Consider the following 57,671-nt stretch of genomic DNA (forward strand, 5'->3'; position numbering starts at 1 on the left):
TAGGGCCAAAGGTTTCAACACACCTAAGTCTCTTTTTGCTTGGATCGAAGGGTTTTGTAAGTACAAAAAATCCATCACTTGCAATCCAAAAAATCAACCAAATTAATTTAACTATCCCGCCCGGGCACACTTTTTACCCCAAATAACGGCTTATTTAAGCCATTATAATTTTTACAATCGAATATCCCATCTATACTTACCAAGCAATTGCAGCCCTAAACTACCATTGACTTATTTTGTGCGCGTGTTATTATCAGCCCCTTACTCCTGACTACTTATGCATGAATCGATCATTGGTCTATTTGGGGGCCGCGGCACTTTCAATTATGGCTACGGCTATACCTTCTTCTTTTGCTCCAGTAAAAGATTCTTTTGGTAAAGCCGCTGAAAGCTCTCCTGTTCCCATTGCCCCTGAGTTAAGAACCGTTACAGATATAGTTAACCCCCATTTCGGGATGTCTGAACCTGATAAACCCGCCTCTATCATCATTGGTAGCCAAGTTTATTTTAATATAGCTTTCAGTGCATTTATGTGTGAATCGTTTGGCAGAGATTGCCCCCCTGCAGATGCTCCTCCTGTGAGAGCTGTTTTTTCTCCACGCCAAATCTCTGCCCTCCAAAATAATCTAAACTTTCTCCCGGAACATTTTCCCATCCGCTGTTTTTGTGATTAAATGGCGACACTTATGAATACAATCACTTGGATGGTAGGAGGAGCAGCTGGAGCAGGCATCAATGCCTCGGGAGAGATGTTTTCCCGATGCTTTACGCGCGGAGGGTTGAATGTCCTCGCTTATCTCGAATACCCTTCCCTGATCCGTGGCGGGCACAACAGCTACCATATTCGAGTGAGCCCGGAACCGGTTTATTCCCAGGTTCGTGGCATTGATCTTTTGGTGTGCTTGAATAAAGAGACTTTTGAATTGCATAAAAACGAGCTTTCTTCCGGGGCCGGTGTTCTTTTTGACCCTGAAAATTTCTCATTGGAACCTAAAAATCTTCCTCAGCCCGAAACCACACATCTTTTCCCGGTTCCTTTCCTTAAAATCGTGAAAGAACACGGCGGCATCGACATCATGCGAAATACCGTGGCTCTGGGCGCGTCGTTGGCTTTGTTTAAATATCCGTTCGAACATCTCGAAGGACTGATTGTGAAACAATTTGAGAAAAAAGGAGAAAAAGTCGTTTCTCTGAATGTAAAAATGGCAAAAATCGGATATGACTATGTTTTGGAACATTTTGATTCGGCAAAAGCGTTCCCCTTTTCCATGGCGCCAACCCAAAATAAGCCAAAAATGCTGCTTTCCGGAAATCAATCCTTATCTTATGGGGCCATGAAAGCCGGGTGCAAACTGTTCTGTGCGTATCCGATGACTCCGGCGTCGAGCATTTTGTCGGTTTTTGCAAAACATGAACGAGACCTCAATATTGTGGTGAAGCAACCCGAAGATGAATTGGCTGCGGTTTTGTATTGCATTGGAGCCGGGTATGCCGGAGTGCGCGCCATGACCTCGACTTCGGGCGGCGGATTTGCGCTCATGGTGGAGTCGTTGAGCCTTGCAGGTATGATTGAAGTCCCGTTGGTGGTGGTGGAATCTCAACGCCCCGGGCCTGCGACCGGTTTTCCAACCTGGACCGGGCAAGCGGATCTTAAATTTGTGATTCATGCCGGGCATGATGAATTTCCCAAACTCGTTTTGGCCCCCGGAGATGTGAGCGAAGCGTACCTTTATATACAACACGCGTTCAATTTTGCGGAAAAATATCATATTCCGGTGATCGTGCTGTCGGATAAATATCTTTCGGAAAGCCATTTTTCAGCCGATGATTTTGAAAAACTCGCGGTTAAGATTGATCGTGGCCCCATGGTGAGTGAAAAAGAAATTGAGAAATTCAAAGAAACCATGGAAGATTTTCCGCGGTATCAAGTGACCGAGTCCGGGGTTTCGCCACGCATTCTTCCGGGCATGCCCCACACCCGTTATGTGGCGAATAGTTATGAGCACGATGCGACCGGAGAGTTGGATGAAAGCGCTGAAAATCGTATTGCGATGCATCAAAAACGTCTTCGCAAAATGGAAACATTGGCCAAAGAGCTTCCGAATCCGCCGATTTATGGGCCCGAGGATGCCGACCTTTCCATTATCGCGTGGGGCTCGACCAAAGGTGCGGTTTTAGAAGCCATGCGTAGTTTGGAAGCTGAAGGGATTCGCGTGAATTTTATGCATGTGATTTATCTGTCTCCATTCCCGAAAAAAGCGGTTTCCGACTTCCTTAAAAAGGCAAAAGAATCTCTCTTGATCGAAGGCAATTATCGCGGCCAACTTGGAGAATTGATTCGAGAACACACGCTTCTGGATGTGGATGAAAAATTCTTAAAATACGATGGCCGACCGTTTTATCCGGAAGAGATTTGTGAAAAAGTTAAAAATTTTATCGGAGAGTAGCGGGCATTCTCTCGATCGCATGGGGAGAACCTGCTCGGATACATGATCCTCGCAGAACCTCCCTTGAAAAAATGCGATCTCAAGAACACCCACTCCTCTCCTCTGCATCCTAATTCCTAACTTCAAATCCCTAACCCCTAATCTTATGCTCGGAATCACTCATCACGATGAACTCAAAGGCATGATCGACCGCAACGACGAATTTATACTCGTGGACGTGTTGCCCCCGGAATCCTTTCTCAAGCACCATCTTCCCGGAGCCATCAATCTTCCGCTTCATGATGAAAACTTCAAAATCATGGCGGAAAGAATGATCCCGGATAAATCCATGGTGGTGGTGGTGTATTCCAAAGATAGCGAATGCGATGCCGGAGCTAAAGCGGCCGAAGCTCTCGCAAAAATGGGATACAAAAACGTGAGTGATTATCAGGCCGGGCTTAAAGAATGGACTGACTTAGGTTATTCACTCGATCGATAAACTTTCCTAATTTTTTTTATGTCAATTCCGCTCAAACATCTCGACAGTAAAACGATGCCGCATTGGTGCCCGGGTTGTGGCGATTTCGGGATTTGGATGGCGCTGAAACAAGCCATTTCTCAACTCGATATTCCTCGTGAAAATTATGTGATTGTGTCCGGGATCGGGTGTGGCTCAAAAATGCCACATTGGATCAAGACGTATGGAATTCACTCCTTGCATGGCCGTCCGGCGCCGGTGGCGAGTGGTGTGCACTTGGCCAACCACAAGCTCACGATCATCGTGATCGGGGGCGATGGGGACGGGTACGGAATTGGGATGGGACATTTTGTGCATCTTTTGCGACGCAATTACAATTTGCTTTATATTTTGCAAAACAACCAGGTTTACGGGTTGACCACAGGGCAAACCTCGCCCACCAGTGACTCGGGGTATTGTTCGATTTCAACTCCCGAGGGAGTTTTGGAAACGCCTGTGAATCCGATTCAACTCGCGATTGCCGGGGGCGCAACCTTTGTAGCGCGCAGTTTTGCCGGGGACATCAAACATCTTTCCGATATGATCACACGTGGAATTCAACACAAAGGCACTGCGATTCTCGATGTGCTTCAGCCGTGCGTGACTTTCAATAAAAAAAATACGTATCAATGGTATCAACAACGCATTCACAAACTCGAGGAAGAGCCGGGGTATGATCCTTCGAATAAGCTGACCGCGCTCGAGGCTGCGTTGGCGTGGGAGGATCGCATTCACATCGGGTTGTATTTTAAAGAGGAGCGGCCCACGTATGAGGATCGCTTGCCTCAACTCAATGATTTACCGTTGGTGAAACAGCCGATTGAGGAGGTGCCGGTTGAAGAATTATTGAATCGTTTGAGATAAAAAATCATTGTACTAAAAACTCCAGAATAACCATTCGAAGTTTTTCTCCTTTTTTTATAACTATATTTTCTTTTACTTTTACGAAACCCTGTTTTTTATAAAAACTTTCGGCGTTTATAGTGGATTCAACCTTCACTTTTTGATGGTTTTTGGAAGCGATTTTGAGTCCGTATCCCAATAGAAGCTTCCCGATGCCTTGATTATGAAAATCCGGATCGACAAAAACAGCGACGACTTCTCCGGGGATTGCATGACCAAAACCTACAATTTCCCCTTTATCTTCCGCAACATACATTTCTCCTTTTTGAATTCCTTCATGATACCCTTCCGGGGATCTTCCCTCTAGCCATGCTGCAATTTGTTTTTTAGTATAAAAATTTTTACATGTGGTGCTCACGGCCTTTGTATGGATCCTATGCATGGCTTGAGCATCCCGAATGATGGCTTTTTTTATTTGCATTACGATTGGGTTACTTTCCCTCCTTCATGGCCGCGACAATGGTTTGACCAAAGGCTTCGGCTGCCAATGGGCCGTTGGCGGTGATGATTTTCCCATCCTGCTCCACCGCGGCATTGGTGTAAGTTGCGCCCTTTTCCTTTAAGTGATCCCCCTCTCCCGGCCAAGAAGTCGCCCGTTTGCCCTTGAGCACTCCGGCATTCGCCAAAATTCCCGGACCGGCACAAATGGCGGTCACCCACTTGCCTTCTTTTTCAAACGCGCGGGCCAAATTTAAGGCCACTTCATCTTCAAAATACACAAATGCTCCAGGTCCTCCCACAAAAACAATGGCGTCAAAATCATTCACTTGCACGTCTTGTAATAAAAGATCAACCGTAGTTTTTCCTCCCAATTTTCCTTGAGCGACTTTGACCGTACTTGTGGTTTTAACGGTAAATCCTTCTTCTTCAAAAACCCGTCGCGGGTCCCCGTACTCCTGTTCTTGATATCGTTCCGGGGCAAGGATCATGATGATTTTTGTCATAGGCTTGGTTTTTAATCTTTTTTGGTTAGAATGAATACGCTTTCGTTTTATTTTATACTCTAAAAATTTAAATCATGCCAAACGTTACGTTTTCCAATTCCGGGCAAAATGTAGAAGTTGAAAAAGGAGAATCGCTCCAAAACGTAATCCAAGATAATGGCTGGCCAATCCCCTTCGGATGTGGAACCGGGATTTGCGGAACGTGTCTTGTTCGAGTCTTAAAAGGCAAAGAAAATCTTTCCCCCATCGATGAAACCGAAAAACAGACCTTGGATGCCATGGGCTCAAACGACGGAGAACACCGATTGGCATGCAAATGCTTGGTGCAAGGGGATGTAACGGTGGAACAGTAGTAAGAATATTATTGAACAACTTCCTCTGTGGCCGGAATTTCTGACGTCACTGTTGGCGTTGTGGTGTCTGGTGTGACAATTTCATCGGAATTCGGAGTGCTATCGATTTCGCCTGTCGCATCCGTTGTTTCGGTTGCAGGCAAATCCGCATTAAACGAGGACACCAACGCTTGCGCATCAGCGGAGCAAATGTCCTGATCTTTTACCGGGAAATTGATTTCAAAAATATAAGGCATTTCCCCGATTTCATATCCGACAATATACTTAAGCCGAATCCCCACTTGATTGATGATATCCAATGTGCGTGCATTGCCTCGTTGCGTCATTAAAACTCCTTCCGTAACGGTCCATCCCTCTTGATAACCTTGCCCCATGGTCCCCGGGAGAACATAACAATCTCCCTCGAGATAAGTCTTATTGACCAAAGCCACACGATTGGGAGCTTTTTCCTCGTCCCAAATTTGGAGATCCCAAGTTTCCGGATTCATACGAAAGGTAAATTCATCGCTGTTTTCATCTACTGTTTTCATGGTGACCACTTTTGACGCCGGGTCTTTTTCACAATTTGATAAAGAATAATATTGGGACCCGAATAAACACCCGCTCATGATGAGGAGTGATAAGCTAATTCCGATGAGAAAAAATGAACGTTTCATGACCATTTCATTAAAAAATAAAAAAGTGCAAAACTTAAGGCCTTTTGCCGCGCCATTTCCAAAAATATTGAAAAGAGCTTTTAAGATGACTCCAAAACACACGGTGAAACAAAAGCCCCAAAATATTACCACCGGAAAGGCGCTTGTGGTAGTGCTCAGCTTCGGTTTCCGGGAAATAGACCACTTGATAACCGGCTTTATGCACTTTTAAACAAAGATCGTAATCCTCCATGAACAAAAAATAACGCGGGTCAAATCCTTTCACTTCGTCGTAGACCTCTTTTTTCATCATAAAATACGCACCGGTGACGAGATCGACGGATTGCGTTTTGTTGTGATCAAAGTCATTCATCAAATAATGATCCAATCGTTTCTTGAAAACCGAGATTTTTTTTAAAGGCGTGCGCTTGATGACCAAATCAAGAAACGTCATGTAACGACGACAAGATTCCTGGATTTTCCCGTTGTAATAACGAAGGCGCGGAGCCAAAATCCCAATTTTCTTATTTTTCTTAAGATGGTCCAGCATTTTTTGCATGGTGTCCTGCTTCACAAAAATATCGGGATTGGAAATCACAATGAATTCTCCTTTGGCATGTTTTACGCCGAGATTATTGGCTTTTCCATACCCCAAATTGGCCCCGGATTCGATCAACCGAATCGTCCCTTTTTTATCCGCTTCGCGCAAATAATCGATGCTCTCATCCTCGGATTTATTATCCACCACAATAATTTCGTATGAAAAATTCGTGTTGCTTTTCAATACCGCCTCAACGCACATCCGCGGGAAATACTTGTGGTTGTAATTGACGATGATTATGGAAAGAAGTGGGTTCATAAATTTTTTATAGCTTTTTTCGCATCGCATCGCGAGAAGGAAGGGCCTTATTTTTATTTGGAACAATTTTGAGTTTCAATTCTCCGACCACATAACTCCCCTCCGGGATGTCTTGATTGATGACAAAACCCGCGCCCACCAATGAATTGCTTCCGATTTTTACTCCGGGCATAAAACTGGCATTGATGCCCACTCGAATATTATTGCCTGTGATCAAGCCGAGCTTATTGGTCCCGGAATCGATTTTCTCATCTCCAATCGCCACGTTAATATTGCCCTCGTCAAACCGAAGATTGCCTGTGATCGTGCCTGCGCCAAAAGACACATTGTTCCCGATCACGCTGTCTCCGATATAATTGGAATGCGTCCAAACCTCATTGCCAAGCCAACTTCTCGCCACCTCGGTGCTAAAACCGATGACACAATTTTCACCCATGTAAGACTCGCGAACGAGCGCGTTGGTGGCCACCACGGAATTTTTTCCAATATACGCGGGCCCCACAATTGTGGCTCCGGCCAGCACTTTTGCGCCCTCTTCGATCACCACATCGCCCGTGATGTTGGCTTTTTTATCGATTTTTGCAAAGGGGGAAATACGCTTGGGTATAATTTCAAAAAAATGCCGCGCCACTTCGAGCACGTGCCACGGGTATTTGATGGCTTGCCAATACCCGTCGTACGCTACGACCTGCATTTTCACCCCGTCTTTGATCATTTGATCGAGCGCTTTTTCATAACGATCGTCGCGCGCGCTTTTAATCGATTTTAAATACTTGTGCAATTCACCCGCATTGCGGTGAAAGTGCAAAACCAAATTCACGAGATCGCTCGGTTCTTTCCCTGCTCCGGGTTTTTCAACAATACTCTTAATTTCGCCTCGTTTATCCGTCTTTAAATACCCGCCCGGGAAATACGATTTCACTCGTTTTCCCAATAAAAATCCTGAAAAACTCTCATTTCCCGAAGCCGCGAACATCAAGCGATACGCCTCCTTATCGACCACATCGTTTCCGCTCACAATAAACAGAGAATCCTGAGGAGAAACCGCCCATTCCGCGGCCAGCACGGCGCCGGCCATTCCGGCTTTTAGATCTTCTTGTTCGATGACTTTGAGTTTGAGGCTTTTTTTCTTTGTCAAAAATTGTTCCGCAAATTCGTTGAGCACCTTTAAATTATGTTTTCCGCCAATGATGAGAATGTCATTCAATCCCGATTCCACCAAGGCCTCGAGTTGATGTTGAATCAATGGTTTCCCGCAAAAGGAAAGGAAGTTTTTATCCTCAATTGGAGTCATGCGTTGACTGCGGCCTGCGGCGAGAAGAAGCGTTTTCATGGGGACGATTTTACTTTTTTAATGAGGTGAGTTTTTTCCAAAGACTTTTCTTTTTGTTGGCACGCCAAAATACCAAATATAAAATTTCTAGAATCCCGAGAGTGTTCACACCCAACAAAACGATAAACCATGCTTTTTGATTGTTGCGCGCGGAATACCACAAGGCAAACCCTTTCCAAATGATGCACCAAAGAATGAGTAGGATCAGCCCGACCAAGGCCCACCAAAACCAAGATTGTTGTGCGAAAGACCAAGGATCCAAAAGAAATTGGATGATGACATTGGTTTCATTATTCATAATGAAATTTTGGATGGCTTCGAAGTTCATGGGAGTGTGTTTTAAAGATTAAATAAAAATGAAGAATTTATTAAAATTTAATGAAATTTCACGTTACGATTTCCCCCAATTTATTTTCTTCTACGGCTTGACGGAGTTCCAGGGCGATGCGCTCACCGTAACTCATGGTTTCTCCATATAAATACCCGGTGATTGGCGTAAACCGAGTGCCCGGCGACCCCGGGATACGCATCGAAACATCAAACACGACCAAGACTTCGCGCCCTTCTTCGGCGGCAATGGCACCTTGCAAGGCGAACGGTCCGATCATCCCGCCTTTGATCTCTTTTTTGAGTGTGGCGATGAATTTTTCTCCGGCTTCAAAGGCTTTTTCCAACAACGATTCTTTGGTGGTGCAAGCGATGTGTCCGGTTTCAATCATCGAGGGCTTGTATCCGCCCTTAATCAATGTGCGTTGAGTCTCGGCATCGAGTCGCAAAAATCCGTCGAGACTGGTTTGGCGGCGCGTGTCCGTTCCCATGAGTTCGAGTTCTCCGTTCAAATTGGAGTAAAAATAATTAAAATTAACCGGTGCGCCCAAAACAAATTCTTCGATCACGGAACGGTCGAGATCTTTGCGTGTGATTTTCCCCAGAGCAATCATCTTGGCGCCAAAGTCGAAATACGCGGCCGTACTTGTAATCACGAAAAAAGCGCGTTCATACCCGCGAATCGCTTCATTCACTTTGACCAAAAGCGGTCCGCCTTTTTGTGTCACAAAATGTTCATCTAATCGTTTTCTCAACTTTTTTTCATCCAAATTTTCTTCGCCTTTTCGAATCATGCGCGGGGTGCGAATCCCGGCTTTTTCCAAAAGATGATATTGGTTGAGGGGTTGATCGCGCTCCTCGAGTTTGACCAATACACGATTGCCGTAAATCGGCACATCGAATTCTTTTTCGATCTTTGCAAAATCCTTAAAATAAACCCAAAAATAACGGTTGTGGATGAAAATGGCGTTGCGTTTGCGCAATTCTTTTTGCACATTGGGCTTTAAAATATCTGAAAATTGATCCACCAAAATCACGTCATCCACGCAACCGAGCGTTCCTTCTTCACGCGTTTTAAAATATTTTGTGTAAGTTTTTTCGCGGCCTTTTTGTGCGATTACGAGAGTTTTAAAACCGTATTTTTTCGCACCATGGCACACGTCAAGAGCGCTATGCCCTCCCAAGGAGGCAATGGTGATGTTTTGGGGGTCGTACGACTTGAGGGTTTTGGCAATATTCATAAAAAAGGAGGGGGTCAAAGGATCAACGGCCCCAGTTTAGCAAAAATGTCAAAAAAAGTCTTATGAAAATACCATTTAGTTAATCTGGGGGAAGAAGCACTTTATGTTTTTTTACAATCCCAATTTCTCCGCAATCCCCTGCATGGCCCTCAGCACAATCTCGACATGTTCTTCAAAAGGCACCCCGAGATCGTCAGCGCATTTTTTTAAATCCTCTCGATCAATTTGCGCGGCGAACCCTTTGTCTTTCATCTTTTTCAACACGGATTTCACCTCAACGCTCCCGATTTTTTTATCCGGACGCACCAATGCTACCGCAGTGACGAATCCACTCAAGCGATCTACGGCTTTGAGCGCTTTTCCCATCAAACTCTCTGCCGGGATGTCTCCGTGCTCCTGAATCGCCTGCACAATATTGGCGGGCACATTCATTTGCTCGAGAATCGGTTTGCCTTTGGTGGGATGTTCTTGCGGCCATTTTTCATAATCGAAATCGTGCAAAACTCCGGCGACCGCCCACATTTCCTCGTCTTCCCCAAATTTTCGAGCGTACGCGCGCATGCCCGCTTCCACGGCGTAACTGTGTTTGTGCATATTTTTATTCTGTAAATTTTCTTGCATGATGCGATGCGCGTCGGGGTAGTTCATAATATGTTGTAATTTTATAAGATAGGAGCGCCGTACTGGTACGGGTTTTTCAGGTTAAAAATTAGCCTAAAATCTTCTCCATCTCCCCGCTCTCAATCCCCTTCTTGATATCGCGAGCGAGGCGGCGGCCGGTGGACATGGGCTCATTGTAGCGCAACCAGGTGTACGGCGACCCGTTGATGTACGGATTGGTTCCGGCCACGATGCGGGCGGAAATTTCAAATACAAAATAATTCAAATCCGTATCAATAATTCCCTCCAAGCAGAACGGGCCAAAAAGCCCTTTGCCTTCCACTCCGGCCAATGTGCGAGAAGTTTCCACCACGCGTCGACCCATCTCATAAAATCCGGGCAAAAGCGACTCACGCACCACCAACGGAATGTTCCCTGTGACGGTGTAACTGGTGCGAAGATTGGCCACCAATTGATCCTTGGCCGCGATGCGACCGATGGAGTCGGCATTGGATTCGTAACGTTTGTCAAAACTCATGATTTCCAACTCATCCGTGAGCGGAGAATAAAAATAATGCACGTACATCGGAACTCCCACGATGTATTCTTGAATCGCGTATTTTTTATGGTCCGGATAGTCCTTGATGCGTTCGTAAAATTCCTCGGTGGAATTGGCGATAAAATAACCGGACCCGCCCAAGGCTCCGTGAAATTTAATGATCACCGGACGATCTATTTCCTCCGGGGTTTTGAAAACTATTGGGAGCGTAAGTCCGGCTTTCGCAAGCCATGTTCGCTCCATGGCTCGGTCCGATTCCCATTTTAAAATTCCTTTGGTGCCGTAGTGCATGACCTTGAGTTTTGCCACAGCGTCAGGGCCCAAGTAGCTGACAAAAGACCCATGCGGAATCACGATGGCATTACGATGAATGAGCTCCTCTTCGAGTGTTGGAAAATCTTTGAAATGTTCAATTTCTAGAAATTCATCGACCGATCCATAATGCTCATAAAGCGGGCGCGTTTTGGGGGTCACCACGCATAAGGTACGGAATCCTTCATCTTTAGCGCCTTTCATGATTTGCAAAGCCGTGTGACTGCCGATCGTGGCAATGCAATAGTCTTGAATTTGAGTTGAATGCATGGGGGAGGATTTATTAAAATGCGATGTTTTGGAAAACTTACCACAAAACAGCAGATTTTGTCGAGGGAAAACTTTTTAAAAACAAGAGATTTTTAAATCCTTCTTTTTTCGAAAGCCCATTTTTGAGCAAAGTCACCGCCATCCACTTTAAGTGCCCATGTATGTACAGCGGTTATTACTTCTAGATTGATATGCTGAATGCTTTGACGTGCTTCTTCTCTTATGTCGGGGTGACAACGGATCTTTTTTCCCCCTTTTTCCATTGCTAAAATACGTGCCACTTCGATATTTACCGATTCTTCATCGTTGCTTACTGCTTCCAGTATTTTAGCTCCTTTTCCCTTAAATCTTTCTAATGCACGGAGAAAAGAAGGGTGGTTGTGACCAAAATTAAAAGCTGCCCACTCTACATTACAATCACATACAGAAGAACTTAAATCAGGATCAGGGCCTATTTTAGGGAAGATCGTATAATTCAATGGGTCTCCCAACTTTACAGTTCCAAGTGTTATGCCTTGCTCCGTAGCTAATTCGCGCAAACCGGCCTCAGCACAACCAAGCTTTGCAAGAATTGCATCCCAAGGTTGACCCTCTGGGACAAGATAGGCTTTTACCATTGATTTTGACCATAAAATCCATCCGGGCCAATCCCCCCCATGACGTAGAGAGTTGCTATTGAGGCAACGTAAAGATTTTACGAGGAGATCTCTATCTAAAAATTTCGCGCATGGGTCCCTTTCGATGACAGTCCTACAACGTGGCCAGAGCTTAAATTGATCGTCTTCCCCATCTGCTCCTTTTAGGGGAAGGCAAAAAGCGGCTCGAGCTGCTTCGGCATCTGCATTTCCTGAAATAAGCGAGGGAATTTGTTGTAGGGTTTCAGCTATTTCTCTTAATAATCTTTGTTGTTCAGAAGTGTTCTCCGAGGCAAGTTCTACCATGATTGAAAAGGCTAAAAATATTCCTTTTAAAACCAAGGATATAATTTAACCAAAAAAGCTTAATCCGTCAAGTACTGTTTTGTTTTTTTATAAATTCATCTCTCTCAGCGCCTTCACCCGCGCCTCAATCGGCGGATGGGTTGAGAACAGATTGGACCACGTTTTCTTTTTGAATGGGCTGGAAATATAGAGATGGGCCGTGCCGTGACTTGCGGTTGGAAGCGGGGTTGAATCTTGTGAAATTTTTTCCAAAGCACTGGCGAGGCCTTCGGGATAGCGCGTGAGCAAGGCGCCTGAGGCATCGGCCAAGAATTCACGCTTTCTGGAAATGGCGAGTTGCATGAGCATTGAAATCAACGGCGCAAAAATAATCAACACAAGCCCCACCACCATCATGATGAGTTGTAGTTGACCGCTTTTCCGGCCTCCTCCCCCACGGCTGTGAAAACTCCAATGCCAAAAAATATCGGTTAAAATCATGATCACCCCGGCCAAGGCGGCCACGAGGGTCATGAGTCGAATGTCGTAATTGCCGATGTGGGAAAGTTCATGTGCAACCACGCCTTCGACCTCTTTTTTCTCGAGTCGTGAAAGCAATCCCGTGGTGATGGCAATGGACGCGGTTTCGGGCTTGCGGCCTGTGGCAAACGCGTTCATGGCCTCGGATTGGATGAGGTAAATTTTCGGGACCGGAAGGCCTGCGGAAATACAAAGGTTTTCAACGAGGTTGTAAACCATTGGATTGTCTTGTTTTTGAATCGGTTTGGCACCATTGGCGGCCAAGGCGATTTTGTCCCCGGTGAAATAGGCCACAAGCGTCCAGATAAAAGAAATCGCGGCTGCGATGATCAATCCAATCATGCCTCCTCCGGGACTTTGTACTTCTGCGAGTAAAAAACCCACAGCCATGACAAAAACCATGAATAGGAGGAGTATTCCTCCGGATTCCCACTTGTTTTTTGAGATTTGAGTGTAAGCGAGGGCCATAGTGAATGAATTACTCTTTCTTCTTGGCTTTAGGTTTTTCCGGAGCCTCTGTTGGGGCCACCGGGGTTGCTGGCGCAGTATCGAATTTAACAGCCACAACCTCTTTTTCCGCTGCATTGTCTAACTCAAAGAAGGGTTCTCGGTGAAACCCAAACATTTCGGCGAACAAGGTGTTGGGGAAAATCTCGGTCTTGGTGTTGTAATCTCGCACATTGCCATTGTAGAAACGACGAGCTGCTTGGATTTTATCTTCGGTGTCGGTTAAATCGCGTTGCAATTCCAAAAAGTTTTGGTTGGCCTTAAGGTCCGGATAATTTTCCGAAACCGCGAATAAGGTTTTCAACGCACCGCTCAACATGTTTTCGGTCTTGGCTTGAGCCTCGGGGTCGCCTTGATTTCCGATCGCGTTGGCACGGGCTTTGGTCACATTTTCAAGCACTCCTTTTTCATGCGTCATGTAGCCTTTCACCGCTTCCACCAAATTCGGGATGAGGTTGTAGCGGCGCTTCAATTGCACATCAATATCCGACCACGCCTCTTTCACGCGATAGCGCATGCGCACAAATGAGTTGTACATCACTCCAAGCCATAACAAGAGAACCACCACAATGCCCAAAATAATCATCGGCATAAAAACATCTTTTAAAGATATAAAAAGTTGCCCGGATTATAGTCCGAAAAGAGGGGGAAATGCAATGAAGTTGGGAAATTTAACGTCGTGCCTCTTCTATTTCTTTCAATGCTCGAATCACGCTCTCGTTTTCCACGACGGATGATCCTTGCGTTCGTCCTAACTGGACCATGAATCCATTGAGAAAATCGATTTCCGTGGGTTTCCTTTCCGTTAAATCCTGCCAGGTCGAAGAATAATGATCCGCGTATCGCCATCCTTCAAAAATTTTCGTCCTTAAACTCTCTCGCTCTTCTAATGGGAAAGCGGTGGCAAGAATCGCATGACATTCCTCAAAAAGATGTTCAATGCGAGCACTGAGGACAGGGTCGGAAAAAAGTTCGGCAAAAGTTTTATTATGAATGGCAGAAAGCCCGTTCAAACAACAATTTACGATTGATTTTTCTGCACGACAGAGATCCAAATCCGGTTCGGTACTACAAAGAATTTGGGCGGACTGAAAAATTTATGAAACCCTTTGCCCGTCCGGAGAATCTTCCACTTTCCATCCTTTTCCCGTATTCGTTGTCAAAAGTCTCTCTCCATCAATCCGAAATCCATCAAAAACCGAAGCCACCATCAATCTTTGCTCTCCCAGTAGGTTGTTAAATTGAGCGTTATCCACGAGACCATTTTGGATGCTCACCAAGGAACCGGCCCGAACTCGCGCTTGTTGAATTTGAGCCAAAATATCGTGCAAATGATGCAGTTTTGTGGCGAGGACCACGAGATCGTAGCTTGAATTTTCGGGTAAAGCAGTCAGACGCGGAGGCATCGCATATTTTCTTTCCTGGATTCGAATAGTATCTCCCAAATGAGCGATTTTCCCTCTTCCTAAAAGATCCACAGAACAACCTCCAGCATGCAATTTTGCTCCTAAAAAAGTGCCGACCGCCCCACCCACCACCAGGATTTTCCTTTCTGAAGGATTCTCTTCCATGCCAAAGCAATAATAAATTAAGGGCTTATTCTTGCCCAGAAACATGAATTTGTCACGCGAATTTTAACTTTTTACTTTTTATCCCAAATTATCTCGAAAACCACAATCCCACTCCGGCCACAACTATCAGATAAACCGCAAAAACCGTTAACCGGTGATTTTTTAAGAATCGCATCAAAAACGCGATGGCGAGATAGCCGATCACGGCAGACGTTACGAAGCCGACCAAAACCAATTCCGTACCGGGGAGAGGCACTTCTCCCTTGAATACGCGAATCCCGGTGAGAAATACGGCGCCGGCGATCGCAGGGATGCCGAGAAGGAATGAGAATCGGGCCGCTTCTTCTCTTTTAAATCCGAAAAATAACCCGGTGCCGATGGTCATGCCGGAGCGTGAAATTCCGGGAAGCAAAGCCAAGGCTTGCGCTACGCCGATCACGAACGTGTTGAGCAAAGTGAATTGTTTTTTTTCATCGAGTTTTGCCACTCTTTCCGCGAATAAAAAGAAAACCGCCATTACGAGCAAAAACAAACTCACGGCCATGGGGTTTCGAAACGTGGCATCCATCCAATCTTCGAGCGTAAATCCGACCACCACAGCCGGAAGCGTGGCAATGACGATGTAAACGATGAGTTTTTTTTGTCGAAACAAGCCCCAAATATCCTTCCAAAAATAAGCGACAATGGCGAACAACGTCCCAAAATGCAGGGCCACATCAAAACCCTTCAAATCGGCTAAGGGTAGCTTAAAAATAGACTCCATCAACACCAAATGCCCATCTGAAGAAATGGGCAAAAATTCTGTGATGCCTTGGAGAATGCCGAGGAGGAGGGCTTGGAGGAAGGTCATGAGGAAAATTAATGCTTAAACGACCTTATCCCGCTGAACACCATGGCCAAACCGAGTTCATCCGCGCGCTTGATCACGTCTGCGTCGCGCATGGAACCGCCGGGTTGAATGATGGCGGAAACGCCGCAACGATGAGCTTCTTCCACTCCGTCTGCGAACGGAAAGAATGCGTCGGAAGCCAAGACTGAGCCTTTGATTCGATCGCCGCCTTTGTGTGTGGCAATGAAAACCGAGTCCACACGGGACATTTGGCCGGCACCGATGGCGATGATCACATCAATGCCTTTTTCTTGATCGGTCTGAGCAAAAACCACGGCATTCGATTTCACGTGTTTGACGATTTTTCGGGCAAAAAGCATGGTCTGAATTTGCTCCTTCGTGGGCTGGACCTTGGTTACGACCTTGAGATCCTTTTCCGTGACCTCGTATTGATCCGACGTTTGAATCAAAAGTCCTCCACTCACACTCTTGACGTCGCGTTCATTGGGATTTTTTCGCAATTCGCCGGTTTCGAGAAGGCGCATGTTTTTCTTAGCAGTTAACAGTTTCAACGCGGCTTTTTCAAACGACGTGGCCACAATGATTTCCACAAACAATTTGCTGTCAATGATGCGCTGGGCAATCGAGGTGGTGCACTCGCGATTCATGCCAATGATGCACCCGAACGCAGACAACGGGTCCACGTTGTAGGCCGCGTCAAAGGCGGTGTCGATGTCTTTGGCCGACGCCACGCCGCACGGGTTGGTGTGCTTGATGATGGTCACGGTCGGGCGTTCAAAGTCCCCCACAATTTTCAAGGCCGCATCCACGTCGAGAATATTATTGAACGAAAGTTCTTTGTTGTCCTGCAAAAGTCGTGCATTGGTCACATTTGGGTATTGGTTGCTGGGATCTCTGAAAAAAGCGGCTTTCTGATGCGGATTTTCGCCATAGCGCAATTTGCGAACTTTTTCATAATGCAAGTTGAGAAGTTCCACAGTCCCGCCCTGACTCTTCAAATAATCGCTGATGGTTTCATCGTAAAAATACGTGCGATCAAACGCGGTGATGGCCAATTTTCGGCGTGTTTCCATACTGATTCCGCCGTCATGTTCCCATTCGTCCATCACGAGTTTGTAATCTTTGATGCTCGTCACAATACTCACATGTTTAAAGTTTTTGGCTGCGGCTCGAAGTAAAGTCACGCCTCCGATGTCGATTTGCTCAATCGCCTCTTCTTCGGTCACTCCTTCTTTGGCAACCGTTTCCTTGAACGGATATAAATTCACCACCACCAAGTCAATAGGTTTGATTCCGTTCTTTTCCGCTTCCTCAATATCTTGGGGGTTGTCGCGGCGCATCAAAATCCCGCCCGCCACTTTGGGGTGAAGGGTTTTCACTCGGCCTCCAAATACCTCGGGCGAACCGGTGTAGTCCCCGATTTCAATGACCGAAACCCCGTTTTCCTTGAGTAATTTCGCGGTTCCTCCGGTGGACAAAATTTCCACCCCTTTGGCCTGCAATGCCTGCGCAAAAGGCACCAGATTCTCTTTGTCGTACACGCTGATGAGGGCTCGTTTTGGGGTTTGGATGTCAGACATAGAAAATTGGGGGTTAGGAATAGGGGGAAATTCACCTTATCTCAGCTGCGTCACGAAAATTCAACATGCAGCTGATATTCAGTTGCTACTCAAGCTCACTCCGCTTCGCTCCGTGAGTAGGGAAATCAACTCCTCCATGACTGCACGGATTGCATCGTAAAATGCGCCACATGGATTTAAGCCCGCCACGGATCAATCCGTAACGCAAAATCGCCAAACGCGAATATTCGGAGCAGCTGGGCGTGAATCGACAAAAACCTCCCGGAAAATTATCTTTTAAAGGCCCGTGATCCGGGGACAAGGTCTTTTGATACAACCGAATCATGAGCAACGCCAATTGTTGCGGGATATGAATCAGGGAGATGAAACACTCTTTGATAAAGGTGAGCATAGGCACGGAGAAAGACATCTTTTAAGACCCGGGTTAGTGTAAGTCCAAACCGCCACAACGTAAAGGGAATATACATGTAAAACGCGATCCTTGCCCTACTTTACTTTCCGCCTCAATCGTCCCTCCATGCGCCTCCACCAAGGCTCGTGCAATGGTTAGCCCCACCCCAAGCCCCCCGGTTTCCCGAGACCTTGATTTATCGGCGCGATAAAACCGTTCAAAAATATGGGGTAAATCTTGTTGAGAAATTCCCTCTCCGTTGTCTTGCACCGCTATTTCAATCCCCTCTTTTTTAACGCGAACAGCGAGGGTGATTTTCCCTTTGGAGGGCGTATGGAGAATGGCATTGCTTAAAAGATTGATCAAAATTTGTGAAAATTTATCTTTATCCACCTCCAGTTGCGGGGTTCCTTCAACACAAATGGAAAGTGTAATATCTTTCTTTTCATATTCCGGTTTCATTTTCATCACCACCCCCTCGATCAATGATTTTGCATCATACGATTTAAAAATCATGCAAAGCGTTGGATTTTCCGTTACGGATAACGCGCGGACATCTTTCACCATAAAGGCCAATCGATCGGTCTCTTCTTTTAAAAGTTCTATTGTTTTTTGAGTGAGTGCTTCTCCTTGAATGGTGCCATCGTGAAGGGCCTCCAAATACCCACTGATATTGGTCAAAGGCGTGGCAAGCTCATGCGCCACATTGGACATCAATTCTTTTCTCAGTTTTTCCATGGCTTCCAATTCCGAGGCCATGGCATTCACCGAACGGCACAAATCCCCGATTTCATCCTTGCTGTGAGTCTCGATGCGATCTTTGTATTGTCCTCTTGCGATTTTTTGAGTGGTTTCAATCACTTTTTTTATAGGATTCACCCAAAATTTCGCAAACCAAAAACTGATCAAGCCCGCTAAAATTCCGCCCACCATTGCAGCCAAAGTAAAATAAATTTTTATATCTCTTAAAAAAAGATCTTCCGGGGGCCGTCCACCTCCCTCGCCTCCCGGCCAAGGAAATTGCGGCGGATTTTCCCCGCCCAATAAATCCCTAAATTCCCGAGAAATAAAATAATGCGCCCCTAAAGAAACTAAAACCATCGTGCCCAAGGCCACGGCCATAAACCCCAAAAATAATTTGGTCTGAACTCTGATTTTCATACTTCTTTGAATTTATAACCTATGCCAAAAACGGACTGAATGTAGCGAGGTTTTTTTGCATCATCTCCCAGCTTTTTACGTATATTTTTAATGTGCACATCCATGGTCCGATCAAAAACAAGTTTTGAATGGCTTTCATAGATATTTTCCATCAATTTTTCCCGAGAAAAAACATGTCCCGGGTGAGAAGCCAATACTTGAAGCAACTTAAATTCCAAAGCGGAAAGCTCAATGATTTTCCCCCCTTTTTTTACTTCAAATTTAGCCCCGTCCAAAGTTAAATCGTTGATTTTAAATTTTTCCTCAAGAGAAACTTCCGGATTTGATCTTCTCAACAACGCTTTGATTCGCGCCATCAATTCCTTGGGACTGAATGGCTTTGTAACATAATCATCTCCCCCCAATTCTAAACCGATAATTTTCTCAATTTCTTCTCCTTTTGCGGTCAAAAAAATCACCGGCGTTTTCGAGGAAAAACGAATTTTTTTTAAAATTTCCAAGCCTTCCATGCCCGGCAACATCCGATCCAAAATAATGCAATCCGCTTGAATCGTTTCCGCTAAGCGAAGTCCTTCTTTCCCGTCCAAAGTCGTGATCGCGCGAAAGCCCTCTTTTTCGCAATAAAGTTTCACCAAATCAGCGATATGGGGGTCATCTTCGATGATAAGAATCGTGTTTTGCATCCAGTGAAGTGTATAAGGAAGAGAAAAACGAAGCAAGCCGCTTCTCGGGTCAAAAAGGGGTCGTCGACGGAGCCAAAAGCTCCGTGGTTTTTAAATACGCATGTCGCTCCTCCACAAAAGTGCGAACCAACTCGACCGCCTCCTCGAATGCCGTCTGATCCACGATGGCGTGTTCTGTGTTGTAAGTCGTAATAAGGGTCGCGAATTGATCAATGATCGGAGTGATTAAATCTTGTTCATAAATTTTTTCATACAACAAACGATAACGCTCCTCATACAAAGTCAAAAATTCTTGGGTTGCTAAAAAACGTTCTTTTAAAAGATGATTTCCCTTATTCATCCCTCCTTCACCTCGTTGATTTTGGTCGCCGTCAACCTCTGCATTGACATTGACCTCAAACATCTGCCCAAACTGCCCATCATTTTCCCAATAAATACCCAAAGAAGCGCCTCCTCCCATCCCCAGTTTCCCAAGACTTTCATTCGCGTCCCACGATAAAATCGTAAATCGTTCGGTCTCAAAATCATAATAAAGATAATAATTATTCCCCATGCCTGCCAAGGAATCACTGTTGGAAAGTAAGTTTTGGGCCGCCAAATAATCGGCAAAAGCGATCACTTCCAAATAATCATCCAGTTGAGCGGCAAATTCTTCATCCGTGGACTCACTTACAAATCGGATGAATTTAATTAAAGGAGTCATGTCTGCATCATTGATGGCTGTTTTTTGTTCAAAAATTTCTGCATATTCGGTGGGGTCTTCTCCCAAATAACTGAAATCGTTCCCCACTTGCACCACTTTATATAAAACACTGTTCGATTCCGGGAAATATTCATCGATGTAATGCTGATCCGGTTGTTCGGCCAAGGTGTAAAGCAAAGGGTCGGACGAAGCGGTCAATTGTAAAGCCACATAAACGGATTTGGGCGCCAGAATTCCGACGCTGTTCAATACCTCGTTGGTGACGGGTTCTTGCAAAAGCGATTCGTCTTTTGATATGCCACTTGTGCGCAAAGCAATCTCCGAATATCCCCCATAACACTGCCCTGTCACAAATTCATCAAATTTAAGAAGATAAGGAATATTATTGCTCTCTTGTTTTTGACTGTCTGCAGTGATGCCCTCGGAGACCTTTTGGCCCAAGACTTCTTGAGCGTGAAATCCTCCTTGAGGTCCAAACCCTGCCGGAGGCTCAAATCCCTCGGGGAACACCATCCCTTCCGGCGGTTGAAAGCCCTCGGGGAAATCCATGCCTGCCGGAGGCTCAAATCCACCCATTCCTCCCCCCATTCCTCCCCCCACCGCGGTCCGCAACGACGCATTCCCTTTCAATCGAATCCCCACATTATTCAGCCTTGTGCCATCGATGATCACATCCACGGCAAAATAATCTTTTCGATCCGTTTCCAAATAAGTTTCATTGAGCGTCTCATACAAATCATCGGTTCCGAGAATTTGAATTTCATGCACTTGAGTTTCATCAAATAAATCGACTATTCCCTCTTGATTTGCGGTGCAAGTTTGGAGCTGCACGGTATCACTCGACGTGTAAGCCGTGATATTGAAATCCCCTAAAACCCAAACCCCGCCCAATGTCAAAAAAAGGAAAGTGATCGGGAGCCATTTATGACGTTGGATGAGCATTTTTTTCATAAATCCGTGTTGTTATACCCGGTGATCAAGGTCACCTTATTGTTCCCGTTGAGCTGTTTGATCTCTTCCAAAAATTCGCGCGTATTGATTTTTTCCTTGGGAGAAATACTGTAAATCACCTCGGTCAACATCCCGGAATGAACGGAATCCACACTGATCAAATCCGATGCTTTCGTGTATTTCACCAAGGCCTCATTGAATGAGGTATCAAAATTGAGGTTATTGGGAACCTGAATTTTAAGGAGAAGATTGACCGCGGTTTGAGCATACCAATTAAAACGATTCATGATTAAAATGGCGCAACTGATAAAAACCGTGGCAAGGATCGCCAAAAGATAAAATTGCGTGCCGGCCGCCATCCCGATCGCCATGGCGAAAAAGATAAATCCAACATCCCGAGTTTCCTTTACCGCATTGCGGAAACGGATGATGGAAAGCGCTCCCACCAATGAAAAGGCGCGAGCGATATTGGACCCGACAATCAACATGATCAATGCCGTGATCATCCCCATAATCACAAGGGTATGGACAAAACTTTGCGTGTAGGACATGCCTTTGTGCGTGATTTTATACACATAAGCAATGCCTCCGGTGAGGATAAAGCTCAATGTTAAAGCCAAAATCACATCCGTTACCGTAAAAGCCCCGGATAAATCTTGAAAATTCAACTGATCTTGAAGGGCTTGAAAAAAAGAATCCATAAAAAAGGGTTAAAGAGAAATAAAAAAACGAGAAGAAGGCACTTTTTCCGAAACTTCCAAACTTTGACAATATTTGCTCACCCGAATAAGTTTTAAATTGCTCTCTCCCACAAATTCGGTCAGCCAATACGGAACACGTTCGTTGACTTTGATTTCCATAATCACATGATGAAGGGCTAACAGGGATTCCCCTTTTGCTTTTGACCTGAGATCCAAATCGTGAGTTCGATAATGAAGATCCGTATCAAATGTCACTCGCAGGCCCTCGTCATAATCCGTTCCCAAATAGGCTTTTCTGAAATAGCTCACCACGGAAGTCGGCTCCAGATTATAACGAAGAACCATTTCATGAATTTCTTCAGCGATGGATCTTTCTTCAGGAAGCAAAATCTCGGGGATGGACTTTCCTGAACACAATTCCAAGGCGTCTTGATAAGCCAGGCGGAGGCGACGTTTTTGCGTCACCCGATCCAAACGCTGTTTGATTTCCACAAAAACTTTTGTTTGGTCAGTCAGGGGTTCCGACGATTCATAATGTCGAATCCTCAATTTTCTTCGAAATTTGATGCCTTCGATTTTTTCCCAATAAAAATGATATTTCGAGGAATCATAATATAAACTTGAAAGACGATATTTCCCTCCCCGACCATAAGTATCCGGATGCAAATAGCCTTGAATTTTATTCTCAAAATGAGCGGCCTGCTCCGATGTTAATAAATATTTAAGTTCGAACCGATTGAATTTTCGAATGATTCCCGAAACATTTCGCATGGCAAAAAAGACAATCAAAAGATGAATGATTGTTTTTTAATCGCTCTTTAAGAAGGAAAGATGAGGAAAATGTGAAAAAGTTGTGAACTTTTTAGTACCCGTACAAAAAGGCCGGGTTGATCTTTACGCCATCACAAGTGAGCTCTATGTGCAAATGAATCCCGGTTTTCCCGTATACACGACCCGTATTTCCTTGGTTTGATATGATTTGTCCCGTAGTCACATAATCTCCCACTTGAACATGAACGGTTGAATTGTGAGCGTATAACGATTGGCAATTTCCCAACGGGGTATCTCCATGATTGATCACAATCACATTCCCGTAACCTCCGCTATAGGAACCATCGGATACCGCGCGAGTCACGGTTCCATCTCGAATTGCGACCACCGGCGGCTTACTGGTGTCTGAAATATCAATCGCATAGTGTCCCCAGTGGAACCATTGAGTGATCGCCCCTGCGGTGGGTCTGACCCATCCTTCCCCTGCATCCACCACATCCACATCCATGTTCGTGGCTTCCGTATAGTAATCTCCTTTAATGGTGGTGCTTGCGGTTGTGACCGTAGCGGTCGTGGTATAAACCGGCGGTTCATAGGGTTTTTCTCCTCCCACCACAAAAATCTTGGCCCCGGCTTCAACGGCTCCATCTTCCGAAAGATTATTCATGGCAATGGTGCGTGTTTTCATGGCATCCTTTTCTTCATCGGTTCCGTCATAATATTTAGCATAAAGTTTATCGAGATTTTCCCCGCTTTTTACCGTAGCTTCATATCCGTTTGCGGGCGGAATACGGAGTTGTTGTCCCACTTTTAAATAATTCACATTTCCAAGCGCGGTATTGGCCCACAAAATGGTATTGGCATTCAAGCCATACCGATACGCGATGACCGACAACGTGTCTCCGCTTTGGACCTCATGGGTCACCCATTCATTCCCGCGATTCAAATATTGCGCTTCTCCTTCCCAAGGAGTGACCTTGGCCAAATACCCTTCATCATCGGTCACGAGATTCACCGAAGTATCAATCGCCAAATAATCCGAGGATTCATAACTACCCCCAATATCATAAGCGCTGGTCAAACTCACGGAGTTGACCACAAAAATAAACAAAGCGAGAACCATGACTCGTTGAAAGAGCTGCTGAGCCGGAGAAGTGCCACTCAAGGGGTGAACGAAGCGTTGGCGAGCATTTTCCGCGCAGAGCTTCATGCGACCTTGGAGCTGGCGAACTCGTGCGAATTCGGTCCGCATCTTGCCAAACATTTTGTAGTGACGCTCCTTGCGGGCGTCCAAGTTGACGGTACTAATGGGTCTCGGGGTTAGGACTAAAAACTAAATTTAGACTTCACTCATTGCTCATTTCGTCACGTTTACTTTTTTACTTTTAAGATATTACCCATGCTTGGCACCCAAAGTCAATGCAAATCGTTTACTTATTTATTTTTTATATTTTGGGTAATCTTATCGGGCCATGTGAATACAAAATGACACAGATTAAAACGTCTCATCTTGCCTTTTATGGCATCTATATGCGAAGCTAGGGACATGGGCTCCATACGCGTTCTCCCCGACACTCTCATCAATCAAATCGCGGCCGGCGAAGTCATTGAACGGCCGGCTTCGGTGGTGAAAGAATTGGTGGAAAATTCGATTGATGCCAAAGCCACGCACATCACAGTTGAAATTGTGAAAGGCGGGATTGAAAAAATCATTATTACGGATGATGGGATCGGAATGGATGAAAGTGATGCCCGGTTGTCTTTTGACCGACATGCCACGAGTAAAATCGCGTCTTTCGAAGATCTTTTTAAGATTCAAACCTTGGGATTTCGAGGGGAAGCGTTGGCCAGCATTGCGTCGGTTTCTTCGATCACACTCCAAACTAAAACCGCACAAGCGCTGGGAGGGATTCGACTGGAAATGGAAGGCGGAAAAAACGCCACGGTCACGGCCACGGGATGCTCCAATGGAACCAAACTCGAGGTAGCGAATCTTTTTTTTAACACTCCGGCGCGAAAAAAATATCTCAAAAGCGACCCCACCGAATATCGCCATGTGCTTGAAACGCTTCAGGCCAGTGCGTTGGCGCACCCGGAAATCACGTTTCGATTTGTATCCAATGGCCGCACCATTTTTGATCTGTTAAAAACGACGGATTTAAAGGCGCGCATCGGTGGATTGTTTGGCCGTGCCGTGAGTGAAGAAATGATTCCGATTTTTTACGGAGGACGAGACATTCAATTGAGCGGCTTTATCGGAAAACCGCATGTGGCAAGAACCACGCGCGGGTATCAATATTTTATTATCAATGGACGACCCGTGCAGGACACGCGGTTGGGGTATGCGATTAAAGAAGGTTATTCCAACCTGATTCCCGCCAGCCAATACCCGGTGTTTGTCGTGGGAGTGACCATTGCTCCGGCCAAGATCGACGTCAATGTCCATCCGCGAAAACTTGAGGTTCGATTTGCGGACCCGCATGAGATTTTTCGTGTTTTAAAATCGAGCACCGAATCCTCCCTGGGAAAAACGTCCATTATTCATAATGCGCCGTTGCGAACCGATGACCTTGATATGCCGGCGTTTTTGCGAAAATCATCGATCAAGGCCGTGGAACCGCAAAAATTAAAATTTGAAGAAGCCGGAGAAACGTATAACCCCTCGATTGCCGCCACTATGCCGTGGAGCGAACCTGCCGGGAGTCATTTTGCCCCAACGCCTCGTATGTTTGGAGGTGCTGCCCCCATTTCAGGGGGACTTTCTTCTGCAGACACCGAAACTCTTAGTGCCCGGCGTGAATATTTACTCAAACGACGCGCGGAACGGTTGGCGGCGCAAGGGATTGATCCGAACACCACTATGAATTCGACCCCTGCGACTTCTTTCAGTTCCCCGACGGTTGCTTCATCGATTCCCCTCACGGTTACGGCAACTCCAAGTTCCTCCTCTTTTGAAACTCCCCTGGTTGAATTTTCTCAATCTTTTAATGAAGCGCGACCTCAAGGTCGCATTCGCCCGATTGCTCAACTCAAAAACAGCTACATTCTTGCCGAAGATGAGGAGGGCCTCCTGATTGTGGATCAGCATGCGGCGCACGAGCGCGTGATGCTTGAAAAATTTAAGGCGCGGGAAGCAGATCGCAGTATGGCCAAACAACCGTTGCTCACGCCCCTTCATCTCGACCTCGATTATCGCGAAAAAGCGCTGATGGAAGAAAATCTTGAGCTTTTAACTTCGCTGGGATTTGAAATTCATTCGTTTGGAGGAAATAGCTATGCCGTGGATGCGGTGCCGGACTTTTTGGCGCAAGATCCGATCGAGGATATCATCAAAGGATTTCTCAACGACCTGATGAACAACGAGCCCCCCAAAGAGTCTACGCGGCGACATGATCATGCGTTGCACACCTTGTCGTGTCGGGCCGCAGCCAAATTCGGGCAAAAATTATCGCATTACGAACAAGAAGCGCTTATTCAATCTTTGATGGCCACGGAAAATGGCTCGGCGTGCGCGCATGGCAGACCCACTCTTTTCCGAATTACGTTTACGGAGTTGGAGAGAAAATTCGGGAGATAATGACCTATCTATTTAATTTTATCTTTACACCAAAGGGACCTTTTCTTAAGAGACGGTCAAGTCGTTCTTGTTATACTTTATAGACCACCCTTGTTGTCCATGGCAGGGTAATCCCCTTTTTCTATTTTTTAATTTTATTAAAACATGAAGTTCAAATATAAAAAAATAGGCGCAATGATGAGCCTATTGTTCGTGCTTTCCGCTGGAGCATTCTCTCCTATTGGCGCAAGTTTATCCCAAGCCGATGTGCCTGGACCCACTTTAACTGTTGGGCTTTCGCCAAGACCTACCAGCCAAACGGTTCCCGCGGGAGAAATGGATATTCAATCTGTTGATTTTAGTTTTCGTTCAACAAGAGGGCCCATAACCATGACAGACCTTGTTTTAACCGGACATCTCGATGGCGACAATGATGGCACCTATGATTCTGATGGAACCGGTTCGGATGCAGGGGTAAATATTGAGGACGTTGTAACCTCGATTTCCCTTTATTCTCCGCGCTCACGAACCATGATCTCCGGTGCGGAAACTTTCTCTTCCTCGGGTACTGTGACCTTTTCAGGTTTGGATTGGACTATTCCGACGGGTGGAATAAGTCGCCTGGATATTCTTGTTAATACTTCTGCCTCCCTTGCGAATGACGTCTCCTTTTCCATTGATATTGCGGATCTCAGCGCTGATGTCGTTGCCGAAGATGCCGATGGGAATACGCGGATTGCTCGCGGAACCGATGCACCCAATGGAGGAACCAGCCCTGTGGTTGCGGTGACGGTTGAACCTGACATCACTGACGCAGTTATAATTGCTTTCGCTGGCCCTTCAAGTTCCGATGTTGCCATCGACTCTTCTGATTTTTCTATTCTTGAATTTTATATTTGTTCCGAGACTAATGTGGAAGTCCAACAATTGACTTTTGATTTTGTGGGATCCAGCGGGATCCTTCTCAACAGCACGCATACCGCCGCCAATTTCTTAGATCTTAAATTGGTGGATATGGATACTGGTGACGTACTGAGCGGACCTCAAGATATTAGTTTATCCGGGAGTGACACTGAACAAACTTTCAACTTTAGTGATGCATTTACTATTGATGCCGAAACCTGTCGACATCTTGCCCTTACCCTGGATGTTGCGGATGAATCTTCTCTTGTCGGAGAACAAATTTTTGCCACATTAAAACCCGTGAGTGTTACCGAAGGAATTTGGTCTTTGGAGCATGAGGCTTATGTTACTCATATCACTCCATCTGTCTCCATTGTTGGAAATATCATGACGCTTTACGAATAGAAGATTTTATTTAACATCCTAAAAAGAGGGCCTTAAAAAGGTCCTCTTTTTAATACAAATTTCATGTTTCTGCTCAACAATTTCATGTATTGATACAAAATCATGAAAAAAACTTATGACAAGCGTTTTTTGTTGTAAAAATTTTTAACAAATAAGTAATTTAAAAGGTTAGAACAGGTCCGTTTTTTCGTTAAAAACGATAACACCTTTTTATAGATTTATGATCTTCTCTTGTTCGCGCTTTAATTATCCATAAAAATGCATTTGTTCGAACTTTTTTAAACGGACAAAACATGCCCGATCTTCACCCCACATGCCCATGGACCGGATTGCCTTTTACCGTAACTGAAGAAGACCAACAGTTTTATAAAAATCTCGATCTTCCGCCCCCGATCCTTTGCCCGGAAGAAAGACAACGCCGCAGACTCGCTTTTCGAAATGAACGAACGCTTTATCAACGCACGTGCAGTTCTTGTAAAAAGCCACTGGTTTCCATTTACCCGAGTGACGCGCCTTGTCCTGTTTTTTGCCATGATTGTTGGTGGAGCGACGACTGGGATCCGTTGGCTTTTGGAATGGAAATGGATTTTGATCGACCTTTTTTTGAACAATTCGGAGAATTGTTGCGAAAAGTTCCTCAAATCGCCCTCAACAATGCGAGCAGTGAAAACTCGGAATTCACCAATCAATCGTCCCATAACAAAAATTGCTATTTGGCGATTGTGGCTAATCACAGCGAAGATTGTTTTTACGGCACATGGTTTCAGTATTGTAAAAACTGCATGGATTGTTTGTATTTAGAAAAAGGCGAAAGGTGTTACGAGGTCATCAATGCCAAAAACTGCAACCACTGCTCCTTTTCTCAAAACATCGAAAACTGCTCTGATTGTTTGTTTTGCAAAGATTGCATCGGGTGTCATAACTGTTGGGGGTGCGTCAATTTGCGCAATAAAGAATTCCATATTTTAAATAAAAAATATTCCCAAGAAGAATATTTGAAGAAAATCAAAGAATTCGATCTTGGAAAGCATTCGATTTTATCTCAACTCAAAAAGTCTTTCTTGAAATTCACGCAAACCTTTCCCCATAAATTTTACATTGGGAAAAACAATGAAAATTTTTCTGGAGATTTTCTTCTCAATAATAAAAATGCGTTTGAAAGTTTTGGATGTCGGCACAATGAATCCATTAAATTTTGCTACGACTCATGGAGTAATCAAAATTGTTACGATCTTACGGAAACCATCGGAAATCGTTTTTGCCTGGAAATTGAAGGGAGCGACGACAATGTTGAAAGCGCTTATTGCACCAAAATTTATGCGACGAATCGAGCTTTTTATTGTTCGCACTGCCGCTTTGATAAAAATATTTTTGGCTGTGTGGCGCTTCGAAAAAAGAATCATTGTATTTTAAACAAACAGTACACAGAAAAGGAATATGAAAAACTTTTGCCACGACTTATTAAACACATGCAAAAGACCGGGGAATGGGGCCAATTTTTTCCTCCTTCGATTTCCCTTTTCCCTTATAACGATACTGTGGCGCAGGATTATTATCCGCTCTCAAAATCAGAAGCCTTGCAACGCGATGTTCGTTGGTCGGATTATAAAACTCCGATTCCACAGGTTCAAAAAATCATTCCGGCTCATAAATTGCCGGATTCTATCAAGGATATCCCGGATGACATTTTGAATTGGGCGATCGAATGCGAAGTCAGCAAAAAACCGTTTAAAATTGTTCGAGCTGAACTTGAATTTTATCGAAAAGAGAACCTTCCCATTCCGCGAAAGCATCCCGATATCCGCCATCAAGAAAGAATCGGCTGGCGAAACCCTAGAAAACTGTGGGATCGAACATGCCAAACGTGCGAAAAAGCCCTTCAAACCACGTTTTCCCCGGATCGTTTGGAAAAAGTGGTTTGCGAAGAATGCTATCTTAAAGCCGTGGATTAAAATCACCTCCCCAACAACTTTGCAATCTGAAAATCGCGCAAAAGTGTGGTGGCCCAACGGGAACCATCGAGCGTTTCTTCGTATGTGATGCCCGAGATTTCGTCAACCTCAGGAAAAGTTCCGTACGAATTCAAATCCGGGGCGGCAAATTCTTTTTTAAATACGGTATTGAGATCTCCTGGCTGCTTGATCACATGCAATCGGTATTCGGCGAGAGAATTGAAGTCGAGCGTAAACGGGAGCATGTAGGTCAAAGTGATCGTCTCGCTTTCTCCGGGGGAGAGGTCCCATTTAAAGTAAAAATAATCCAGGCCCAAGTCGAGATCGGTGTGTGTTTCAATGGCTGTGGTCTCAATGCCGTGAGCAGAGACAATCGCGCTTTCGTGTGGTACATACACGCGCATGGCCGAACGATTCGTGCCGCGTCCCAGCATGTCGATCATCTCCGGGCTCACGTCTGTAAAACCAAAACTCGCCAACAAATTTCGTAACATCATCTCATCCGTATCGGTCCACGTGTGCGTGCGAGTGATTTCAATTTCATCGTAAACCAATCCGTCCTGTTCGATTTGTGTGCGATGCGTAATGGATTGCTCAAGATAGGGGTCGGTCTTATTCCCGCCAATGGACGTGTGAACCACGAGCGTGTAATCCTCTTTCGGGACCACGGGATCGATTTTTCCCAAAAGCCCCAATTCCTCAAATAAATCTTGGGCTCCCGGTTCATCCGAATAAATGGAAAAATGCTTAGCCAATGCCATCTCCTCCGAAAGCTGAAGCAAATCTTCCCAGGGTTGCAATTCGCGACACCGCGTTTGAACGGCCTCAACAAATTCGCCAAGCACCAATTTAGGGGTTTTTATTCCTGTTAATTTGGATTCCACCATATAGGAAAGTACGGTTGAAAAATTATCGGCGCTGAGCGCGATGGGCAAACTTTCCAATTTGATCGGTCCTGTGATTTGCAATAATCGACTCACAAAAGTCAGGTCCACGGTCATGACATAATCCACGCCACGGCCCCCTTCCTCCTCCAAAAACCATGCGCTCTTGGCGGATGAAACCGTGAGATCCGGCGAATAATTCGAATCTCGGAAACGCCAATTGTTCGTCAAATCCGCGATCTCGCCGGGAGGAGCGATGGGCTCGTAATACTGCCCGTCCAATTCATACACATCATTGAATGTCATGTTTTCCAAATACCCGTCGTTTACGTCCAGTAAAACATAGCTTCCGATGAATCCGCCTCCGGGCCGCGCCTCATTGTTGTTTTCCAAAAGCACGAGATAAGTGGCGGGGTGCTCGTCGCCTAAAAGATTGAGGAGTTCGGGGAAAAAAGTATCGAATTGGGTGAGCACATGGGTGAGTTCTTGAAGTTTGGCTGAAGAATCTCGAACTTGAGTTGAAACATCGGAAGGAAGCAAGGTTGTGTCCACGAAAGCCATGCGTTCTTGAGCGGAAAGCGCGGATTCCAGCGCAGATTTAAAATTTTTCTCATACGCATTTTTTAAACTCTCGGTGAGCGAAGGGCTCACGGAATCTGATTTTTCAGTGAGAAAACCCCCGCTCAATGTTTTCATCTCATCCACAAATGCCATGAACAATTCTCCGGCTTTTGAAATTTCCTGCCCTGCGGTGAGCACATTCGTTACGCCGGCGGAAAGTTCTCCCCCATTGCCTCCGCTGTTTGCATCTTCGGATAAAAACCACAAATAATCCTTGGCCGTCTGAAATTGCGTTTGCGCAAGAGTGAAATTATTGCGCGAAAGATCACTGCTTAAAATCGAATTCACACCCGAATAGGCGGCTGTGGCCACATTTTCTTCCAATTGCAGGCCCTTGTAATACACATTTACGCTGTTCAAAATCACGACCACCCCCAAGCCCAAGGCAATCATACGCAAGGCCTCACCCAAACGGCTCGGTACGCGAATCGCCGGGTCCTCAATCTCTTCATAAAATTGTTTATCGGTTACAGAGGGATGACCCGCTTTTTTTTGCGAAGGATTTTTGGAATGAATGTCGTTGAAAACTCGCATAAATAGAATTTTATTCCAGTGAAATTGGAGTCACAAAATGCACGGTGCCGAACCCGTCATCAAATCCATTGAAGGAAGATACGATTTGAGAATTTTGGTTTTGCATAGCCCAGATTTGATCTCCGGAAGAAAGAAGTTTTTCCACATTGAGATAAGTGGCGGTTTCCACATAAGACGTTTGGTTCCCGGTTGCGGTTTGAATCACGGCTCGCAATGCCTCATCCGTAGTGGCGACAAAAAGAAGGTCGTCATACACCACAAAGGCGCAGAGTAATCCTCCGTTTTCTTTAAAAATTTGTGTGTAAAAAATATCGTCTTCTTCGGCTTGGTGTGAAGTTAAGGCGGACACGGAAAGCGTAGAAGTTTCCTTGTTGATTTCGAGATAACCGCGAGTGAGTAATTTCTCGAAAAGAGTGGTGACCAAACCGCGTGCGCCACGTTCATCGTTGTCGATTTCCAAGGCGAGGATGTACGCGGGCGTGGACTCTGTACACACTTGCTCGGTGTCGGTTTCAGGGTTGAAGGTACAAACGGGGTCGGGCTGAAAGAAACCTAATGCGGATTCTCTACCGAATAATGTTAAAAAATCCGGGGCATCGGTATTTTGTTCCCGAGCATCGCGAGCGATTTCTTCGCCAAACCAAAGTGTTATTTTTTCATTCATCCACTGCTCCAAAGCCGAGCCACTCACCCCATCGACCGCATCGAGGACATACGCGAGTTGGTGCACGAAGCCGGGGCCACTTCCTCCTGCGACATTTTGCCCTCCAAAGAGTTGAGTGATTGTGTCCGGGAAATAGTTAAGCAAATTTCCTTTGTATTTTTTATCGTTGTGAAAAAAGGATTCAGTGCCATCTCCAATGAGAGTTTTGTCACCCACCCAATAGGTTTGAATGCGGGTTGAAGTGCTGTCAGGATCGACTACCGCGCCCATGGCCGGAAATAAGGCGAAACTGTGGCTGAGCGCCTGCAAGCTAATCGCTGCCTTGGGGAAAGTCGCTCCCAGAGTTTCGATATCCAGATTCCAACCCCACTTGAGCCATGTTTCAAGTTCTGAAGGTTTTGCATAAAAGAAAACCGCGGAATTATAAGGCAAACTCGGCCGTAATTTCATAAAATTTTCATCTTTTTTTAATGAAGGTTCTTCGTTGTTGAACACGGCTTCAATTTTATCGAGCAATAATGTTCCTCCTCCAGTTACGAGATAATCACCGATAAATCTGTAGGGCATCGACTCTTCTTGATTTTCGAGGCCCAAGGTTTGGAGGGCCATTGTTTCATCTTCAATTTCGTAAAACATCAATTTTTCGATAAAACTCCCACCAAAATCTCCAGGCATCCCCCAAATCGCACCTTCATTGTTGTAAATCCATGCCATACCCACGCGATCTCCCAAACCGGTTTCAACAAATTCGGTCCGAGCATTGATTGTTGGTTCTTCGGTCACGCTGGCCGGAGGAGGGCCGTCCGGATAAATTGGGAAAATATCCACGGAAACGGGCTCGGGTTCCACGATCAATCCTGAAAAAGGCAGATTTCCCCACCAACTTGGCGTTTCGCCTGTGCTCATCATGGTCTCATATTGTTGAGTCGAAATTTCCACATACGCGATCGTGCTGTCCGCAGGCAAAAGCTCGGACAAATCTTGAGGGGCTTCGATTTTATACGCCAACAGATAGGCTCCCCAGGCTAAAATCACTAAAATCGCGACCAAAATCCCGCCGCGCACCCATTTGCTTTTCATCAAAAATTCATGCCAGCGCCTCAAGAACGCCGGGGACTCAAAATAAACATCCTCCACCGGATTCCGCTTGAGTCGTTTAAAAACTTTTTTTAATTTTTCAAGGAGGATCATGAGAAAAAGGGCGAGTGAATAAAGATGCTTTCACTCTACCAAAAGAACAGGTTTAAGGAAATTAAAAATCAACCCACAATTTTAAGGTAACATTTTTGGCAATACACGAGCTTGGAACTTTCGGGGCGATGCGGGCTTAAAATGATTTCGTTACATTTGAAACAAGGCCGTCCCCACAATTCATGCGGATTTTTTAAGCTGAGTCTTTTTTGATGGCGACACGAGGGGCACGCGGTCGGCGTCGGCACATTTAATTTTTGATAAAACTCTTGTTCTTGCGGGATGATTTTGTAAAATTTTCCACAGGATTTGCATGCATTTGAATTCGGGTCCGCGGCGCTGTTTTTAGCATTCGTTTGCGAAGTGAAAAGCTCTATTTTGGGCAAAGGATAATAATCCTGCGCCACGGTTTCGCCATACTCAAACGGGGATAACGTATCGGGAAAAAACTCGCCCCACTCTCCTGTTTTTTGCATGTGTTCCGCGATTTTCAACGCCAATTTCTCGTACTCCTCTCGAGAATATTGTTTGTTCAAAATGCAGTACTGTTTGCGCTTCAATCCCGCACATCCAAACACGTCGTGGCACCCCACCACAAAATCCGAATAATAAATATTCGAATAACCCGCGATATAAAACCCGCTTAAGATATTTTTTCCCTCAATGCACATGCCCTCGCACGTGCGCTCCACGCCTTTTTTGGACGAACCAAAAATGTCGAAGGAATCTTTGCAATTCATGGAAAAATTTGCCCATTTGCAATCCTCAAGTCGGTCGGATTCGAATGAAAAATGTGTATTTTTGGAATGTGTGAGATGGTCGCCGGAACAGTTTTCAGTATGAAGAAGTGTGCCGGCCCGGTGGATGGCGCGCGTTTGGATATTTTTTAAAAAACTCTGTTCCAGAGCATCGTAAATTTCCCGTTGTGCAAAACTCCACGCTGCTTTTTTTGCATCATATTCCTCTTTTGAATATTGCACATTGAACAAACAATATTTTTTATATTTTAAATTGAAACAACCCACGCAGTCTTGGCACGAATGACAATCAAAACAAAACGCGAGATTGGTGGAATTTTTGCACTGAATCGAGGCAAGGATGTTGTAACAACGGATGCAATCAATGGAGTCGTAACAAAGTTCGCAGTTTTTACATCCCGAACAATCCACGCAATCCTTGTCCGAATCCGCGAGGTTTGAGTAATACACATTTTCGCAGTTGCTGGCCCCAAATGTGAGATAACAATTTTTACAAAAATCGATGAAATTGCAGTAATCGCTATTTTCAGACTGCCAAATCAAGAGATTCATGCGCGGCACGTCATGAAGTAGAGTGTTGAATTGTTCAAAAAACGGGCGATTGAAATCAAAATCACGGCCATAAATCGTGGGATCCCAATCGTCGCTCCACCATTCTTTTTGCGAATAGACTTTGTAAGGCTTATCGGGTGAAAGATAAGAGATGAGCGGCTCGCCGGAACGCGAGGATTTGGTTTGATAAAGCGAGCGTTCATTACGAAATGTAAGACGACGCTGGTCTCGACATTGAGGGCATAAAGTGGGAGGCGGAATCACCACCTTTTTGCCATCGAATGTGGGGCTGATTTTTTCATAAAATGCCACGTCTGCGTCTGTGATTTCGAATGGTTTTGAACAATGCGAGCAGGATTTAAATGTCATAAAAATTTCATGAACAAAATATGAATTAAAATTCATCACGATCGTAAGGCGGTTTTTTAAATTTGTTTATTTTTCGACAAAAATCGCCTTCATCCAAGGTTTTTACAGATTTAAAATCGCTCTTCTTGATTCTACGCCAAAGTGGAATTCCACAAACGTTGGTATTGAATCATTTTGGCCTTTGCCACTTCCGGGGCCTCGGTTTTCACCATTTTAATTTTTCCTTCCGCATCTTTATAAAAGGAAAGATACGTGTCTCCAAACAAATAACTGAATTCAAGCGGGTATTCTCCGTTTTGGATGAATTTGGTTTCCCTTTTTTCCCCGCCATCGCGACCAGCCAATTCTTTTGAAAAAGAAGAATTGTCAAAAATAATCGCATCGGCTTGAATCCCTTTTTTCACTCGTTTCTTAATGAATTCTTTTTCAATTCCGGGGCCAAAAAATTTCATCACCGCCTCAAAAGATCCCACGCACCAAATAAAATCGTTGAGTTTGTAGGGAATATTGAGATAAAAATCCGTGAGCTCATCCTGTTCATAAATTTCCACATGCTCCGGCAAAGCAGAGAGTGTGTTGAGCTCTTTCAATTTTTGAGCCGTGCGTTGCAAGTGGCGACTGTTGCGTTCAAAGGTTTGAGCGAGTTTCCCGAGTGGGATCGGCGTGAACGTGAGCGGAGTCTTTTCTTGAGAAGGCTTGATGTAACCTTTTTCAGAAAGCGCACCCAAAATCTTGTAGGTACCGGCTGTACTGAAGCCCAATTTTGACTTGAGTGCGTTCGCATCACTCCCCGGTTTCTTCAATAAAGCGGCCATGATATCGGCTTCGCCCTCGGTAAGGCCAAGGGTTGAAAACACCTGTTTGAGATAAGCTTTAATGCGCATACTTGCATTTAATCATATTTTTAGAAAATGTCAAATTGACATTCTTTCTATTTTGGGTCAAAAATACCCCCTTGCCAATTGTTTTATTCTAAGAACTAAATTTAAAGATTATGTCGAATGAATTGCCATTTTTTTTAGACGAAACCGAGCGGTCAGAGGCCCTACCTATCTCCATCGATCCTAATGAGTTATTTAAACATATCGGTTTTGCTTATAGGTTAATACGATCCTCTCGGAGAGCTTATTGCATTCATCACGGGGATGCGTATTGGATTAGTTTTTTGGCTGAAACACTTATCCTTCACTGTATTGTAAATATAGGGACATACAATAAAAATTATTCACTCCCTACATTTATTAAGAATCGATTCCACGCTTTCTTAAATGAATGTTTCAGGACAGGACAACTCCCTCTAAATCCATTGTATGTCGAAACAATGAGAACAAGGGCTTCTCGAGATGTCGCGGGGCACGAAGAAGAATTTCTTGAGGCTCTCGCTGATGCCCCGGATCAAAACCCTGAGACTGTCATTAAAGTAACGCGAAGGGTTCGATCTAGAACCAATCATGGAAAAATGGAGAATCGTACCGATAAGTATAAAATTCTCTAAATTCGAGAGGCGCTTGAAGGACTTCGAGCCGCCAGAGTATCATCGGCTGAATCGTTAGAGGCCCCTCTAAAAAATGCCAACAGCTCAACCCCCTTGCAAGCCTTCCTTCCTGACCTTTCAAGGGGTAAAGATCATCCTGAAGATGCTATCGCCACGCAAGAAATCAGTCAGGCGATCTTTGAATTTAGGACACAATTAAGGGACGAGAGAGATCGAGCGATTTGGGATCAAAGATTACACAGTGCCACTCCCGCCTCTTTATCAGATTTAGGGAATCAATTTGGCCTTTCAAAAGAATGTATACGTCAAAGTGACAAGATGTTAAGAGAGGAATTGAAATCATTTTTATTGAAGCGTTTTGGAGGTGATGAATCCTTGATTCGTTCAACCCTAATGGCTTGGGTTAGAGAAGCTGAAGTTTTTTCTGAAGATTGAACGGATTGAATTTCAAGCGTTTTTCGCGTATAAAATACTCATGAATTCCAAACAACTTCGACGACAATTCATTGAATTCTTTAAAAAGCACGGGCATGCGGAGATTTCCGGGGCCTCGATTATTCCGGAAAATGACCCGACCGTGCTGTTTACTACCGCAGGCATGCACCCGCTCGTGCCGTACCTGCTTGGCGAGGCGCACCCGCAAGGCAAACGGCTCACGGATGTGCAAAAGTGCCTGCGCACCGATGATATCGACGAGGTCGGCGACACCACGCATCTCACGTTTTTTGAAATGTTGGGCAACTGGTCTTTGGGTGATTATTTTAAAAAAGAAGCGATTGCATGGAGTTATGAATTTTTGACGTCCCCAATAGAAAAAGGCGGAATCGGATTCGACCCCAATCGTTTGCATGTGACATGTTTTGCCGGAGATCAAGATGCGCCAAAAGATGAAGACGCGGCTCAAGCGTGGGAAGCGCTCGGATTTCGACGCTCGGATTCTGTGCCCGAAAGCGATCGATTGAAGGAGAAAAAACTCATTTATTTTTTCGGAAAAAAAGAAAATTGGTGGGGCCCGGCCGGACAAACCGGACCGTGCGGACCGGACTCGGAAATGTTTTTTGAACGCGACATTCCGGCGTGTTCGCCCGAGTGTTCGCCGGCGTGCGATTGCGGAAAATTCGTTGAAATTTGGAACGATGTTTTCATGCAATACAACAAGAATACTGAAGGAAAATTTGAACCCTTGAAACAACAAAACGTCGACACCGGTATGGGGTTGGAGCGCGCAACATTGATGTTGCAAGGCGTTGAGACGATTTTTGAAACCGACTTATTCGCGCCAATCATGGCAAAAATTGCAGAGTTTTCGAGAAAATCATTGGATACCCTTTCCGAACCTGAAAAAGTGTCTTTTCGAATTATCGCGGATCATTTGCGCGGGTCGGTTTTCTTGCTCGCAGATCCTCGGGCCGTGCGGCCTTCCAATACGGATCAGGGGTATGTGCTCCGTCGATTGATTCGACGTGCGATTCGGCACGGGATGAAGCTCGGGATTGAGGATTTCTTCACTCCCCTGTTGGCGGACACGATTATCGAGCATTATGGAGAAATTTATCCGGAATTGGTGCGTTCCAAAGATTTCATTCGCGCTCAACTGCAAAAAGAAGAATCTCAATTTAGGACCACGCTGGTTTCCGGGGAACGTGAATTTGTGAAAACCGCGGAAAAACTCAAACTCGGAGGATCAACGATTCTTTCCGGGGAGGCCGCGTTTCATTTGTATGACACGTATGGTTTTCCGCTCGAAATGACCAAGGATTTGGCCAAGGAACACGGGCTGACCGTGGATGCCGCAGCGTATGAAACCTGTTTTAAGGCGCATCAAGATAAATCGCGCTCCGGCGCTTCGCAAAAATTTGCCGGAGGCATGGCGGACGCGAGCGACCAAACCGTAAAATTGCACACTTCCACTCATTTGCTCCAATTCGTGTTGCGAGAAGTATTGGGCGATCACGTGTACCAAATGGGGTCCAACATCACGCCTGAACGGTTGCGTTTTGACTTCACGCATTCGGCCAAAATGACGCCTGAACAGGTGAAAGCCGTGGAGGCGCGAGTGAATGAATTGATCCAAAAAGATTTGCCGATTTCGTTTAAAGTGATGACTCTTGATGATGCCAAATGTTGCAAGGCGATCGGGGTTTTCCCGTCCAAATATGATGAAAAAATCAAGGTTTACTCGATTGGCGACACATCGATTGAAATTTGCGGAGGCCCGCATGTGGCTCACACGGGATTGTTGGGTACGTTTAAAATTCTCAAAGAAGAATCCTCGAGCTCCGGAGTGCGCCGGATCAAGGCGACCGTGAGTGGCGGGCCGGAAAAGGTGGAGATGGCGGGGCAAGAAGCTTAGCGGAGTGGCGGATTTTCTTTATCCCACCACCGACTCCTCTTCCAAAATTTTCATCAATCTTTTGAAGTTCTCAGGATCTTTGTTCACATGCTCCATGCCGATGAGGGAAATTTCTTGAATTCCTGAGGAAAAGAAAGCCAAAATGACTTCCATGTCCCCGGTTTTCATCAAATCTTCCACTTTTTTCTCATCAAATGTGGATTCGTAGGGTTGTAATTTTTCAATCAATCGAGGCCCAATTTGCTTGCCGATATTTTCGAGGTCTTTTGTGCTATTGATTCTAGATAAATCCACGCCTTTGATTTCTTCTTTTAAGATAGGAATGATCACGTCAAAAAATTGATTCATGGGCTCTAAGCGCGGCTCGCGTTTCACAAGATCTTTTCTGAAACTTTGAGCGCGCAATCGGTACGCAGCCACTTGTTCATCAGTAATCTCTTCCATTTTTTTATCAGGCATAGTCAATTCAGCTTTTCTCAAAATATCCCCCGCCCCGGGCATGGCTCGAAACATTTTTTCAAAACCATCACGCCCCAATCCCATTTTTTCCATTTCAGGGGTCATCTCCGGAGGAATTTTTGACATCATCATGTCCGCGAGCAAAGAATAGGTTCTGTCGTCAAGTGTGGGTTTGATTTCCCTGACCGTCACTTTAGTTTCCGTGGATTCGACGACCGGAGGTTTCGTTTCAAGTTTTTCCCCGTTATTGATGATTTTTGTCTCGTCCTTTGACGATTCTTCTTTGACTTCGGCATTGGTTGGATTTCCTTGGATTTTTTCAGTCTCTTTAATTTCGGGGGAAGTTGCCTCGGGTTTATTTTTGGCTTTTGGCTCCGGTTTTGGCGGAAATAAAAACCCTTCCATTCTCACGGTTTCGCCGTCGTCGGCCAGGACTTTCAATTTCCATCGCCCGTCCTGTTCAAAAATTTCGACATATTCCCCAGGTTCCACTTTATCCATATTGCTCGCCCCAATCGCTTTGTCTCCCTGCCGATTTTCAGAGGCGTTTTGCAAATAATTCAAACAATAAAACATCACTTGTTCCGGCGTGCGGGCACCCAACCCCTTATCCGCGAATTGTTGATTCATGGCATCCAAAATCGCCTGACTCACCGGCATGCCGTTCAATTCCGCTTCTTTCTTTTTGAGACTATAATTCAATTTCGGAGAAGCCAACCCTTCCCAAATATCCTCCTCCAAATCCGTTCGCGCCTTTTCACCCAAATCGCCCGAAAGCTCGAGTAAACTTTTATAAACCTGATCGCGCTCTTCGGGAGTGAGATTTTTGTAGCGATCCGGAGAATCCCCTTTTGGGAGAATCACTTCTTGGCCCGAGGGCATGGTTCTGTTCTCGAGAGGCATGGGAGGGGATGAGTGATGAAATTTACAAATCTTTAAATTATATCATAAAATCCCCTATATTAAAAGGTCCTGTTCTCTTGTTTGAAAATTTTTGCCGGCTATTTAGACAAAGGTTGCCTCAAAGGTATAAACACCAATATCTAATATAACTTCTAATTTTCTTTTTAAAGAATCTGCCGTAAATCCTTCTTTGGGGCTTAAGGATATCGTGTTTTCATCATTTTTTGTATTAGCACTGTTCCCAATATGTAAACACCTAAGCTCTCCAATTCTGCATTTATCCGCGGGCTTTCCTTCATATGTTATGTTGGAAAGTTCTCCTATTGTCCAATTCTCTGGAATTTCTATTCTTGGCGCTTGAGCCATTGGCACTGGATCTGGCGTAGGGGGGGGGCTTTTCTCTTCTTTTCTTTCCCTCCATTCTTCCATAGTGAATTGGTTATTTAAAAAGGAGGTTAAATTACCATAAAATTTTTAAATTTCAAACTTTTGCTCCCTCCAGATAAAACGACTCGATTTTTGTGATTTTGACGCGAACGTAAGATCCGATGAGACTTTTACAATTTTTTACGGATTTTTTAGTAAAAAACACCTCCTTAAAATGTGGCGTCCTTCCCGAATAGCGATCTCCTTTTTGCTTTTCCACCAACACCTCCACGACTTGACCAAGATAAGGTTTATTTCGCGCGGCCATCCCCTTTTTTAAAATTTCATTCAATACGGCGAAGCGACGCTTTTTCTCCTCAAACAACACATCATCCTTGAGGTGCTTTTCCGCATACGTGCCTTTGCGCGGAGAAAACATGGCTAAATACACCATGTCCCACTTCACTTTTTTGGCCAGGGTGCAGGTTTTTTTGAAATCCGCCTCAGTCTCGCCCGGAAATCCCACAATGATGTCGGTCGAAATCGCGGCATCGGGCAAATACTTGCGAATCATGTCGATCAAATTCAAATAATGCGAAGCTGTGTAGGTGCGGCGCATGGCCTTGAGCACCGCATCGCTCCCGGCCTGAACAGGCAAATGAAAATAGGGCTGAAGCGTCTTGAGCTCCTTGTGCAATCGCACCAATTCTTCGCAAAAATCATGCGGGTGCGGCGACAAAAATCGCAAACGTCGAAGTCCGTTTTTGTGAAGTTTGTCAATTTCGCGAAGCAGGGTGAGGAAAGGGCGCTCGGTTTTTTCGAGTTTTTTTACGGCGCGAGAAGAGGCCATCGCATTCTTTCCTTTTCCGAAAATCTGACTGTTGAACACCACGTTCGGAATCCCGGTGTGCTGAGGAAAATGACCGCTCAATTTATCCGCCACGCTGAGCCCGTACGAGTCCACGGTTTGACCGAGCAATACAATTTCAGTAGCTCCTTTTTTCACCGCTTCTTTGCACTCGACCAGCACTTCGTCCATGGGGCGGCTGTGCTCTCGGCGGCGGCTGAACGGCACAATGCAATACGTGCAAAATTTGTCGCACCCGGTCTGAATCGGGATCCACGCCTGCGCCGCAGACACGCGCTTGGGCGCAATGGTGAAATAATCTTTTTTGGCCGCTTCAACGCCTTTTTCAAGCTTTAATTTAAGCGAAGGTTGCGCTTCTTTTAACAACTCACCGAGTCGGGCGAGGTCATCGATGCGAAATACAAAATCGATCATCTTAATGCGGAAAAGCGGATCTCTGGGTTTTGCTTTTGAATTACGAATTCCGGACGATCGCGTCATGCACCCGGTGACACCGATGAGAAGTTTTGGATTCTTTTTTTTGAGAGCTTTGAGATCGCTCAATTTGCTATACACTCTGTCTTCGGCTTTTTTACGAATCGAGCACGTGTTGAAAAGAATCAAATCCGCTTTGTTTTCATCGATGGCCGGTTTGTATCCCAGACCTTCGAGCACGGCAGTGAGGCGCTCGGAGTCCGAGGCGTTCATTTGGCAACCGAAGGTATGGAGAAAATAAAGCATAAAGTTAAAATTTCCCTTCCACGATCCCCTTAAACATCACAAACGGAAATCGATGCAGGCGTGCACGGAGGATTTTTGTGTTTTCGCATAAATGTTTTTCCAATTCATCGAGTGCTTTCCATTCGTTTTCAATGTCGGTGCGCGATTCGAGCCAACCCATATCTTGCGCCACCGACGTCCCGGCTTTTACATTATCGAACAACTCAACCAGCGCTTCTTCGAGATCTTGCTCTTTTTCCCAAACCGTACGAAATCCTTTCGCTTGGCGCGCGGCTTCGCGTTTTTCAATCACTTTTTCAATCTGTGGCGACGGCGTTTTTTCAACCCCGAGATAACTCTCAATAAGATAAGGAACGATATCCCGGCGATGCGCCATTTTTGCAACCAATTCCTCTTCCACAATACGAATCTTTTTGGCTTGGACCAAAAGATGGTCGAGGACCCAGGCAAGACCAAGGATGATGAGAATAACCAGGGCGATGAGGAGAATGAGAAGTTTTGGCATAGAGTTAAGTTCGAAATACTAAACAAATACAAAATCAGAATATCGAAATTCAAAATAAATAAAAATACAAAATGCGGGCACTTCGTCCGCCTTTGGCGGGACTGCGTGCCTTATTGCACAAACGTCTCCCCTGAGGCGGTTAAGTCCTCCTTGTCGGTTGAAGCCGGGATTGGAGTTGGCGTCGGTTCTCCTGGTTTTTCTTCTTGTTTCAACTGCGCTTTCCCTCCCCCGGTTTTCCCAAACGCAAAATCGCGCTTGTATTGATTGGCCAAATCCATAATGCGACGCGCAATGTTGTACGGATCTTTCACATGATGAATTTCAAATAATATTTTTTCCGCTGCGGTCTGCACCATCAACGATCCGAAATTAAACAAATTACTCAAGATCCCTTTTGATACATGTTTTACATCTTGAATTTGAGACAACTCGGTTTCGGAAATCACTCGGTGCATAAAAGAAATCTGATTCACGAAAATCATGCGCTCGTTGGTCACAATGATGATGTCGATTTCGTCTTCAAGCCATCGAATAAAGGTCACCAATAAGGCAAAATCTAAGCCAAGTAAAAAGAAAATCGTTACCAGCTTGGCCGTATTCGGAGTGATATCCAGTCCCAATTCCAACCACGCATAAATCCCAGCCAACGTCCCTACGGTGAGGACCATAAACAACACTAATTTTACGTACACAATCCAATGTTTAGAGATGAGATGTTTGACGATCTCGTTTTCTTTTTGTCCGGGAAATCGTGGAAGCATGGGGAAATAGTATTTAGTATGTAAAAGTTAGGGGGTTCGGACACTCACTTCGTTCGTGTCTGGGGGGAGCTCACTTCGCTATCGCTACGTGAGTGGTGAGTGGGACTCGGAAGCGCTTGATATTGCCGTGGCAAAGGTTTGACTCCTCTTTTTTCTTTACCCCGCTCCAAAATATAACCGCGTTTAGCATGATTGATCTGATTGAAATAGTACTCGGGATGAGGAAGGTCACGCAAGATCATCGAAGCACTGGTGGTGGATACGGTCACGAGCAAATCGCCGTAATTCAACAAATTCGGCCAAACCCCGGCCTGATGTTTTTTGATGTCTTGAATTTCATGCAAGTCCACAATTTCTTTATCATTACAAATAAATATTGTTTTTTTCATATTGATGACTCGATAATTGGTTAAAATAACGATTTCAAAATAATAATTGAGCAGCCGTATAAAAAAGAAATGGGTCAAAAGGATCAAAAAAATGGCGGCGATTAAAAAAATGCTTTTAAAAAGAAGGCTGCCCCTCGCCTCTCCGGCGGAAAATAATGAAATCAACACCAAAATCAATGAAACCGACAGCACCAAACACACTCCAATAAACGGCAAAAGCACCACCGGATGTTTGCGTGTAAAATTTTTCACCTCCTCATTCTTTTGCTGACCTTGGAAGTGACGATCCGTATTGTCGAGCTCTTCGATCAATAAAATTTCCATAAAAAGGGGTCACAGTAGATCGGGAATAAAAAAAATCGCGAGCGCAAGGCTCATACTCAAGGTAACGATCAAATACAGTCCAACGATCCAATGCAAATGAACGATGCCTAACAAAAGGGTGTATTGAGATTCCTCAAAACGGTGCGCTTGAATGTACGAATACAGCCGACGAATGGAAACCACGCAAAACCCAAACGACACAAGAGCCGCGGTTCCGGCAATGAGGGCGAGAATGGGAGCCATAAGGGGAATGATCAATGTACGAATGCCTAAAGAGGAGAAAATGCGAAGCTTTTTCTTGAGGTCCCCCGCTCGACAGGCTCAAAGTGACAGTTGGCGATACAGCGCCAGGGTTTCTTTTGCCGCGCGCTCCCATGAATAATGAGAGTTAAGATTGTAAGAAGCTTGGCTCAAGCGTTCCTGCAAGGCTGAGTCGCGGACGAAATGGGCCAGGGTTTCGCCCATGGATTTGATGTTTTTGGGGTCGCAAAAAAGCGCGTTTTCCCCCAGGATTTCTCGATGGATGGCGATATCCGAGGTTAGGATCGGCGTGCCAACTGCGGCGGCTTCAAGGAGCGGAAGATTGAACCCTTCTTCAAGGGAAAAATTCACAAATCCCAAAGCGTTTTGGAGGTATTGAGCGAGCGTTTCGGGGGAAAGATAATCGGTGGTCCGAATTTTCCCGAGCAAAGGATTCGACGGTTTTTTAATTGTAGGCGCTTCGAGAATTTCGCGCAAGCTTTTGAGCTCGGTATAATAAGGATTATCCAGTTTTTTTGCCCCAACCAAAACGAGGTCTATAGGGGTCGTTGGCGCCACATAAGAATTGTAGGCTTCAACCATGCGAAGGACGTTTTTTCGAATGTCGTAACCGCCTATATAAAGGAGGTAAGGATTTTTGAAAGGACGTTTTGTGGGCTTATTTTGGGTAAAAATCGGGCTCGCAGCCTCGTGAATCATAGTGATTTTTCCCCACGGGTATTGGATATGATCGCTGAGCGCCATGGCCGTGGTTTGCGACACGCAAATCAGATGATCGGCTTTAGGCAGAGCTTTTTTCATATACGATTGAAAAAAACGCGAACGTAAACGGGGCTGATAATGCTTGGGGTTGGTCCAGGGGATCACGTCGTGCACGGTGACAACCGTTTTAGGTGCGTTGCATCCCGGAAAGCGCGGATTGGCCGGATACGGATAATGCGCGAGATCGACTTTTTCTTTTTTAAAAAGGCGCGGGACTTGAATTTGTTCCCAAATGAATTTGCGAAGACAAGCGGGGATGAATTTCTTTTCAGGAAGAAGGACGAGACGGACGTTTTTGGAAAAAGACGAAAGTTTTTTCTCTAAGGCAGGAAGATTGGATGGGATCGCCACCACATATTCCACCGACGAATCTTGCTCGGCAAGCGCGTAAAGCAAGTGAGCGGTGTATTGGCCGATACCGGTGTAAGGCAGCGTGAGAAATCTACCATTGATGCCGATCTTCATAAGGTATGAGAGATTTTAATTTTACACATTCATAATACAGGTTTTTTTTGATGTGTTAGCCAAAAAACAAAAATATACTTGACAGAATCCTTTTTATAATGTTACTGTGACCACCTTTCGCCTTTTTGGCAAAGGTTTCAACTCACTATTTTTTAAAAATATATATCTATGTTCGACTCATTCAAAAGATTTTTCACTGAAGAGCAAACCCCTAGTGCACCCACCTCAGCGGAGGTTTCTTCCCCTTCTAGCTCTAGCGTTAACTCTTTTGCTCGTAATGCTCTCCTTGCAACTGCTCTTTTTAGTGCTACTGGATGTGCAAACAACGACAAAAATACTGGCACCACTGATTCTGGGGTGGAAATTCAAGATTTAGACGGAGATGGATTTACGAACCTGGGAGGCACTGCCTCTGAGTCAGATTGTAATGATGAGGACGCTCATGTTTACCCCGGAGCCACTGAACTTTGCGATGGAGTGGATAATAATTGCGACGGCGTTGTTGATGAAGCAAATGCGGCCGATGCTAAAACTTTTTATACGGATGGAGATGGAGACAGCTTTGGCGATCTCAATAGCCCGGTACGAGCTTGCGCACAACCCACAGGAACGACAACTGCTAATTTTGCCACAGACTGCAATGATACTGAGGCCACGGTTAACCCTGCTGCCACGGAAATGTGCGATGGAATCGACAATAACTGCGACGCGGTCACTGACGAAACTACCGCCGCCGATGCCGCCACTTTTTATCGTGATGCGGATGCGGATACTTATGGAGATGCTTCTGTGACTCAACAGGCTTGTTCCGCTCCTTCTGGCTTTGTTGCCAATGCCACGGATTGCGATGATGCTCGAACCGAAACCAATCCCGCAGCCGATGAATATTGTAATGGGATAGACGATAACTGCGATGGCGATGTGGATCCGACCGATTCCGTTGATGCTCCTATTTGGTATCTTGATAAAGATTCTGATGGATCTGGCACGGATGAAACCACGACCCGCCAATGCACTCAACCCGCCGACCCTGTGACTGGAGTGAGTTATGTTGATACGGATGGAGACTGTGATGACACCAATAACACGGTCCACCCCGGTGCGATCGAATCCTGCAATGGAGTCGACGATGACTGTGATGGATACGCGGATGATACCGATACAGTCACTTACTTTAAAGATACGGATGAAGATGGCTACGGAACTTCCACAGATACTCAATCTAAAATGGTCTGTGAAGAACGCCCTGAAGGTTATGTTACAACGGACGGGGACTGTAACGACGATGCCTCTGCCATCAACCCCGGAGCCACTGAAATTTGCGATGGAGTAAATAATGATTGCGACGCCGATACGGATGAACCCGATTCAACGGATGCTTCCACCTGGTATCAGGATACGGATTCCGATGGTTTCGGAAATGCTGCTGCCTCACAAAGGGATTGCTATCAACCTGCTGACTATGTTGCCGACTCCAGCGATTGCGACGACACCGATGCCGCAGTTAACCCCGGTGCTACGGAATATTGCGATGGGGCAGACAATGACTGTAATGGTGTCACCGATGAACCGACTGCTGTGGATGCTTTGACTTTTTATCGCGACGCCGATTCCGATACATACGGTAATCCTGCAAGCTCTGAAGAAGCTTGTTCTGCTCCCGCCGGCTATGTGGCGGATTCCAGTGATTGTGATGATGGTCGCGCCACGGTTAATCCCGGAGCTGCGGAAGTCTGTGATGAGCTCGATAATGACTGCGATGGAACTGTCGATGAATCTTCTGCTATCGATGCCGACACTTGGTATCAAGATACCGACAGCGATACCTTCGGAAACGCTGCTGTTTCAACCCCGTCTTGTAATCAACCGATCAATTATGTTGCCGATGCTACGGACTGTAATGATGCCGATGCAACCATTAATCCCGCCGCTTCCGAACGTTGCGATGACGTGGACAATGACTGCGATGGAACCACGGATGAAGCCAGTGCGGTGGATGCCGACACGTTGTATCGCGATGCTGATTCCGATACTTATGGAAATGCTTCCACTTCCACAACATCCTGTTCTGATGTGAGCGGCTATGTCACCAATGCCACGGATTGTGACGATACCCTATCCACGGTCCACCCTGATGCCGAAGAAACCTGCGATGGTGTTGACCAAAACTGTGATGGAGAAGTCGACAACAATGCCACGGATACTTCGGAATGGTTCTCTGATATCGACGAGGATGGATTTGGAGATTCGGAACTCTCGACTTTGGCCTGTGACGAACCTGCTGGTTACACAGACAATGCTGACGACTGCGATGACGCCAATGACAAGGTCAATCCCGGTGAAGTCGAAGGCGCAACCTGCGACGGATTTGACAACGATTGTTCCGGGGAAGAAGAAACCTCTGCTGGAGAAGCATGCGAAACCGCTATTCAACAAGTGGGTTATAATTATGGAACAGAAGGCGGCGTTTATGTCATGGATTCTGAAGGAGGCCGTGTCCTTGTTGCCTATGAAGGGCTTGATAGTTATGTGGGTGCGGGCTGCGACTACCTTGAGGGGACGCTTGATAATGCCTCCTATACTTGGTTCGATTCCACTCCGGCAACATTTGATGTTTATGGATTAACCTTAGAAACGGATGTCGCCGCTTATCCGGGTTGTGAAAATGTTACTTTAGCTGCGTTGGGCGGATATGGAGCTTCCATTTCTGCTCTCACGGATTGTTATGGAACATCATTAACTGCAGAAGCTTTAACTCATAATCCCACAGTGATCGGGGTTGAAGCTTGCCGCTTTTAAAAAAATCACTACAATCCTTGACAATTTTTATTTAGTGTGTTTAAATTAATACCCTTAGTTCTTAAAAACTTTACTTTATGAGATCTACCCCCCAAACCGGACTTGATCAAAATTCCCTCTCTACAGAGGTCCCCAGAAGCGTTGGCCCTGACAATTCCCTCTTTTCCCGTGCTACCAAGACCATCATCGGCCCTATGCGCAATGCAATTTTACTCACCGGATTAACATTCGTTCTTCCTAACATGATGGGCTGTGAAAGATCCAGTGTCTCGCCTAAAGGCGAAGACACTGCAGGAGAATTTGATCCTAATTTTTATGACAAGGATCACGATGGATTCAATCCCAATGAAGGAGATTGTAATGATCAAAATCCTGACATCAACCCTGCTGCCCCTGAAACTTTTTATAACGGCGTTGATCAGGACTGCAATGGATCCAATGACAATGACGCGGATGGAGATGGAGCTGAATCCTCTCTTTATGGCGGCACGGATTGTGACGATTCCAATCTAAATAATGTCTCCGATTGTGATGTGCTCTTTAATATGAGTGCCCAATACGGAAGCATTGGCCCTGTGACAGATATTTCTTATGATCGCGAAGGAATTTACTTTGTTGGGACAGGAGAAGACCAACAAGCAGTCACTCCTAACTCTATTTGCCAATTGGCCGGATTTGATCAAGCTGAATTTGCCCGAGGCTGGGAATGGATGGAATGCGCCGGAGTTCCGGTTTCCCTCGACAAATTGGATCCTAAAACTCTTGTTTTCACTAACATTGAAGCCACTCAAGATTGTGTCGGACAATACTTTGGAAATGAAGGTTACGTAGCAAGCATAAATGATTCCTATGGAACCAACTATACATCTCTCTCTCCTCATGGGACTTATTATGCACCCACTACGACTATCTCTCTTGGGCAAGGTTATCCGGACAATCTTAACCCGGGGAGGGATGGAGTCGTTTCTTGTGTCGCAGTTATGCCCGAGGAAAAATAATTAAAAACTCATAAAACCATTAAAAAGCTCTTCTAATCAAAGGGCTTTTTTTAATTCTTTCTGGCTTTTCAACAAAAAGAGCGAGCGGCCCCCAATAACTTTTCCCCACTCAGCTCCTCATCCTCAATCACCCAACATTTCCCCCGTTTTCTCATGATCGCGGCATTGGCGGCTTGGTCGCCGTGGCTCACTTTTCCTCCGAGAGGGATGAGGATGCAGGGTTTGTGAAGCGCCTCGATTTCGGCAATGGAGTTGGCTCCGGCCCGGCTCACGATCAAGTCGCTCATGGCATAAAAATCCGCGAGGTCTTCGTTTGCGTATTCGATTTGGCGATAGCCGGACTTTCCGGCTCCCTTGGCCGTATTTTCCCTGTCGCCGACCTCGTTTTTAACCTTATTGAGCCGGCTTGACTTGTCATTCTCCGGCTTGATCAAGGAATCCATTTTTCCTTTTCCCGTGATGTGTAAAATTTCCACTTTTTTCAATAATTCCGGCAACGCCTCTCTCACCGCAACATTGATGCGTTCTGCCCCGAGGCTCCCTCCCATGATTAGCACAATGGGCTTTGCCCCTTTTAATCCGGACTTTTTTAATCCTTGCGCTCGCGTTCCTTTCACTATTTCTTCTCGGATCGGGACCCCAGTCACCACAATTTTCGCCTTCATTTTTTCACCTTTAAAATAATCCGCCGCCTCTTTATAACCAAGACAAATCTTTGTTGCAAAGCGCGCCACAATTCGCGTGGTCATTCCCGGGATTGCGTCCGAATCATGAATCACAATAGGCACTCGCAACAACCACCCTGCAAAGAGCACCGGGACCGACACGTACCCGCCCTTACTAAAAATTACGTCCGGCTTAAACCGTCTCACCGCAAAAATCGCCTGAAAAACACCGATTTTAATTCGAACGAGATCACGCACATTCAATAAAATATTCTCAAAGTCGAGATATCGACGCCATTTTCCGGTGGCAATGGCTTGATACGGGATCCCCCATTGCTCAGCCAACGCTTTTTCAGGGCCGGTTTTAGAGCCGATGTATAGAAAAATTTTCCCTTGCTCGACGGATGGCGGATGAAGAATTTTGGCTTTTTTCGCACATTCCAAAAGCACTTCCGCCACTTTTTCGGCGGCCGATGATTTCACTTTTCCCTCTCGAGTTTTTCGAGTCAACTTCTCCTCCCCGATTTTCTTCAAGGCCTTAAGTACGGCGATATGCGGCAAAACGTGACCCGCCGTGCCCCCGCCACTTAACAGGATGCGAAGCTCGTGCATTGGTGTATTGTGAAATATTAAGAAGCACCGCTGCGCCCACCAAAGACATCACCATGGAACTCCCCCCATAACTCACAAACGGAAGCGTGATCCCGGTGACGGGAAGGATGGCGATGTTGACAGCGATGTTGATAAAAGCCTGAAACGTGATCCAAATCGTAATTCCGGCTGCGGTGAATTTCGAGAAATTGTCCGGGGCCTCTTCGGCGATTTGAAGTCCGCGATATAAAATAATGCAGTACGCTAAAACCACAAGGATGGTTCGAATAAATCCAATCTCTTCCGCGGACGCGGCAAAAATAAAATCATCCGAAGCTTGAGGCAACCAATACGATTTTTGAATGCCTTGCGTCAACCCTCTGCCCCAAATCCCTCCGCTCCCCACCGCAATTTTGGCTTGCTCGGACTGCCAACAATAACTTTCCGCACACTCTTTTTCATCCGGACTAAAATAAGCGGAAAATCGATCATGCAAACGATCGATGCTTGCAATCGCTCCAAGTGAAAAAACACAAGTGATGGTGACTCCGAGTACAATATGTCTCCAATTCGCTCCGGCGATAAAATACATACCCGCTGCAATCACGGCAATGACCATGGCGGACCCTAAATCCGGCTGTAGAACCACCGGCACCATCACAATCCCGGACACAATACAAAAAGCGATGAACCCCTTGCTGAAATCTTTAATTTCCCCTTCTCGTTCTTTACGGTCAAACCAATGAGCGAAATAAAAGATCAACGCGAGTTTGGCGATTTCCGTGGGCTGAATGGATTGAAGCATCGGGATATGAGGGAGAGAAAGCCAACTTCGCGCAAACGTATTGTAATCATGTCCGAACATCAAGACCGCGACGAGCAATGAAAAAGCGAACATAAAAAAAAGAGTCGAAATTTTTCTCCAAAATTGATAATGAACTTTAAGCAAAGCGACAAAAACCAACACCCCGACCGCGATGCGCATGGCGTGATTTTTAAGCACCAAATAACAATCCACCCCATCACTCCCGCAATTGGGATAATCGATACCCGAACCCGTGAGTTGAATCGACTTGGGCACCCCGATGCTCGTGATCATGATTAGACTGAAAATAAGCAACGAAAAAACCGCGATCAACAACACGTGATCGATGGGATGCGTTGGAGATTTGATGAAATTAAAAAAGCCGGTTTTGGGACGTTTGCGGAGGAGAGGCATGAGGGAATTCTTAAAAAAGCCTCCCCAAATTTAACTCAATTTGTACGCGATGTCGATCAAAGAAAAATCAGGCGGCAAGTTGAGTCGGGGCGGAGGGTGGCGTCTCCGGAGCTTTTGGTTTTGCGTGTGCCTGAGCTCCATGCGCCCTTGATTTCCCACCTTGGACAACTTCCAGAGCTGGGGCGGGGTGAGGAGCTGAGGCTTGAGCAGCTGCCATGGCAGCTGTGAATGCATCGTCATGGGCATCCGCTGCCTTAACGGGGTTGGCATGACCGCCTTCTGCTGGGGCATTTTTTGCAGGAAAATGGCCTCCTTCTTTGTTCCCAAAAGCGCTGGTAGCCCTTATCCCAACCGGAGCTAAGCCACTATCGTCACGTTCATGCGCGTCCCCATCGTTCCACCAAGTTTTGGATTTTTCACTCCCATGTCCATTTTCAGCTTTAGGCGAAGAACTCCTCTCTCCTAATACCGAGGTGTCAAAACGGGAATCTTTATGTTTCATAGAAAATTCTTTCAATCGTTTCCCAAATGGAGCGGTTAACAATTTCCCTGCGCCCTTAAGAATCGAACCCAATGCCGGGATCACTCCATGATTTCCAGGCTCAAATTCTCCTTCTTTATTCATTTTAATCCCTGCGACATGACCTATGGTTTTAGCTCCCCCCATCACTATATCCGGTCCCAGATTGGCTAACCCTTTGAGTCCATTCCCTAAGGCTTTGAAAGGAGTTTTAATGGCTCCCCAAAGTCCATCTTTAAAAAAGGATTTGGCCGCTTTCTTTCCTTCGCCTTTAAAGATATTTTTTCCCGTATCCCAAGTCATGCCTTTGATCGATTTTGCTCCTTCCACCAGCACACTTCTGGGGGCAGCGCCCACATCTTGCCATAAAACTTTATCCAATCCCGTGTCGACAACTCCCTCCCAAACTCCCTTAAAAATTCCTTCCGTGACTTGCCTTGTCCCTTCAATAACGGTTTTAACTCCTTCTCCTGCTTCTCCGACCGCTTCCACGGGGTGCTCTAAAGCATACTGCATAGCCGTTGGGAATCCCTCGGTCACAACTTCCTTTGTTGCTTGTCTTATTTCCCGATAGATGAGTCTCTGTGGTTTAAACATGACTTAATATTAGCATATTTATAATCTTCTGGCAACCCTAACCGTTCTTTTTTTATGAATTTTTGGAAAAATCTCGTTATGCTAACGATATGTTGAAAAAACCATGCTCCTACCTCGTTCTCACCAGCCTTTCGCTCCTGATTTTGTGGACGGATTTATTCACCAAACATGTGGCGGAAACCGTGTTCAGCGTCCAACCTGTGACTCTTTTCCCGGGAGTTGAATTCATTTATTCAAAAAATACCGGCATCGCATTTGGCCTGCCCGTAGGAGGCATTTTTCTCCTTATTTTGACCGCACTTCTCATGGTTGGATTTTTAGTGTACGCCCTGCGCCAGCTGGATTTGAGGCGCTGTTCTGTTACAATAATGATAAGTCTTGTTTTGGGCGGCGCTCTCGGCAATTTCATCGATCGATTTTCCCTTGGATTTGTCCGGGATTTCATCCGCATCGGGCCCTGGCCCACGTTCAATATTGCGGATTCCGCGCTGTGCATCGGACTGTTTCTCCTCTTTTTATCCTTGATTTTCCCTCCTCATGATGTCCCTTCTCGACGATGAAAATTCGGCTGCGACAACTCCCATTGAAACACCCGCAACTGACACTGCGAATAGCGACTCCGCAACCGGCAAGCCCCAACTCGGGCCTCGTCCGGTCTCGATGTTCGCGATTTTGATGCGAACTGTGGGCGGGTTGGGGGGCGGGCTTATGGGCGCCGGAGTGATTTTTGTGATTGCCTTGGTGGGTTCCGGGATCTTATCCACGGCGTTGGATGAAGTGGGAGGCACACCTTCTCCCTTATTTGTGTTCATATTTTTGGCCATGATCTTTTTAGGATCCACCACCGCAAATTTGCTCGGCTCTTTGTTTATGGGGTTCGGCGATCGCGAGCATTATTCAAATGTGGCCTCGAGTTTGTATCAAATCTTTTTTGCCAATGTGATGATTTTGTTTGTCGTGGCTCCGGTTTACTTGATTGTGGCGGGGCTCGATCTTAATCTCGGAATGCTGGCGTCCGTGGCTGCGTTGCAAGTGGTGGTGAGTGCGTTTGTGAGCGCATTGATTTTGGAAATTATTGCGAATCATCGTTACGCGTTGGTGGGGGTTTACAGCACCATGTTGTCCGTTTTGGTGAGTGGGGGTATCTATTTTCTTTTGTATGGAATGAGCTCCGGAAATCCTTTACTGCTCCTGTTGTTGGCGTTGCCGGTGATGTGGCTTTCCATCGGGCTTTTCAGTGGATTGATCAGCATTTTATACGGCTGGATTTATCAATGGTATGGCGTGGATTTCCTCAATAGCGGGACGACGTATGGCGACGATGTGCGCTGGATTTCGGAAGCCGAAGAAACCGCGATTGAAGAAGACAAAGAAACACATAAAGATGTGAGTGGGGCCGCGTTTTTGAAGAACAGACACTGAGCGAAGCGAAGTGTCCTATCCCCCACGCACGCAGCGCAGCGAAGTGCGCTCCCCTGCATTCATTTTGCATTTTTTCTTCTCTTTTTTATTATCCTAACGATTCCCTCATCACCTCCTCCGGCGCCTTTTCCCCGGTCCACCATTCGAATTGAAGCACGCCCTGATAGAGAAGCATGGCTTTTCCATCGATGATTTTTGCGCCAACGGATTGGGCCGTGGCCAGCAAGCGCGTGGTTCCTTTTTTTCGATAAACAAGATCAAAAACAACCTGATTCGAATGAAAATAACGAGCCGGAACGAGTTCGGGTTCTTCGTGGCCCTCCAGTCCCACAGATGTGGTGTTTACGATAAGATCGATTTTCCCTCCGATTTCGTCCCAATTTTTTGCAACATTTACATGAAATGCTTCAGCCAAAGCTTTTGCTTTTCCCACGGTTCGATTGAGAATCGTCACTCCCATCCCCTCTTTATTTAAGGCCCACACCACGGCGCGTGCCGCGCCTCCGGCTCCTAAAACCACGGCGCGTTTTCCTTCCAATTCCGGCATCGCCTCCTTCACCGCACTCAAAAAACCCGGGGCATCGGTGTTGGTTCCGCATCTTTTTTCTCCTTTCCAATACACCGTATTCACGGCCCCAATTTCTCTCGCAATGGGGTCAATTTCATCCAAATAGTGGCCCACGGTTTCCTTGTGCGGGATCGACACTGCCATGCCTTTCAACTCTCGATGCTCTTTCATAAATTCGCCCAAATCCTCAGGCAACACATCGAATGCGTCAAACCGAGCCTCCATCTTAAGCGCTTTGAATGCGGCGTTGTGCATGGCCGGAGACAAGGAATGAGCTACCGGATGCGCGATGATGCCAAAGAGTTGGGGCATAAATTTATTTCTTCACCGCAAATCCCTCCAACGCCTTCAAGGTCTCAACCGGGATCATCCATATCGTGGTGTTGGACGCATCGGAAGAAATATCATTGATGGATTGCAAGGTTCTGAGGTGAAGTGCGCCCGGAGCAGAAGCCAACATCTTGGCGGCTTTGGAAATATTTTCAGCAGCAGCGACTTCTCCTTCGGCCTGAATAATGACGGCTCGGCGTTCTCGTTCCGCTTCCGCGGCCTTGGCCATGGTGCGTTTCATGTCGTCCGGAATCATGATGTCTTTCAATTCCACGCCTTGAACATCAATACCCCAGGCTTCGGTCTCTTTATCGATGATGGTTTGAATCGTGACGGACAGCTCTTCACGGTTTTGGAGTAAATGATCGAGCGTCACGGATCCCACCACATTTCTCATCGTGGTTTGTGCGAGTTGGCTGGTGGCGTAAAAGAAATTTTCAACCTGTAAAATCGCTTTTGCCGAATCCGCAATTTTATAATAAATTACGGCATTGATACCCACGGAAATATTGTCCTTGGTGATGGTTTCTTGATTCGGGACATCCACGGCCTTGATACGCATATCCACACGCACCAACGATTGGAAAACCGGCACAATGATGCGCCATCCCGGCAGTACGGTTCCGGAATATTTTCCCAATGAGAATTTAACACCGCGTTGATACTCATTGACCTGTCGGATTGAGATCAAAAGAATGATGAGGATGACGAATGCAACGGTAACAATAGCTGCTGGCATAAATTAAAAATTAAAGAATAGATCGGCAATAGTTTACCATAAACAACCCTTGTTAAAATTTTCTCTTACCATTCAGTATTGCCGCTTGATTGTTTTTCTGGTATAATTTGTTGATAAAATCAAAACAAAAACAATATGAAAAAAATCCTCTCTCTGTTCTCGGCTTTTTCCGCCGCTACCATTCTGATGATCTCCTCGGTGTCCACGACCTTTGCCGCGAGCATCACAGACAGTGCGTCTACGGCTAAGGACACGGCCTCTGGCATTGCTTCCTTCCTCAGTATTTTATGGGGAAAAGCTCCGAGTTGGGTGGCTGCGATCCTTGTATTTTTTGGTTCCTTTTTTGTAGCCAAAATGATTCGAGAACGAGCCATTGATCATTTTACGGAAAAATTTGCAGACAATAATCAAGATGCCGTGGTTCTCATTGGTCGCGTGACGTATGTTACGGTGCTGACCATTGGAATTACGGTGGCGTTGCGCATCGGGGGACTGGACCTCACGGCCCTCATTGCCGCAGTTGGATTCGGGTTGGGTTTTGCCATGCAAGATTTGGTCATGAATTTTATTGCCGGAATTTTAATTTTATTGAACCGTCCGTTTTCCATTGGAGATTTTATTAAAGTCGGATCCACTATGGGAAAAGTCATTGAAATTCAAGGCCGCGCCACGATCTTAAAAGCCGTGGATGGCACGCGAGTGATTGTTCCGAACTCGGATCTTTTCAAAAACCAAGTGGTCAACTTTACCGCCAATCCGTTCCGTCGCGTGGAGATCTCCTCCATTGGAATCACTTACAATGATGATATTGCTCATGCGAGTCGAGTGATCATGGCGGCGCTCAAGGAAAATACAAAAATTTTGATGGAACCCGCTCCCACGTTGATTTTGTCGGATTTCGGAGATTATTCCGTGGATTTCAAAATTCGTTTTTGGGTGGATTCACACACCAATTGGATGAAAATCAAATCCGAAGTTTTACACACCATTAAGCTGCGCATGGAGGAACATGGCGTCCAAATGCCGTACCCGACACAGACCTTGCTCTTTAGCCGCGAGACCGAAGATGCGGTGGTTCCCACTCATAATTTATCATTGGATGAAGTGGCGCGTCGCAACATCGATCGCTCCAAAGAAGAGGAAAAACTCGCCACTGAAATTGAAGCGTCCGCCAAGATGGCCAAAGAAAAAGGCATTCCTTCTTTTCTTCCGCCCAAGCCAAAAAAGCCAATTCCTGAAGAAACCGATTTGGATTTGATTGTCACCGGACCTGCCGTGCCGCCGGATGCGCTCGAACCCCCTGCGGGCCCGATGCTCATGCCCAAAGGCGACATTGATACCGGCACCAAATTCTTGCAATCGCAAGATGCGGTTGTGGTCGGAGCCGGGGCAAAGGTGGAAGAGGAGTTGGACTGAAGTAAAAAAAGGGGGGGGTCGCCTGCGTTCTCTAAGCTGACCTTCTCTGTTTTTTCTGTTACAATCTTAGTGATTTTTTAAATAATTTTTATGAATCTTCTCTCTCAAGCCCAAGCCGCCAAATCCGCTGCTCGTAAACTCGCCATTCTTTCGACTGCGCAAAAAAATGTAGCGCTTCA

The 57,671-nt window shown here is 45.7% G+C and carries 53 protein-coding genes (1 of these 53 running past the window's edge); 16 read left to right on the forward strand and 37 right to left on the reverse strand.

What is annotated here, in order from left to right; all coding sequences use genetic code 25:
- Positions 1 to 281 precede the first annotated feature (281 nt).
- The 4 genes from WC882_02470 (at position 282) to WC882_02485 (ending at position 3,807) form a co-directional block, all read left to right on the forward strand.
- Positions 282 to 674, forward strand: coding sequence for a hypothetical protein (locus WC882_02470; protein ID MFA5842511.1), 393 nt, complete (start codon positions 282 to 284; stop codon positions 672 to 674).
- 12 nt (positions 675 to 686) lie between these two features.
- Entirely contained in the window at positions 687 to 2,447 is a 1,761-nt protein-coding gene (locus tag WC882_02475) for a 2-oxoacid:acceptor oxidoreductase subunit alpha (protein MFA5842512.1), read from the forward strand.
- Positions 2,448 to 2,592: 145 nt separating this feature from the next.
- Positions 2,593 to 2,925: a rhodanese-like domain-containing protein gene (locus WC882_02480; protein ID MFA5842513.1), complete on the forward strand. Its 333-nt coding sequence runs from the start codon at positions 2,593 to 2,595 to the stop codon at positions 2,923 to 2,925.
- Between the two features lie 18 nt (positions 2,926 to 2,943).
- Positions 2,944 to 3,807, forward strand: coding sequence for a thiamine pyrophosphate-dependent enzyme (locus tag WC882_02485; protein ID MFA5842514.1), 864 nt, complete (start codon positions 2,944 to 2,946; stop codon positions 3,805 to 3,807).
- Here WC882_02485 and WC882_02490 read toward each other — a convergent pair.
- Both WC882_02490 and WC882_02495 read right to left on the reverse strand, forming a co-directional pair.
- Positions 3,692 to 4,267 carry a GNAT family N-acetyltransferase gene (locus WC882_02490; GenBank protein ID MFA5842515.1) on the reverse strand — a complete coding sequence of 192 codons (576 nt, stop codon included), beginning with the start codon at positions 4,265 to 4,267 and terminating at the stop codon, positions 3,692 to 3,694. The genes WC882_02485 and WC882_02490 overlap by 116 nt on opposite strands.
- A gap of 10 nt (positions 4,268 to 4,277) precedes the next feature.
- On the reverse strand, positions 4,278 to 4,790 hold the full coding sequence (locus WC882_02495; protein MFA5842516.1) for a DJ-1/PfpI family protein: 513 nt from the start codon (positions 4,788 to 4,790) through the stop codon (positions 4,278 to 4,280).
- A 74-nt stretch (positions 4,791 to 4,864) separates the two neighbouring features.
- Between WC882_02495 and WC882_02500 the strand changes: the two genes are divergently transcribed.
- Positions 4,865 to 5,143 carry a 2Fe-2S iron-sulfur cluster-binding protein gene (locus WC882_02500; GenBank protein MFA5842517.1) on the forward strand — a complete coding sequence of 93 codons (279 nt, stop codon included), beginning with the start codon at positions 4,865 to 4,867 and terminating at the stop codon, positions 5,141 to 5,143.
- A gap of 8 nt (positions 5,144 to 5,151) precedes the next feature.
- On the opposite strand, the gene WC882_02505 is transcribed toward WC882_02500, so the two are convergent.
- The 20 genes from WC882_02505 to WC882_02600 form a co-directional block, all read right to left on the reverse strand.
- Positions 5,152 to 5,799 carry a hypothetical protein gene (locus tag WC882_02505; protein ID MFA5842518.1) on the reverse strand — a complete coding sequence of 216 codons (648 nt, stop codon included), beginning with the start codon at positions 5,797 to 5,799 and terminating at the stop codon, positions 5,152 to 5,154.
- Between the two features lie 34 nt (positions 5,800 to 5,833).
- Complete coding sequence (locus tag WC882_02510) at positions 5,834 to 6,637, reverse strand: glycosyltransferase family 2 protein (protein MFA5842519.1); 804 nt, start codon at positions 6,635 to 6,637, stop codon at positions 5,834 to 5,836.
- Positions 6,638 to 6,644: 7 nt separating this feature from the next.
- Positions 6,645 to 7,970: a sugar phosphate nucleotidyltransferase gene (locus WC882_02515; protein MFA5842520.1), complete on the reverse strand. Its 1,326-nt coding sequence runs from the start codon at positions 7,968 to 7,970 to the stop codon at positions 6,645 to 6,647.
- 10 nt (positions 7,971 to 7,980) lie between these two features.
- Positions 7,981 to 8,298 (reverse strand): DUF5652 family protein, encoded by a 318-nt coding sequence (locus WC882_02520; protein MFA5842521.1) that lies wholly within the window; start codon positions 8,296 to 8,298, stop codon positions 7,981 to 7,983.
- Between the two features lie 40 nt (positions 8,299 to 8,338).
- Positions 8,339 to 9,538, reverse strand: a complete 1,200-nt coding sequence (locus WC882_02525) for a DUF1297 domain-containing protein (protein ID MFA5842522.1) — start codon at positions 9,536 to 9,538, stop codon at positions 8,339 to 8,341.
- A gap of 111 nt (positions 9,539 to 9,649) precedes the next feature.
- Entirely contained in the window at positions 9,650 to 10,186 is a 537-nt protein-coding gene (locus WC882_02530; protein MFA5842523.1) for an HDIG domain-containing metalloprotein, read from the reverse strand.
- A 61-nt stretch (positions 10,187 to 10,247) separates the two neighbouring features.
- Complete coding sequence (locus WC882_02535) at positions 10,248 to 11,279, reverse strand: formate--phosphoribosylaminoimidazolecarboxamide ligase (protein MFA5842524.1); 1,032 nt, start codon at positions 11,277 to 11,279, stop codon at positions 10,248 to 10,250.
- Between the two features lie 92 nt (positions 11,280 to 11,371).
- A complete protein-coding gene (locus WC882_02540) occupies positions 11,372 to 12,220 on the reverse strand; it encodes a hypothetical protein (GenBank protein MFA5842525.1) in 849 nt (282 codons plus the stop codon).
- A gap of 87 nt (positions 12,221 to 12,307) precedes the next feature.
- Entirely contained in the window at positions 12,308 to 13,207 is a 900-nt protein-coding gene (locus WC882_02545) for a M48 family metallopeptidase (protein ID MFA5842526.1), read from the reverse strand.
- Between the two features lie 10 nt (positions 13,208 to 13,217).
- Positions 13,218 to 13,838 carry a LemA family protein gene (locus tag WC882_02550; GenBank protein MFA5842527.1) on the reverse strand — a complete coding sequence of 207 codons (621 nt, stop codon included), beginning with the start codon at positions 13,836 to 13,838 and terminating at the stop codon, positions 13,218 to 13,220.
- A 79-nt stretch (positions 13,839 to 13,917) separates the two neighbouring features.
- Positions 13,918 to 14,301, reverse strand: a complete 384-nt coding sequence (locus tag WC882_02555; protein ID MFA5842528.1) for a ketopantoate reductase C-terminal domain-containing protein — start codon at positions 14,299 to 14,301, stop codon at positions 13,918 to 13,920.
- A 42-nt stretch (positions 14,302 to 14,343) separates the two neighbouring features.
- The gene (locus tag WC882_02560; GenBank protein ID MFA5842529.1) at positions 14,344 to 14,817 is read right to left on the reverse strand and encodes a 2-dehydropantoate 2-reductase; all 474 of its coding nucleotides are present in this window, start codon (positions 14,815 to 14,817) and stop codon (positions 14,344 to 14,346) included.
- An 88-nt stretch (positions 14,818 to 14,905) separates the two neighbouring features.
- Entirely contained in the window at positions 14,906 to 15,667 is a 762-nt protein-coding gene (locus WC882_02565; protein ID MFA5842530.1) for an undecaprenyl-diphosphate phosphatase, read from the reverse strand.
- A gap of 8 nt (positions 15,668 to 15,675) precedes the next feature.
- Positions 15,676 to 17,247, reverse strand: a complete 1,572-nt coding sequence (gene purH / locus WC882_02570) for a bifunctional phosphoribosylaminoimidazolecarboxamide formyltransferase/IMP cyclohydrolase (GenBank protein MFA5842531.1) — start codon at positions 17,245 to 17,247, stop codon at positions 15,676 to 15,678.
- 85 nt (positions 17,248 to 17,332) lie between these two features.
- Entirely contained in the window at positions 17,333 to 17,638 is a 306-nt protein-coding gene (gene yidD, locus WC882_02575) for a membrane protein insertion efficiency factor YidD (GenBank protein MFA5842532.1), read from the reverse strand.
- Positions 17,639 to 17,671: 33 nt separating this feature from the next.
- Complete coding sequence (locus WC882_02580) at positions 17,672 to 18,799, reverse strand: HAMP domain-containing sensor histidine kinase (GenBank protein MFA5842533.1); 1,128 nt, start codon at positions 18,797 to 18,799, stop codon at positions 17,672 to 17,674.
- Between the two features lie 291 nt (positions 18,800 to 19,090).
- Positions 19,091 to 21,136, reverse strand: a complete 2,046-nt coding sequence (locus WC882_02585) for a CotH kinase family protein (GenBank protein MFA5842534.1) — start codon at positions 21,134 to 21,136, stop codon at positions 19,091 to 19,093.
- Entirely contained in the window at positions 21,055 to 21,837 is a 783-nt protein-coding gene (locus WC882_02590) for a DUF4956 domain-containing protein (protein ID MFA5842535.1), read from the reverse strand. The genes WC882_02585 and WC882_02590 overlap by 82 nt, the downstream gene beginning before the upstream one ends.
- Before the next feature lie 9 nt (positions 21,838 to 21,846).
- Positions 21,847 to 22,608 carry a polyphosphate polymerase domain-containing protein gene (locus tag WC882_02595; GenBank protein ID MFA5842536.1) on the reverse strand — a complete coding sequence of 254 codons (762 nt, stop codon included), beginning with the start codon at positions 22,606 to 22,608 and terminating at the stop codon, positions 21,847 to 21,849.
- A gap of 91 nt (positions 22,609 to 22,699) precedes the next feature.
- Positions 22,700 to 23,860 carry a LysM peptidoglycan-binding domain-containing M23 family metallopeptidase gene (locus tag WC882_02600; protein MFA5842537.1) on the reverse strand — a complete coding sequence of 387 codons (1,161 nt, stop codon included), beginning with the start codon at positions 23,858 to 23,860 and terminating at the stop codon, positions 22,700 to 22,702.
- 267 nt (positions 23,861 to 24,127) lie between these two features.
- On the opposite strand from WC882_02600, the gene mutL reads away from it, so the two are divergent.
- The 3 genes from mutL (at position 24,128) to WC882_02615 (ending at position 29,424) form a co-directional block, all read left to right on the forward strand.
- Positions 24,128 to 26,185, forward strand: coding sequence for a DNA mismatch repair endonuclease MutL (mutL, locus tag WC882_02605; GenBank protein MFA5842538.1), 2,058 nt, complete (start codon positions 24,128 to 24,130; stop codon positions 26,183 to 26,185).
- Between the two features lie 144 nt (positions 26,186 to 26,329).
- Positions 26,330 to 27,472, forward strand: a complete 1,143-nt coding sequence (locus WC882_02610) for a hypothetical protein (protein ID MFA5842539.1) — start codon at positions 26,330 to 26,332, stop codon at positions 27,470 to 27,472.
- 293 nt (positions 27,473 to 27,765) lie between these two features.
- Positions 27,766 to 29,424: a hypothetical protein gene (locus tag WC882_02615; GenBank protein MFA5842540.1), complete on the forward strand. Its 1,659-nt coding sequence runs from the start codon at positions 27,766 to 27,768 to the stop codon at positions 29,422 to 29,424.
- On the opposite strand, the gene WC882_02620 is transcribed toward WC882_02615, so the two are convergent.
- The 4 genes from WC882_02620 to WC882_02635 all read right to left on the reverse strand — a co-directional run bounded on the left by WC882_02620 (position 29,421) and on the right by WC882_02635 (position 35,881).
- Positions 29,421 to 31,463: a DUF4012 domain-containing protein gene (locus WC882_02620; protein MFA5842541.1), complete on the reverse strand. Its 2,043-nt coding sequence runs from the start codon at positions 31,461 to 31,463 to the stop codon at positions 29,421 to 29,423. The genes WC882_02615 and WC882_02620 overlap by 4 nt on opposite strands.
- A 10-nt stretch (positions 31,464 to 31,473) precedes the next feature.
- Positions 31,474 to 33,318: a hypothetical protein gene (locus tag WC882_02625; GenBank protein MFA5842542.1), complete on the reverse strand. Its 1,845-nt coding sequence runs from the start codon at positions 33,316 to 33,318 to the stop codon at positions 31,474 to 31,476.
- A gap of 35 nt (positions 33,319 to 33,353) precedes the next feature.
- Positions 33,354 to 34,997 (reverse strand): hypothetical protein, encoded by a 1,644-nt coding sequence (locus WC882_02630; GenBank protein ID MFA5842543.1) that lies wholly within the window; start codon positions 34,995 to 34,997, stop codon positions 33,354 to 33,356.
- A gap of 131 nt (positions 34,998 to 35,128) precedes the next feature.
- Positions 35,129 to 35,881: a helix-turn-helix domain-containing protein gene (locus WC882_02635; protein MFA5842544.1), complete on the reverse strand. Its 753-nt coding sequence runs from the start codon at positions 35,879 to 35,881 to the stop codon at positions 35,129 to 35,131.
- A 437-nt stretch (positions 35,882 to 36,318) separates the two neighbouring features.
- On the opposite strand from WC882_02635, the gene WC882_02640 reads away from it, so the two are divergent.
- From WC882_02640 to WC882_02650, 3 genes are all read left to right on the forward strand, one after another.
- Positions 36,319 to 36,492 (forward strand): hypothetical protein, encoded by a 174-nt coding sequence (locus tag WC882_02640; GenBank protein MFA5842545.1) that lies wholly within the window; start codon positions 36,319 to 36,321, stop codon positions 36,490 to 36,492.
- Between the two features lie 93 nt (positions 36,493 to 36,585).
- Entirely contained in the window at positions 36,586 to 36,960 is a 375-nt protein-coding gene (locus tag WC882_02645) for a hypothetical protein (protein MFA5842546.1), read from the forward strand.
- Between the two features lie 7 nt (positions 36,961 to 36,967).
- Positions 36,968 to 38,845: an alanine--tRNA ligase gene (locus WC882_02650; GenBank protein MFA5842547.1), complete on the forward strand. Its 1,878-nt coding sequence runs from the start codon at positions 36,968 to 36,970 to the stop codon at positions 38,843 to 38,845.
- 18 nt (positions 38,846 to 38,863) lie between these two features.
- Here WC882_02650 and WC882_02655 read toward each other — a convergent pair whose 3' ends face one another.
- From WC882_02655 to WC882_02680, 6 genes are all read right to left on the reverse strand, one after another.
- Positions 38,864 to 40,207 (reverse strand): hypothetical protein, encoded by a 1,344-nt coding sequence (locus WC882_02655; protein MFA5842548.1) that lies wholly within the window; start codon positions 40,205 to 40,207, stop codon positions 38,864 to 38,866.
- A 102-nt stretch (positions 40,208 to 40,309) separates the two neighbouring features.
- Entirely contained in the window at positions 40,310 to 40,636 is a 327-nt protein-coding gene (locus tag WC882_02660; GenBank protein MFA5842549.1) for a hypothetical protein, read from the reverse strand.
- Positions 40,637 to 40,667: 31 nt separating this feature from the next.
- Positions 40,668 to 42,161 carry a MiaB/RimO family radical SAM methylthiotransferase gene (locus WC882_02665; GenBank protein MFA5842550.1) on the reverse strand — a complete coding sequence of 498 codons (1,494 nt, stop codon included), beginning with the start codon at positions 42,159 to 42,161 and terminating at the stop codon, positions 40,668 to 40,670.
- A gap of 4 nt (positions 42,162 to 42,165) precedes the next feature.
- Positions 42,166 to 42,666, reverse strand: a complete 501-nt coding sequence (locus tag WC882_02670; protein MFA5842551.1) for a hypothetical protein — start codon at positions 42,664 to 42,666, stop codon at positions 42,166 to 42,168.
- 110 nt (positions 42,667 to 42,776) lie between these two features.
- Positions 42,777 to 43,427: a PH domain-containing protein gene (locus tag WC882_02675; GenBank protein MFA5842552.1), complete on the reverse strand. Its 651-nt coding sequence runs from the start codon at positions 43,425 to 43,427 to the stop codon at positions 42,777 to 42,779.
- A complete protein-coding gene (locus tag WC882_02680; GenBank protein ID MFA5842553.1) occupies positions 43,349 to 45,628 on the reverse strand; it encodes a glycosyltransferase family 1 protein in 2,280 nt (759 codons plus the stop codon). Before WC882_02680 ends, WC882_02675 begins: the two co-directional genes overlap by 79 nt.
- A 168-nt stretch (positions 45,629 to 45,796) precedes the next feature.
- On the opposite strand from WC882_02680, the gene WC882_02685 reads away from it, so the two are divergent.
- Together WC882_02685 and WC882_02690 are read left to right on the forward strand one after the other, a co-directional pair.
- The gene (locus WC882_02685; protein ID MFA5842554.1) at positions 45,797 to 48,427 is read left to right on the forward strand and encodes a putative metal-binding motif-containing protein; all 2,631 of its coding nucleotides are present in this window, start codon (positions 45,797 to 45,799) and stop codon (positions 48,425 to 48,427) included.
- 77 nt (positions 48,428 to 48,504) lie between these two features.
- Positions 48,505 to 49,425, forward strand: a complete 921-nt coding sequence (locus tag WC882_02690; GenBank protein MFA5842555.1) for a putative metal-binding motif-containing protein — start codon at positions 48,505 to 48,507, stop codon at positions 49,423 to 49,425.
- 50 nt (positions 49,426 to 49,475) lie between these two features.
- Here the strand turns inward: WC882_02690 and WC882_02695 are convergent, their stop codons facing one another.
- From WC882_02695 to WC882_02705, 3 genes are read right to left on the reverse strand one after another with little or no spacing between them, the layout of a single operon-like run.
- Positions 49,476 to 50,702: a UDP-N-acetylglucosamine--N-acetylmuramyl-(pentapeptide) pyrophosphoryl-undecaprenol N-acetylglucosamine transferase gene (locus tag WC882_02695; protein ID MFA5842556.1), complete on the reverse strand. Its 1,227-nt coding sequence runs from the start codon at positions 50,700 to 50,702 to the stop codon at positions 49,476 to 49,478.
- Positions 50,629 to 51,900: a putative peptidoglycan glycosyltransferase FtsW gene (locus WC882_02700; protein ID MFA5842557.1), complete on the reverse strand. Its 1,272-nt coding sequence runs from the start codon at positions 51,898 to 51,900 to the stop codon at positions 50,629 to 50,631. The genes WC882_02695 and WC882_02700 overlap by 74 nt, the downstream gene beginning before the upstream one ends.
- A gap of 10 nt (positions 51,901 to 51,910) precedes the next feature.
- Complete coding sequence (locus tag WC882_02705) at positions 51,911 to 53,017, reverse strand: hypothetical protein (GenBank protein MFA5842558.1); 1,107 nt, start codon at positions 53,015 to 53,017, stop codon at positions 51,911 to 51,913.
- A 62-nt stretch (positions 53,018 to 53,079) separates the two neighbouring features.
- Here WC882_02705 and lspA point away from each other — a divergent pair, with 62 nt between their 5' ends.
- Positions 53,080 to 53,631 carry a signal peptidase II gene (gene lspA / locus WC882_02710; GenBank protein ID MFA5842559.1) on the forward strand — a complete coding sequence of 184 codons (552 nt, stop codon included), beginning with the start codon at positions 53,080 to 53,082 and terminating at the stop codon, positions 53,629 to 53,631.
- Between the two features lie 896 nt (positions 53,632 to 54,527).
- On the opposite strand, the gene aroE is transcribed toward lspA, so the two are convergent.
- Positions 54,528 to 55,319: a shikimate dehydrogenase gene (gene aroE, locus WC882_02715; protein MFA5842560.1), complete on the reverse strand. Its 792-nt coding sequence runs from the start codon at positions 55,317 to 55,319 to the stop codon at positions 54,528 to 54,530.
- Between the two features lie 4 nt (positions 55,320 to 55,323).
- Entirely contained in the window at positions 55,324 to 56,076 is a 753-nt protein-coding gene (locus tag WC882_02720; GenBank protein ID MFA5842561.1) for a slipin family protein, read from the reverse strand.
- Between the two features lie 135 nt (positions 56,077 to 56,211).
- On the opposite strand from WC882_02720, the gene WC882_02725 reads away from it, so the two are divergent.
- Both WC882_02725 and WC882_02730 read left to right on the forward strand, forming a co-directional pair.
- Entirely contained in the window at positions 56,212 to 57,573 is a 1,362-nt protein-coding gene (locus WC882_02725; GenBank protein MFA5842562.1) for a mechanosensitive ion channel family protein, read from the forward strand.
- 9 nt (positions 57,574 to 57,582) lie between these two features.
- Positions 57,583 to 57,671 carry the start of a glutamate-5-semialdehyde dehydrogenase gene (locus WC882_02730; GenBank protein MFA5842563.1) on the forward strand. 1,162 nt of this gene lie beyond the right edge of the window, so only the first 89 of its 1,251 coding nucleotides appear in the window; it begins with the start codon at positions 57,583 to 57,585; its stop codon lies beyond the right edge, outside the window.

It is taken from the genome of Candidatus Gracilibacteria bacterium (genome assembly GCA_041658685.1).
In the GTDB taxonomy this organism is placed as follows: Bacteria; Patescibacteriota; Gracilibacteria; order UBA1369; family UBA12473; genus JBAZZS01.